The 57,013-nt window shown below is 44.1% G+C and carries 57 protein-coding genes and 1 other annotated feature (1 of these 58 cut by a window edge); of the genes, 34 read left to right on the top strand and 23 right to left on the bottom strand.

All coding sequences use genetic code 11. The features are described 5' to 3' along the window. The 5 genes in view from hisH to hisG are tightly spaced (at most 13 nt apart) and all read right to left on the bottom strand, a layout consistent with a single transcriptional unit that may run on beyond the window. On the bottom strand, window positions 1-224 hold the start of the coding sequence (gene hisH / locus AC27KT_RS19000; RefSeq protein ID WP_487132556.1) for an imidazole glycerol phosphate synthase subunit HisH. Its footprint begins 418 nt before the window's first position; 224 of the gene's 642 nt are visible here — the first part of the coding sequence; it begins with the start codon at window positions 222-224; the stop codon falls past the left edge of the window. Beyond that, window positions 224-1,294, bottom strand: a complete 1,071-nt coding sequence (gene hisB / locus AC27KT_RS18995; protein WP_487132554.1) for a bifunctional histidinol-phosphatase/imidazoleglycerol-phosphate dehydratase HisB — start codon at window positions 1,292-1,294, stop codon at window positions 224-226. The genes hisH and hisB overlap by 1 nt, the downstream gene beginning before the upstream one ends. Further along, window positions 1,291-2,370 (bottom strand): histidinol-phosphate transaminase, encoded by a 1,080-nt coding sequence (hisC, locus tag AC27KT_RS18990; RefSeq protein WP_487132552.1) that lies wholly within the window; start codon window positions 2,368-2,370, stop codon window positions 1,291-1,293. The genes hisB and hisC overlap by 4 nt, the downstream gene beginning before the upstream one ends. Further along, the gene (gene hisD / locus AC27KT_RS18985) at window positions 2,370-3,674 is read right to left on the bottom strand and encodes a histidinol dehydrogenase (protein WP_487132550.1); all 1,305 of its coding nucleotides are present in this window, start codon (window positions 3,672-3,674) and stop codon (window positions 2,370-2,372) included. The genes hisC and hisD overlap by 1 nt, the downstream gene beginning before the upstream one ends. 13 nt (window positions 3,675-3,687) lie before the next feature. After that, a complete protein-coding gene (gene hisG / locus AC27KT_RS18980; protein WP_487132548.1) occupies window positions 3,688-4,590 on the bottom strand; it encodes an ATP phosphoribosyltransferase in 903 nt (300 codons plus the stop codon). Window positions 4,591-4,640: 50 nt separating this feature from the next. Further along, window positions 4,641-4,758, bottom strand: a sequence feature (His leader region). 230 nt (window positions 4,759-4,988) lie between these two features. On the opposite strand from hisG, the gene AC27KT_RS18975 reads away from it, so the two are divergent. Beyond that, window positions 4,989-5,228 (top strand): hypothetical protein, encoded by a 240-nt coding sequence (locus tag AC27KT_RS18975; protein ID WP_487132546.1) that lies wholly within the window; start codon window positions 4,989-4,991, stop codon window positions 5,226-5,228. 14 nt (window positions 5,229-5,242) lie between these two features. Here the strand turns inward: AC27KT_RS18975 and AC27KT_RS18970 are convergent, their stop codons facing one another. Further along, window positions 5,243-6,016, bottom strand: coding sequence for a ParA family protein (locus AC27KT_RS18970; protein ID WP_487132544.1), 774 nt, complete (start codon window positions 6,014-6,016; stop codon window positions 5,243-5,245). Between the two features lie 244 nt (window positions 6,017-6,260). Here AC27KT_RS18970 and AC27KT_RS18965 point away from each other — a divergent pair, with 244 nt between their 5' ends. The 4 genes from AC27KT_RS18965 to AC27KT_RS18950 are packed head-to-tail and all read left to right on the top strand — an operon-like array spanning window position 6,261 to window position 8,321. Further along, window positions 6,261-6,572: a TonB-dependent receptor plug domain-containing protein gene (locus AC27KT_RS18965; RefSeq protein WP_487132542.1), complete on the top strand. Its 312-nt coding sequence runs from the start codon at window positions 6,261-6,263 to the stop codon at window positions 6,570-6,572. Beyond that, on the top strand, window positions 6,553-7,044 hold the full coding sequence (locus AC27KT_RS18960; RefSeq protein ID WP_487132540.1) for a TonB-dependent receptor plug domain-containing protein: 492 nt from the start codon (window positions 6,553-6,555) through the stop codon (window positions 7,042-7,044). Before AC27KT_RS18965 ends, AC27KT_RS18960 begins: the two co-directional genes overlap by 20 nt. Continuing rightward, window positions 7,023-7,256 (top strand): hypothetical protein, encoded by a 234-nt coding sequence (locus AC27KT_RS18955; protein ID WP_487132597.1) that lies wholly within the window; start codon window positions 7,023-7,025, stop codon window positions 7,254-7,256. The genes AC27KT_RS18960 and AC27KT_RS18955 overlap by 22 nt, the downstream gene beginning before the upstream one ends. A gap of 15 nt (window positions 7,257-7,271) precedes the next feature. Next, on the top strand, window positions 7,272-8,321 hold the full coding sequence (locus AC27KT_RS18950) for an MBL fold metallo-hydrolase (RefSeq protein WP_487132538.1): 1,050 nt from the start codon (window positions 7,272-7,274) through the stop codon (window positions 8,319-8,321). Window positions 8,322-8,393: 72 nt separating this feature from the next. On the opposite strand, the gene AC27KT_RS18945 is transcribed toward AC27KT_RS18950, so the two are convergent. The 4 genes from AC27KT_RS18945 to AC27KT_RS18930 all read right to left on the bottom strand — a co-directional run bounded on the left by AC27KT_RS18945 (window position 8,394) and on the right by AC27KT_RS18930 (window position 11,387). Continuing rightward, window positions 8,394-9,383, bottom strand: coding sequence for a hypothetical protein (locus tag AC27KT_RS18945; RefSeq protein WP_487132537.1), 990 nt, complete (start codon window positions 9,381-9,383; stop codon window positions 8,394-8,396). A gap of 308 nt (window positions 9,384-9,691) precedes the next feature. Then, on the bottom strand, window positions 9,692-10,264 hold the full coding sequence (locus tag AC27KT_RS18940; protein ID WP_487132535.1) for a lipid-binding SYLF domain-containing protein: 573 nt from the start codon (window positions 10,262-10,264) through the stop codon (window positions 9,692-9,694). A gap of 221 nt (window positions 10,265-10,485) precedes the next feature. Further along, a complete protein-coding gene (locus AC27KT_RS18935; protein ID WP_487132533.1) occupies window positions 10,486-10,731 on the bottom strand; it encodes a DUF6482 family protein in 246 nt (81 codons plus the stop codon). A 173-nt stretch (window positions 10,732-10,904) separates the two neighbouring features. Further along, entirely contained in the window at window positions 10,905-11,387 is a 483-nt protein-coding gene (locus AC27KT_RS18930) for a DUF2244 domain-containing protein (RefSeq protein ID WP_487132531.1), read from the bottom strand. Between the two features lie 151 nt (window positions 11,388-11,538). On the opposite strand from AC27KT_RS18930, the gene AC27KT_RS18925 reads away from it, so the two are divergent. The 5 genes from AC27KT_RS18925 to AC27KT_RS18905 all read left to right on the top strand — a co-directional run bounded on the left by AC27KT_RS18925 (window position 11,539) and on the right by AC27KT_RS18905 (window position 16,888). Then, window positions 11,539-12,447 carry a sulfite exporter TauE/SafE family protein gene (locus tag AC27KT_RS18925; RefSeq protein ID WP_487132529.1) on the top strand — a complete coding sequence of 303 codons (909 nt, stop codon included), beginning with the start codon at window positions 11,539-11,541 and terminating at the stop codon, window positions 12,445-12,447. A 137-nt stretch (window positions 12,448-12,584) separates the two neighbouring features. Beyond that, the gene (locus AC27KT_RS18920; protein ID WP_487132527.1) at window positions 12,585-13,889 is read left to right on the top strand and encodes an alpha-amylase family glycosyl hydrolase; all 1,305 of its coding nucleotides are present in this window, start codon (window positions 12,585-12,587) and stop codon (window positions 13,887-13,889) included. 85 nt (window positions 13,890-13,974) lie between these two features. Beyond that, window positions 13,975-14,193 (top strand): hypothetical protein, encoded by a 219-nt coding sequence (locus AC27KT_RS18915; protein ID WP_283627616.1) that lies wholly within the window; start codon window positions 13,975-13,977, stop codon window positions 14,191-14,193. A gap of 342 nt (window positions 14,194-14,535) precedes the next feature. Continuing rightward, the gene (locus AC27KT_RS18910; RefSeq protein WP_487132524.1) at window positions 14,536-16,026 is read left to right on the top strand and encodes a SulP family inorganic anion transporter; all 1,491 of its coding nucleotides are present in this window, start codon (window positions 14,536-14,538) and stop codon (window positions 16,024-16,026) included. Window positions 16,027-16,036: 10 nt separating this feature from the next. Next, window positions 16,037-16,888 (top strand): universal stress protein, encoded by an 852-nt coding sequence (locus AC27KT_RS18905; RefSeq protein ID WP_487132522.1) that lies wholly within the window; start codon window positions 16,037-16,039, stop codon window positions 16,886-16,888. A gap of 114 nt (window positions 16,889-17,002) precedes the next feature. Here AC27KT_RS18905 and AC27KT_RS18900 read toward each other — a convergent pair whose 3' ends face one another. The 3 genes from AC27KT_RS18900 to AC27KT_RS18890 all read right to left on the bottom strand — a co-directional run bounded on the left by AC27KT_RS18900 (window position 17,003) and on the right by AC27KT_RS18890 (window position 19,519). After that, entirely contained in the window at window positions 17,003-17,698 is a 696-nt protein-coding gene (locus AC27KT_RS18900; RefSeq protein ID WP_487132520.1) for a calcium-binding protein, read from the bottom strand. A 319-nt stretch (window positions 17,699-18,017) separates the two neighbouring features. Further along, entirely contained in the window at window positions 18,018-18,416 is a 399-nt protein-coding gene (locus tag AC27KT_RS18895) for a GFA family protein (protein ID WP_487132518.1), read from the bottom strand. A 47-nt stretch (window positions 18,417-18,463) separates the two neighbouring features. Next, complete coding sequence (locus AC27KT_RS18890) at window positions 18,464-19,519, bottom strand: aromatic ring-hydroxylating oxygenase subunit alpha (RefSeq protein ID WP_487132516.1); 1,056 nt, start codon at window positions 19,517-19,519, stop codon at window positions 18,464-18,466. 162 nt (window positions 19,520-19,681) lie between these two features. Here AC27KT_RS18890 and AC27KT_RS18885 point away from each other — a divergent pair, with 162 nt between their 5' ends. Continuing rightward, window positions 19,682-20,602, top strand: a complete 921-nt coding sequence (locus AC27KT_RS18885) for a cation diffusion facilitator family transporter (RefSeq protein ID WP_487132514.1) — start codon at window positions 19,682-19,684, stop codon at window positions 20,600-20,602. 103 nt (window positions 20,603-20,705) lie between these two features. Beyond that, window positions 20,706-21,038 (top strand): hypothetical protein, encoded by a 333-nt coding sequence (locus AC27KT_RS18880; RefSeq protein ID WP_136782985.1) that lies wholly within the window; start codon window positions 20,706-20,708, stop codon window positions 21,036-21,038. Between the two features lie 194 nt (window positions 21,039-21,232). Here the strand turns inward: AC27KT_RS18880 and AC27KT_RS18875 are convergent, their stop codons facing one another. Next, complete coding sequence (locus tag AC27KT_RS18875) at window positions 21,233-21,472, bottom strand: hypothetical protein (protein ID WP_039236345.1); 240 nt, start codon at window positions 21,470-21,472, stop codon at window positions 21,233-21,235. 309 nt (window positions 21,473-21,781) lie between these two features. On the opposite strand from AC27KT_RS18875, the gene yoaA reads away from it, so the two are divergent. The 12 genes from yoaA to AC27KT_RS18815 all read left to right on the top strand — a co-directional run bounded on the left by yoaA (window position 21,782) and on the right by AC27KT_RS18815 (window position 33,902). Then, window positions 21,782-23,701: a DNA repair helicase YoaA gene (gene yoaA, locus AC27KT_RS18870; protein ID WP_487132511.1), complete on the top strand. Its 1,920-nt coding sequence runs from the start codon at window positions 21,782-21,784 to the stop codon at window positions 23,699-23,701. Between the two features lie 78 nt (window positions 23,702-23,779). After that, window positions 23,780-24,496, top strand: coding sequence for a tRNA (adenosine(37)-N6)-threonylcarbamoyltransferase complex dimerization subunit type 1 TsaB (tsaB, locus tag AC27KT_RS18865; RefSeq protein ID WP_487132509.1), 717 nt, complete (start codon window positions 23,780-23,782; stop codon window positions 24,494-24,496). 58 nt (window positions 24,497-24,554) lie between these two features. Continuing rightward, on the top strand, window positions 24,555-24,878 hold the full coding sequence (locus tag AC27KT_RS18860; RefSeq protein WP_487132507.1) for a hypothetical protein: 324 nt from the start codon (window positions 24,555-24,557) through the stop codon (window positions 24,876-24,878). A 350-nt stretch (window positions 24,879-25,228) separates the two neighbouring features. Continuing rightward, on the top strand, window positions 25,229-25,885 hold the full coding sequence (locus tag AC27KT_RS18855; protein ID WP_487132505.1) for a Slp family lipoprotein: 657 nt from the start codon (window positions 25,229-25,231) through the stop codon (window positions 25,883-25,885). A gap of 97 nt (window positions 25,886-25,982) precedes the next feature. Then, window positions 25,983-26,822, top strand: coding sequence for an alpha/beta fold hydrolase (locus AC27KT_RS18850; protein WP_487132503.1), 840 nt, complete (start codon window positions 25,983-25,985; stop codon window positions 26,820-26,822). A 122-nt stretch (window positions 26,823-26,944) separates the two neighbouring features. Continuing rightward, window positions 26,945-28,597 (top strand): long-chain-fatty-acid--CoA ligase FadD, encoded by a 1,653-nt coding sequence (gene fadD / locus AC27KT_RS18845; RefSeq protein WP_039222787.1) that lies wholly within the window; start codon window positions 26,945-26,947, stop codon window positions 28,595-28,597. Window positions 28,598-28,660: 63 nt separating this feature from the next. Beyond that, window positions 28,661-29,818 carry a ribonuclease D gene (gene rnd / locus AC27KT_RS18840; protein ID WP_487132500.1) on the top strand — a complete coding sequence of 386 codons (1,158 nt, stop codon included), beginning with the start codon at window positions 28,661-28,663 and terminating at the stop codon, window positions 29,816-29,818. 120 nt (window positions 29,819-29,938) lie between these two features. After that, window positions 29,939-30,235, top strand: coding sequence for a YcgL domain-containing protein (locus AC27KT_RS18835; protein ID WP_487132498.1), 297 nt, complete (start codon window positions 29,939-29,941; stop codon window positions 30,233-30,235). Between the two features lie 6 nt (window positions 30,236-30,241). Next, window positions 30,242-31,324 (top strand): lytic murein transglycosylase, encoded by a 1,083-nt coding sequence (locus tag AC27KT_RS18830; protein ID WP_487132496.1) that lies wholly within the window; start codon window positions 30,242-30,244, stop codon window positions 31,322-31,324. After that, on the top strand, window positions 31,324-31,992 hold the full coding sequence (locus AC27KT_RS18825; RefSeq protein WP_487132494.1) for a fumarylacetoacetate hydrolase family protein: 669 nt from the start codon (window positions 31,324-31,326) through the stop codon (window positions 31,990-31,992). The genes AC27KT_RS18830 and AC27KT_RS18825 overlap by 1 nt, the downstream gene beginning before the upstream one ends. After that, window positions 31,989-32,483 (top strand): YcgN family cysteine cluster protein, encoded by a 495-nt coding sequence (locus AC27KT_RS18820; protein WP_487132492.1) that lies wholly within the window; start codon window positions 31,989-31,991, stop codon window positions 32,481-32,483. The genes AC27KT_RS18825 and AC27KT_RS18820 overlap by 4 nt, the downstream gene beginning before the upstream one ends. Window positions 32,484-32,618: 135 nt before the next feature. Then, a complete protein-coding gene (locus AC27KT_RS18815; protein ID WP_487132490.1) occupies window positions 32,619-33,902 on the top strand; it encodes an alginate export family protein in 1,284 nt (427 codons plus the stop codon). A gap of 85 nt (window positions 33,903-33,987) precedes the next feature. Here AC27KT_RS18815 and AC27KT_RS18810 read toward each other — a convergent pair whose 3' ends face one another. Genes AC27KT_RS18810 through nhaB form a run of 3 tightly spaced genes read right to left on the bottom strand, consistent with a single transcriptional unit; the run spans window position 33,988 to window position 36,638 of the window. Next, on the bottom strand, window positions 33,988-34,536 hold the full coding sequence (locus AC27KT_RS18810; protein WP_487132488.1) for a GNAT family N-acetyltransferase: 549 nt from the start codon (window positions 34,534-34,536) through the stop codon (window positions 33,988-33,990). After that, complete coding sequence (gene dsbB, locus AC27KT_RS18805; RefSeq protein WP_487132486.1) at window positions 34,533-35,060, bottom strand: disulfide bond formation protein DsbB; 528 nt, start codon at window positions 35,058-35,060, stop codon at window positions 34,533-34,535. The genes AC27KT_RS18810 and dsbB overlap by 4 nt, the downstream gene beginning before the upstream one ends. 3 nt (window positions 35,061-35,063) lie before the next feature. Continuing rightward, window positions 35,064-36,638 carry a sodium/proton antiporter NhaB gene (gene nhaB, locus AC27KT_RS18800; protein ID WP_487132484.1) on the bottom strand — a complete coding sequence of 525 codons (1,575 nt, stop codon included), beginning with the start codon at window positions 36,636-36,638 and terminating at the stop codon, window positions 35,064-35,066. Between the two features lie 429 nt (window positions 36,639-37,067). Here nhaB and fadR point away from each other — a divergent pair, with 429 nt between their 5' ends. The 4 genes from fadR (at window position 37,068) to AC27KT_RS18780 (ending at window position 41,821) form a co-directional block, all read left to right on the top strand. Beyond that, entirely contained in the window at window positions 37,068-37,778 is a 711-nt protein-coding gene (fadR, locus tag AC27KT_RS18795) for a fatty acid metabolism transcriptional regulator FadR (RefSeq protein ID WP_474873515.1), read from the top strand. A 327-nt stretch (window positions 37,779-38,105) separates the two neighbouring features. Beyond that, window positions 38,106-40,283, top strand: coding sequence for a S9 family peptidase (locus AC27KT_RS18790; RefSeq protein WP_487132481.1), 2,178 nt, complete (start codon window positions 38,106-38,108; stop codon window positions 40,281-40,283). Between the two features lie 215 nt (window positions 40,284-40,498). After that, complete coding sequence (locus tag AC27KT_RS18785) at window positions 40,499-40,858, top strand: phasin-related domain-containing protein (RefSeq protein WP_025255732.1); 360 nt, start codon at window positions 40,499-40,501, stop codon at window positions 40,856-40,858. A gap of 210 nt (window positions 40,859-41,068) precedes the next feature. Further along, complete coding sequence (locus AC27KT_RS18780; protein WP_487132479.1) at window positions 41,069-41,821, top strand: hypothetical protein; 753 nt, start codon at window positions 41,069-41,071, stop codon at window positions 41,819-41,821. 133 nt (window positions 41,822-41,954) lie between these two features. Here the strand turns inward: AC27KT_RS18780 and AC27KT_RS18775 are convergent, their stop codons facing one another. The 4 genes from AC27KT_RS18775 to AC27KT_RS18760 form a co-directional block, all read right to left on the bottom strand. Beyond that, entirely contained in the window at window positions 41,955-42,521 is a 567-nt protein-coding gene (locus tag AC27KT_RS18775; RefSeq protein WP_487132477.1) for a hypothetical protein, read from the bottom strand. 209 nt (window positions 42,522-42,730) lie between these two features. Next, entirely contained in the window at window positions 42,731-43,267 is a 537-nt protein-coding gene (locus AC27KT_RS18770) for a DUF3592 domain-containing protein (protein ID WP_487132475.1), read from the bottom strand. A 57-nt stretch (window positions 43,268-43,324) separates the two neighbouring features. Further along, a complete protein-coding gene (locus AC27KT_RS18765; protein ID WP_487132473.1) occupies window positions 43,325-44,758 on the bottom strand; it encodes a hypothetical protein in 1,434 nt (477 codons plus the stop codon). 78 nt (window positions 44,759-44,836) lie between these two features. Then, the gene (locus AC27KT_RS18760) at window positions 44,837-46,297 is read right to left on the bottom strand and encodes a DUF3336 domain-containing protein (RefSeq protein WP_487132471.1); all 1,461 of its coding nucleotides are present in this window, start codon (window positions 46,295-46,297) and stop codon (window positions 44,837-44,839) included. Between the two features lie 411 nt (window positions 46,298-46,708). On the opposite strand from AC27KT_RS18760, the gene AC27KT_RS18755 reads away from it, so the two are divergent. From AC27KT_RS18755 to AC27KT_RS18745, 3 genes are read left to right on the top strand one after another with little or no spacing between them, the layout of a single operon-like run. After that, complete coding sequence (locus AC27KT_RS18755) at window positions 46,709-47,917, top strand: DUF445 domain-containing protein (protein ID WP_487132469.1); 1,209 nt, start codon at window positions 46,709-46,711, stop codon at window positions 47,915-47,917. Window positions 47,918-47,973: 56 nt separating this feature from the next. Beyond that, window positions 47,974-48,639, top strand: coding sequence for a TetR/AcrR family transcriptional regulator (locus tag AC27KT_RS18750; protein ID WP_487132467.1), 666 nt, complete (start codon window positions 47,974-47,976; stop codon window positions 48,637-48,639). Between the two features lie 10 nt (window positions 48,640-48,649). Further along, window positions 48,650-50,089: a wax ester/triacylglycerol synthase domain-containing protein gene (locus AC27KT_RS18745; RefSeq protein ID WP_487132465.1), complete on the top strand. Its 1,440-nt coding sequence runs from the start codon at window positions 48,650-48,652 to the stop codon at window positions 50,087-50,089. Window positions 50,090-50,117: 28 nt separating this feature from the next. On the opposite strand, the gene AC27KT_RS18740 is transcribed toward AC27KT_RS18745, so the two are convergent. Next, window positions 50,118-50,843: a DUF1439 domain-containing protein gene (locus AC27KT_RS18740; protein WP_487132463.1), complete on the bottom strand. Its 726-nt coding sequence runs from the start codon at window positions 50,841-50,843 to the stop codon at window positions 50,118-50,120. 214 nt (window positions 50,844-51,057) lie between these two features. On the opposite strand from AC27KT_RS18740, the gene AC27KT_RS18735 reads away from it, so the two are divergent. Then, window positions 51,058-52,710, top strand: coding sequence for a GMC family oxidoreductase (locus AC27KT_RS18735; protein ID WP_487132461.1), 1,653 nt, complete (start codon window positions 51,058-51,060; stop codon window positions 52,708-52,710). Window positions 52,711-52,940: 230 nt separating this feature from the next. Here the strand turns inward: AC27KT_RS18735 and AC27KT_RS18730 are convergent, their stop codons facing one another. Further along, window positions 52,941-53,546: a TetR/AcrR family transcriptional regulator gene (locus AC27KT_RS18730; RefSeq protein WP_487132459.1), complete on the bottom strand. Its 606-nt coding sequence runs from the start codon at window positions 53,544-53,546 to the stop codon at window positions 52,941-52,943. 138 nt (window positions 53,547-53,684) lie between these two features. Between AC27KT_RS18730 and AC27KT_RS18725 the strand changes: the two genes are divergently transcribed. Further along, a complete protein-coding gene (locus tag AC27KT_RS18725) occupies window positions 53,685-54,524 on the top strand; it encodes a crotonase/enoyl-CoA hydratase family protein (protein WP_487132457.1) in 840 nt (279 codons plus the stop codon). A 239-nt stretch (window positions 54,525-54,763) separates the two neighbouring features. Continuing rightward, a complete protein-coding gene (locus AC27KT_RS18720) occupies window positions 54,764-56,806 on the top strand; it encodes an oxidoreductase (RefSeq protein ID WP_487132455.1) in 2,043 nt (680 codons plus the stop codon). Window positions 56,807-57,013 lie beyond the last annotated feature (207 nt).

Here is a 57,013-nt window from a genome sequence, read left to right as displayed (position 1 = left end):
AGGGTCTCCACCAACGCTTTTTGCTTAATGCTTGCCATGGCTGCTGCCGCTGTACCTACGCCGGGTAAAAACACTTTGTCAGCGCTTTTTATTACGTTTACATCATCCGATACCTCTACTTCAACGCCTAGGCGCTCAAGGGCAAAGCGTACCGATGAAATATTGGCGCAGCCGGTGTTCACTATCACTATTTTTTGTCGCTGGCTGGGGTTTACCACTGACATTACAGTGCTCCTTTACTGCTTGGTAGTGCGTCGCCTTGGCGCGTAATAGCTTGGCGAAGGGCGCGGCCAAATACTTTAAATAAGCTCTCTACCTGGTGGTGTGCATTACCTTCGCTGGTGGAAAGGTGTAGCGATAGTCCCATGCTTTGCGCAAGCGAATAGAAAAAGTGCGGCACCATTTCTGTGGCCATTTCACCTACCTGATCGCGGCTAAATTCAGCGTCAAACTTAAGGTGTGGGCGGTTAGAAATATCCATAATACATTCCGCACGACATTCATCCATTGGCAAAGCAAACCCAAAACGACCAATACCGCGTTTGTCGCCCAGAGCCTTTTTAAGCGCTTCGCCAAGGGCAAGGGCGGTGTCTTCTACACTGTGGTGATCGTCAATGTGCAAATCGCCATTGGTAGTCAGGTTTAGCTCGATGCCACCGTGTGTCGCAATTTGGTCAAGCATGTGGTCAAAAAAGCCCATGCCGGTTTGAATTGTCGACTTAGCTTGCGAGTCTAAATCTACGCGAACGCGAATATCAGTTTCAGAGGTGGTACGCACGACTTCGGCAATACGCGAAGACGCTAACAAGCTTTTCTGAATATCGTTCCAGTTTAAACTTTCGCGGTTGTACTGGAAGCTACGAATACCCATATTCTCGGCAAGCTGCACGTCAGTAATTCTGTCACCAATCACAAAAGAGCGAGTAAAATCCACTTTGCCCTGCTGCAAGTATTCTTGCACTAAGCCAAGCTTGGGTTTGCGGCATGTGCAGTTATCAGCATCGAAGTGCGGGCAAATAAGCACGTCGTCAAACACTACGCCTTGGCTTTCAAAAATGGTCATCATGGCATTGTGTGGCTTGTCGAAGTCTTCTTGCGGGAAACTGTCTGTACCTAACCCGTCTTGGTTACTTACCATCACCAACTTAAAGCCTGCCGCTTTAAGCTTAAGTAGCACAGGAATAACGTTTGGCTCGAATACAAGCTTCTCTAAACTATCTAATTGCTTATCTACTGGCGGCTCTTCTACAAGTGTACCGTCGCGGTCAATAAATAAAATGGCTTGCTGACTCATGCCGCGTCCTCATTATTTTTAAATTCGTTAATTAGCTGCATTAAACGCTGGTTTTGCTCTTCAGTACCGATGCTTACGCGTAAACAGTTTTGTAAGTTAAGCTGTTTTGATTGGTCACGAATAAGCATGCCTTGACTTACCAAGTATTGCATTAAGGCTTGCGCTTTTGCGTAGCGGAATAAGATAAAGTTTGCTCGTCTATCACCCACTAATTCAAAGCCTTCAATAGATGCCAGCGCTTCGGCTAGGGCCTCTTTTTCTCGGTTGATGGTAGCCACCTGAAGCTCAAGTAACGTTAGCGACTCAGCCGATAATGCTTTTGCGGCAATCTGCGCCACTGGCTCTGGAATAGGATAGGGCGCTATTACTTTAAGCAGAGCTTGAATCACCGGTGCTTGGGCAAGTGTAAAACCACAGCGAAGGCCGGCAAGTGCAAACGCTTTAGACAGCGTACGAAGTACCACCAAATTCGAGTAGTTGTTAATCTCATTCACCCATGTGTTGTCGGCATCGAACTCAATGTAAGCTTCATCAACTACAACAAGCGCTTTATCGGCAAAGTGATTAAGCACAGTTTTAATGTCTTCGCGAGCGACCGGCGTACCGGTTGGATTATTTGGCGCACAGATAAAAATCACGTTAACGTCATCTTCAGCGCATACAGCATTCACGTTAAGACTGAAGTCGTCGTTAAGCGGCACTTTCTTAATGCCCACATCACAGGTTTCTGCGCTGATTGCATACATACCGTAGGTAGGCGGGCAAATCAAAATGCTGTCTTTACCCGGTGTACAGAAGGTACGGATAAGCAGTTCGATGCCTTCATCTGCCCCGCGGGTTACAATAAGCTGTGATTTATCTAGCCCTGCATAACTTGCGTAACCACTGACTACTGTTTCGGGCTGACACGATGGGTAGCGGTTAAAGTTACTGCTATCTACGCTGTATTCGTTTGCGTAAGGTGACTCGTTAGCATTAAGCCAGTCTTGGCCGCCCGAAAACAAGCGGCGAGCCGACTCATAAGGCTTTAGCGGCACTAAATTTTCGTTAATGAGGTTATCGATAAGTGCCGACATTAGGCGTCTCCTTGCTTAAGTGCCTGCATACGAAGTGCAACGGCCTGCTCGTGTGCATCTAAGCCCTCGGCAGCGGCCAGTGCCATAATCGCAGGGCCTAAATTACGCATGCCGTCTGCGCTTAGTTCTTGGATCGTGTAGCGGCGCATAAAGTCTAAAAGACCAAGGCTTGAGTAGTTCTTTGCATAGCCATAGGTAGGCAGTACGTGATTGGTTCCCGAAGCATAATCACCAGCAGACTCTGGTGACCACGGGCCTAAGAATATAGAGCCTGCATACTTAATTTTTGGCAAATAATCACGGGCATTCTCTATTTGTACAATTAAGTGCTCAGCCGCGTAGGCGTTACTTGCTTCAATGGCTTGTTCAATTGTATCGGCCAAAATATAGCGCGCATTTTCCATAGCAGGGCGGGCAATTTCAGCGCGAGATAGGGTTGCTAATTGGCGCTCAACCGCGGCTTTTGCTTCTTCAATAAGCGCAGCGCTGTTAGACACCAAAATAGCCTGCGAGTCTGGACCGTGCTCGGCTTGAGAAAGCAGGTCGGCTGCTACAAACTCAGGGTTTGCGAACTCATCAGCTAGTACCAATACTTCTGATGGACCAGCCGGCATATCAATAGCCGCGCCATCAGCACGTTGGCTTACTTGCTGTTTAGCTTCAGTCACAAAGCTGTTTCCTGGGCCGAAAATTTTATCAACCTGTGGAATGGTGTTTGTACCCAACGCCATAGCCGCAACAGCTTGAGCGCCACCACATAAAAAGATTTTGTCGATACCGCACTTTCTGGCCGCATAGGCAATTTCAGGTGCAATCAACTGCTCTCTATTTGGCGGTGTGCAGAGCAGTTTATTTTCACAACCTGCCACCAATGCAGGCACGCCCAGCATCAACACGGTAGAAGGAAGTGGTGCGCTGCCACCTGGAATATAAAGACCCACTGCATCAAGCGCGGTAAAGCGAAGCTCGCATTTAACGCCAGGCGTTGTGGTTAGCGCGATATCACTAGGTATTTGCGCTTCGTGAAACATTTTTATGTTGTTGAACGCAGTATCGATAGCACTTGCTACATCTGGCGTTACTTTCGCAGCAAGAGCATCAATGTTTTCTTGTGAAAGTACAAGGCTAGTTAAGTCTGGGCAGTCAAATTTACGTGTGTAATCAAGTACTGCCTCATCGCCTTCTTTTTCAACGCGGGCGATAATGTCGCCCACGGTCTGCTTTAACTGTTGGCTATTGGCCATAGCCGGGCGGGCTAGCGCCTGTTTTTTCTCATTTACCGAAAGAGATGACCAAGTAATCATAATTGCCTGCCTTTTAGCCCATCATTTTTTCGATTGGCATTACAAGAATAGAGCTACAACCAAGGGCTTTAAGTTTCTCCATGGTTTCCCAGAACAAGGTCTCTGTAGAAACAACGTGGATAGCAACTTGTTCTTCATTTCCAGCAAGTGGTAGAACCGTAGGATTTTCAGCACCTGGAAGTAGGCTTTTCACCTGCTCTAAATACGCTTTTGGTGCATGTAGCATGATGTACTTGCTTTCTTTTGCTAGTAACACGCCATCAACACGCGGCATAAGTCGGTTAACCAGTGTTTCTTTCTCGTCGCTAAGCTCGCCATCAGCGCGCTTAATAAGTACCGCTTTACTGCGGAAAATAACGTCTTTTTCAACAAGACCGTTAGCTTCAAGGGTTGCACCGGTAGATACAAGGTCACAGATAGCGTCAGCTACACCTGCTCGTGGGGCCACTTCCACAGAACCTTGTAGCATTACGGCTTTGGCGTTAATGCCTTGGTCTTTGAAATAACGCTCGAGAAGGTAAGGGTAGGTGGTCGCCACTTTTTTGCCTTCTAGAGATTTAATGCCGTCATATTTCATTTCGTTAGGGACAGCGATTGATAAGCGACAGCCGCCGTAGTCTAGACGACGTAATACTTCATACTCAAAGGGCTTGCCTGCTGCCTTGCGCTCAAGCATTTTTTCTTCAAGCTCATTTTCGCCAATAAAACCAAGGTCGCAAACCCCGTCCATCACAAGACCTGGAATGTCGTCGTCACGTACGCGAAGTAAATCAATTGGCTGGTTCGTTGAATGCGCAATCAGCAGGCGATCACGAATGTTCAGTTTTATGCCGATTGCTTTTAGAAGTGCGATGCTGTCATCACTTAAGCGACCTGATTTCTGTACGGCAATTCGAAGTCTGTTGCTGTTACTCATTGAAACGTTCCTTACACGTTGTGTTTTAACTTTTGATTGCGCCTAAAACGAAAAACCCCCGGAAGTTTCCTTCCGAGGGTCGAGAATTTTTCTATCTGCGCCGTTGGAAGGAAATATAGACCTTCCAGCACGAACCTGAAAGGTTATGCTTTGTGGTGATGGTGATGTTTCGCCGCGCAGTTAATCATTTTGGTGAATCTAATTCCTAATTTCGAACGGCTGAAACATTAGCGGTTTGAGCCTCGATTTGCAAGGCAAAAGTGAACTCTTTTCCTACATTAACTCTAAATTAATATACATATAATAAAACTATTCGTTATGAATTAGTTGTGAACCATAATTTTAAGCACCATTCGGCCGATAAATTATATAAACATATACACATGTAAGGAGGGCGTATGAGCAACGATTTACTGTTTCCCATTTTGCCTCGCAATACGAAAGTGCCGGTTGAACCCGATGAGCGGGTGAAAAAAGTGCAGAAAACGAACAAGTCTGAGCACCTTGGTGAGGAAGAACGCGATAATTTCCAAGACATAAAGCGAACCGAGGTAATAGACGCGTCAGCTGAGAACTCGAAAGACAAAGATAGAGGCAAAAAGAGCGGCGGGCTTAAGCACATCGATATTGATGTTTAGATGCCTTTTGGGCACTAGGTTTTATTTGTAAAAAGCTCTTCAAATAACCCTTCGATTTGTCTTGTGACCTTGTGCTTTGTTAAGTAGAAGGGCAGCGGCTCTCGTTTGGAATGAGACTCTTTCACCTTCACCGTAGCACCTATGTAGCTTTCTAGCACTGGTAAACCTTTCTGCTTGAGCGATTGTACCAGTTCTGAAGGCAGTTTAGCCTGACTATTAAATTGATTGACTACAATGCCCAATAGCATAAGTTCTGGGTTATGGTCCTCTTTAAGTTCAGCTGCATTGTCGAGTAAGTGCTCGATAGCTTGTGCGGAAAAGTCATCACAATCAAAAGGAACACAAAAGCCATCTGCTGCAATAAGTGCCGCTTTAGAATAGAAGTTGAAATTAGGCGGCGTGTCGATAAATATGTGTTCGAATTTACCCTTCAACTCTTTAAGTGCGTCTTTGAGCTTAAAAATTTTGTATCGAGACTCGAGCTCCCGCTCTACGTCAGCCAAGGCTGGTGAGGACGGCATCACGTAAAGGTTTTCAAAAGGGGTTGGATGAACAAACTCAATAGGTTTTTTAGCCGTTCTGAATATCCCCACCACTTGCTTAAACATATCAGCAACAGAAAGGCTTTTTTCGTTGGCGTTAAACCCCGCGTAGTAACTACTGTTACCTTGCGCATCTAGGTCTACCAATAACGTTTTGTGACCTAACTTTGCGCTCTGTGCGGCTAAATTGGTACTAATCGTTGATTTACCCACCCCACCTTTTTGATTAAAAACCACAGTAATCATACGAAATCCCTATGCAAAAACGTGCTTTAACGCAGTCTGAATATCTTGTTTGATTAAAATATGCCCAAATACGACTGCTAATGTAAAGCGTGTTTTCATCTTAATCATATGCATTGAAGCAAATTGCATCGACAATAGTATAAAAAACGAAATCACACCTTACATTAAAATGATAATGATTATCATTGGTGGATTATTCTATTTTAATCGATTAAGTATGCGTTTTTCACCCACTTGACTGACAATGTCGTTGTGTTCTATTTTTTCTTCTAATCTGTTTGCCCAATCCATGGAGCAAACTACGGAACAAAACCAAGTAGAGAGCATCACTGTTACAGCCTCTGGCTTTGAGCAACTTTTGTCTCAAGCTCCCGCGTCTGTGAGCGTCATCGATAGAAAACAACTGGCGCAGCGAGCTTACAAAGATATCACAGACGCACTTCGAGACGTGCCGGGGGTTACTGTAACGGGTGGTGGATACCGACAAGACATCAGCGTTCGAGGCCTACCTGCACAATATACATCTATACTTGTTGATGAAAAAACAAACAGGTAGAGAATCCCAGCCAAATGGCAGCGGCGGGTATGAACAAGATTGGTTGCCGCCATTGGATAGTATAGAGCGTATTGAAATTGTTCGCGGGCCAATGTCCACCTTGTATGGTTCAGACGCAATGGGTGGGGTAATCAATAACATTACTCGAAAAAACTTCAGAAAATGGAGTGGTAACCTTCGCGCAGAAACAAAAATTCAAGAAAATTCAGACAGTGGCTCAGATAGTCAAGTTCAGCTGGCATTTTCTGGGCCGTTAATCGAGAATTTGTTGAGCATTACAGCCAGCGACCCTTATCAAAAGCGAGAAGAGGACGATATTGAACGAGGCTACGCAGAAAAAGAGCTGAGCAACATTCGTACAGGGTTTCACTTAACACCAAATACCACAGATACACTACCTTCGAGTACATCTTCCAAGATCAGACACGCACATCTACGCCCGGTAAGTCGTTGCCAGAAAGAAATTCTTTAACAGAGACTGAAAGCGAGAGACATTCTTATGCGCTGACTCACGAGGGGAAGTATGACGATGTGACGGATCGAAGTTACATTCAGCAAGAGTCGGTTGAAAATGTAGGGCGAGATATCACCATTAATAATCTGGTCTTCAATTCTCAATGGTCTTGGGCTGCCAGCGATAGCCACATGCCTACGAATGCGATACGAAGAGTTTGGGTACGTTGAAGACGGAAGAAGATTGTGGCTAGGGTTAAATTGGACGTTCTGAAAATAGCGGTTATTACATGGGCTGTTTTTGTGTGCGCTAGTTGCACTGCTAACTCTTCGCTAACCGCTCAGGATTACGCCCGAAAGGGCCTAGAGAGCGCTACGCATTTTCCTGGTTTGGCAAGCCTCCGTGATATTAGTGCTCCACCTAGAGATGTGTTCAAATTCGATGGAAAGCGACGAGAAAGGCCTAAGCGTGCCGAGAATGCAGGCAAGCCCGATCGCAAAGGCAAGGGGCGGCGCCAAATACCACCCCAGCAGGTCTTTGATAACCTCTATTACGTGGGGGCAGGCAACGTTGCAAGTTGGGCAATCGATACGGGTGAAAGCATTGTTCTAGTGGATGCGTTGAGTAATGACGACCAAGCTCAACAGTACATAATTGATGGCCTCTTTGCGCTCGGATTGGGCAACAAGTCCATATCTCACCTTATTATTTCCCATGGCCATGGCGATCACTATGGTGGGTTTGAACTTATCAAGTCAACAAATAATCCTCGCATAGTCATGAGTAGTGTAGAGTGGGATTACCTCGAAAACGATAAATTCGCCAGTTATCGTTGGGGTAAAAAGCCAAGCCGAGATGTGGCGGTAGACGATAGTGAAAAATTGAACGTTAACGGTACTGAACTATCGCTTTATGTTACGCCGGGTCATACACCAGGTACCTTAACTGTCATTGTTCCCGTAGTTGACGGAAACGAAAAACATCGGGCAGTGTTGTGGGGCGGTACTGGGCTCAACTATGGTCCTAATGTCTCGCGCATTCAGTCTTATACCGACTCTGCCATTACGATGAAACGATTAGTAAAAGAACAAAATGTTGATGTTTTTTTATCGAACCATCCTGGGCGTGCTGGAACAAGAGAAAAGCTCGAAGCCTTAAGTAACCGGCAGAGTAATGAAAAACATGCCTTTGTTCAAGGTCAAGATGTAGTTGTTGAAGCATTTGAACTGCTTGAAAACTGCACGCGCGCACAGTGGATGAGAATTGAGGAAAAGCAACACGAGCAACGTAAATAGCTCGCTCATATCAAGGCAAGAGGAAGACGCTTTATGGTTGCCTCAGTCCTCTTGCCAGCTCGTTACTTGATGTTATTTGCAAAAAGTACGGTGATTGTTAAACCTTCTCACGCTCAGTAAACCTACTGCAAAAATAAAAATCGCAAACGTAGAGGGGGCACTTACTTCGGTTGAAGATGAGGTGGTAGCAAACGAACTTGCTAATATGATTTCTCCGTTAACAATGGGGTTGTTGGTCAAATTAAGTACAGGTCCGTTTAACGCCCCGCCAGTGTGGAAAAGTGCATCGTAGAGTGCGTTTAGCGAGAAGTTATCAAATGATATTCGAACCGCGTTTCGAGATTCAGTACATAACGTGTTTGAGCACGACTTCTCAACTTCATTAACGAATATCCCCAAGCCAAAGTCAGCAATATTCAAACCAGCAAATAGCGACTGATTTTCAAGTGCAGTAGCCGTAACGCTGTTTCCCCACAGGCTCACCTCTACATCTACGATATCTGACGAACCTGCCGTAGCCAGGTTCACCGTCGGCTCAGGTGATGTATTCCCATCAACTTTTGACACAGTGGAGAGTACATCGGCACTAAGCGTTAAAAAGCCACTTATTCCAAGTAAGTCTGAAAATAAGTCGAGATTAAGGTCGTTAATGGTTCCGCGGCCAGAAGTGAAAAAGCTTGCTGGAATGAAACTCGTTAAAGAAGACTGAGATTCGCCTTCAATAATTGCCGTAGATAGCGCGCCATCAAACTCTGTAATGTCAATCGGGTTGCCCAACGTACCCGAAGCATTTGCGCTTGCGCCAATAATAGTGTCAATCTGTGAATAATTTTCAGGAGCACTACCGCTGGTATGAGCTAAGTTGATAGTTGAGTTAGCAACAGCGGTGACAAGATCACCTACATTGCTGGTAATGGATAGGTCGACATGGACAGCATTCCCATAACTGCTGCCTATTATCGCTGCGTTGGACGAAAAACTGATTGCTGCTGAAGCGAACATTGCGCCCGTTAATAGTGTTCTTGCTATTGCTCTTATCGCTTTGTTGTTGTGTGGTTGCATAATGAAAACCCCATTTATGGCTTAGCGTACTGCTAAGCGAGCTTTTTACAGACAAAGCGTAGTCACGGAAATCCAGTTTAGTTATGGGGGGATACCCCTAACTATATACTTTCGACTACAGGGCTTCGGTAAGAGAAGATATGTTAGCGGCAAGACACGGCTTATTGTTGCGATCTCGATAATTAATAGATTTAGCGGGTAAGCAGGCATTTTTTGGAGAAAAATTAAAAAGGCCTCTTGCATTCAAGAGACCTTCGGTGATTAAGAAAACGTTTTGCTGCTCTAAATATAAAGTAGGGAGGACAGAATTAATTTAGTTCTTTATCTACCCAAAACTTGGTGCCCTTTACCGTGGCTTGTAGCGTCAGACCACTTTCAGTCATGGTGTAAACCGTTACATTACCAAGATAACCTTCGCCTTCTGCAGATGCGCCTTTATTGCCTGCTTTCGCTGCTACATCTGCGTTACCACCAAGGGTCCAACCGTTTTCAATGAAATGATTCATCGCTTTTTGAGTATGGAAGACCATAACAATGCGATAGTCTTTAGCGCCTAAGCCAAGGCCAACGCCGCCTTCGGCCATATTCATATATGTTTTCGCGCCAGTAACGTTATTGTTTACCACACCGTAGCCGGTGCCAGCGGCCACAAAAAATACGTTAATGTTGGCATTAGTGAATACGGCGTAGCCTGCTGCGTCTCTTATCTGAGAGCGAGTATCTGGCTTCTCGGTGTATAGGCGAGCCAGCGCATTTTCTTGCATATCTAAAATAGCTTGTTGCTTTTCAGCAACAGTTCCATCTCCCATAGAAGCACACGCTGTTAAAGCCAAAACAGCTGCCATAAATGCGGACTTAATCGCTAACTTACTAACTTTCATGCAATTCTCCTTAGCATGTCGGTATTTTATCACTTGCGTTAACAGACAGTTTCCACCACTAGTAATTCAATAAAATACCGTGTTTATTTAAACCACATGAGTGGTACGCAAAAAGCGTGCTAAGTGATGCACGCGTATATAAAATAGTAAGGTGCTTGTGATCAATCGTTAGCTTCGTGCTATTACCCGTAGCCCTAGTCGGACTCGCTGTCAGTCAGCATTTACCACTCTATTTCAAGCTCTAGCGCACCGGGGTGATCAGTTTGACCTACCATCTCTTCGTAGGGCGTGCTTTGACGAAGCCAAACGTGCTCAAAGGCTTGAGAGTCGAAGTGCTCTCTAATTTCATTTAAGCAATGGAACGTTTTTGGTTGTGACTTTTTATCTCGAACTAAAGTGCGCGATGCACCCATTCCTGTAGCTGCAAGGTAGTTACCACCTTCTAATGACTCAATGTATAAATTCATAATGTAGCCCTCGTTAGGTCGCAGCTAACGTTGGCTGCGTCTTATAGTTAATTAGTCGAAAACGCCCACAACGATCATTAATTTTGTGTCATGAAGGCTCTCACTCCTAGTCATCAGTATCTAGAAATAAGGGGACAGAAAATTTTGTCCGAAGCAAATTAAAACAAATCGCTTTACCACCATTTGTTGGTGCACACCATGATCCCTGCACGATGAAAGCTATCGCGTACTTGCTCCTTATCCTGTGAATTCAGGAATGCGCCTAATTCAACCTGCTGTAGGGGGGTCTGTAAAATTAACCGTGAAGTGCATTTAAAGCTTAGGTCTTTTTGGTAAAGTAGCGACGTATCTAGTCTGGGAAAGCTTAAAGCGGCGCCGTCGGAACACGCTATATGGACATTATCAACAGAAATTGAAATGGTTTCCCATCGGTAGGTGGCTTTAGACACCAAGTACATAATTAGTGCTAACAGACCGACCTCTATTCCAGCAAAAGGGAGGATGACCCACGCTCCCACCATTGACCAAGCAATGGCAATCGAGCTAATGAAAACGGCAAAAGCTGTAATAAGATATTTAGTTTGCTGCCATGTTGCTGAGCGGTTTGGCGAAAGATGCAGTTGCACCTGGTGCTCAAATGTAGATACTTCAACCATGTTTTTGAATATGCTGTATGTGATATCTGTGTAAGTGAAAACTTATACGTAATGGGATAACAATAGTTTTAAAATTGTACAGGTGCTAGTTAGCAGTGTGCCTTAAGAAGTCATGCCGCGTGAGTTACCGAATTTTTCCTTAAGGATGTATGTGATTTCTCTCATCAAGCAAAACGCTGGTAAAGCAGCGTTGATAGTACTTTTAATTTTTTGGGTTAGCAGTTTACTAGCACAACCTGCACCCATTGAGCTTGTTAAAGAATTCGGACTTTTCAGCGTTCTTGGCGTTATCGGTGCTGTATTTGCAAACGCCACTGGAGCAGGCGGAGGTGTGGTGTTTGTACCATTTTTCAATTACCTGTCGTTTTCATCGCAAAGTGTAGTGGCAACTAGTTTTGCTATTCAATGCTGCGGCATGACCGCTGGAGCATTAACTTGGGCGGCTTATTACAAAAAACAGCACAAACACGACGACTACTGGAGAGCGTTGCCGAGCGCACTCATGCTAACCGCTCCTTCATCTATTTGTGGTATGGGGTTCGCGCAATATTCGCCGCAAAGCCAGTTGTTACTCGCACAATTATGGGGCGGAGCCAACAACCTACACATTGTCTTTGGCGGGTTTTCTATTTTATTAGCCATTGCTATTTTTGCGTCTGTTCCATTAATGAAGCGCACTCATTTTGATAAGGATTTACAAACAAAGGATTTAGTATTTTTACCTTTCATTGGTTTTGTGGGCGGCGTTATCACAGCTTGGCTCTCAGTGGGAGTGGGTGAGTTAGTGGCGGTTTATCTAATTATTCGTGGCTTTAATGTCACTATGTCTATCGCTGTAGCCGTTATTCTATCCGCTTTCACCGTGTGGTCTGCGGTGCCATACCATGCTTTTATTAGTGAATCTGTGGTGTGGCAGGTTGTTTTGTTTGCTGGCGCGGGAGCAATCATCGGTGGAATGATTGCCAAATATGTAGTTTTGGCATTTTCCGTTCAGCGTCTAAAACTTTTTTTCGGTATGTGGGTACTAATTTTAGGAGTCACAAGTTTACCTATTCTTTAAGTCATGAGCTTGCGACAGTTAGCAGCCCAGCTTGCTGCGACTTAAAGCCTAAAAGTAACATAACATAACGTAGTGCATGGTAACGCTCACTATTCAGGTTCTTTTTCTAAATGCCAATCTCGATAAGGAAAGATAATATGGATATCAATCCTGTTCCCCAGAAACGCTATAACGTACTTCAGCCTAAATGGTCGTCTCATGCGGTTATTTATCAGGTCAACACCCGACAATTTTCAGAAGAAGGAACTTTTGAAGGAGTAAGGAAGGGCCTTGCACATATTAAATCCCTCGGCGCGGATATTATTTGGCTTATGCCGATACATCCTATTGGTGAAAAAAACAGAAAAGGCCAGCTTGGCAGCCCCTATGCCGTTAAAGACTACTTGGCCATTAATCCAGAATTTGGCAGCGAAGAGGATTTCAAAGCGCTGGTGGAAGAAGCGCATAGGCTTTCGCTAAAAGTCATCATAGACTGGGTGCCAAATCACAGCGCGTGGGACAATCCGTTGGTTGAACAACACCCCGAGTGGTACGCCAAAGACTACAAAGGCGATTTTCGTCCATCTCCGTGGTGGGATTGGAGCGATATTATTGAATTCGATTATGAGCAAATTGGCCTTCGCAAATACATGATTAATGCATTGTGTTACTGGGTTGAAAAGTTCGATATCGATGGGTTTCGCTGTGATGTAGCAGGCTATGTGCCTAACGACTTCTGGAGTCAAGCTGTTGAAACATTAAACGCAATCAGGCCTGTCTTCATGTTGGCTGAGTGGGAGAATCGCGACCTTCACGAAAATGCGTTCAATATGACTTACGCGTGGAGCTGGAATGAAACATTGCATGAACTCGCTCATGGAAAGTGTTCACTGGATAGGCTGCGCAAGTATTATTCGTGGAACGAACGCAGCTGGCCTCATTCCGCTTATAGAATGACCTTTGTGAGTAATCATGACAAAAATGCTTGGGATGGCACTCAGCGCGAACAATTTGGTGATGCGCTTGAAGCCAGCATTGCTTTATCGGTAATAGGTGAAGGCATGCCGCTCATTCACAACGGCCAAGAAGCTGGGGAAACCAAGCGTTTAGCGTTTTTTGAGCGCGACCCTATACACTGGCAAGAACATGAAATAGGCAACTTGTATCGCAAGCTAATTGCTCTCAAAAAGTCCAAAGCCGTGCTAGGGAACGGAGAATACGGGGCAAGAATGATTCAGGTGCCAAACTCTAAGATGGATAAGGTTTTTAGTTTTGTGCGTTGTAGTGAAAATGAAAAAGTGTTCGTTGTGATTAATTTCTCAAATGAGCAGCTTGATGTAACGTTTGAAGAACCATTGTTTGAAGGTGAGTATGCGCACTGGGAGCGCGACGAAAAGAAAATATTCGGAGATGATTCAGTGTGTAAACTCAAGCCTTGGCAGTTTGAGATATGGATTGCTTAACCGTGTGATCGTTAAATGTCATCTCTAACTACTAATGGTAAAGAGCTTCGATACATTTTTATTAAGTGAAAATTAAGGATGAACTATGACTGCGAATGATTCAGCTGAAAAAACAGAAGACCGCTCGTTAAATAATCATGCAGCGCTTAAAACTTCTATTGCCAATGGTGATGTTGAAGAGGTAAAAGCGCGACTTGAAGGGCATACTTTGAATAAGCTAGAAAAAGGTTATCTTATCGACCTCGCACGCTTGAGTGGCAACAGTGAAATCGAGGAAGTGATTAAGTCCACACCCGAAAGTTAGATGCTAAAGAGCCTAGTGTGATGACCAAGGAATACTAAGGGTGCAATTACAACGCGACGCTGTCATGTCCACAATTCTTAATGACAATCAAATAAGCAATACAGGAAGCGGAGTTGCTGTAGCTTCATTGGGAGCAATGGAATGGATAATGACACACAAGTAATGTATGATCCCTGAATCAGAAATCACATGGAGTCAAATTTGACACTTACGCCGCCCTAGGCTTTCCCTCTAAATATCTTCCGCTCAGTTTAATGAGCAACTTATCGCATCCCTTGCGAGCTATATTCATAAGTAATTTTTCTATCCTCTTTCAGAGGAAAACAGTTTAGGTAACTTTGCATGATCGAACACGTAAAGAGAGATTGGTTCTCTAATATTCGTGGTGATGTGCTTGCGGGTATTGTGGTGGCTTTAGCCCTCATTCCCGAAGCCATTGCCTTTTCTATTATTGCAGGTGTTGACCCCAAAGTGGGCCTGTACGCATCGTTTTGCATCGCCGTTATCATTGCATTTTTTGGCGGAAGACCGGGTATGATTTCCGCTGCCACAGGCGCTATGGCGTTATTAATGGTGACATTAGTAAAAGAGCATGGTCTCGAATACCTGCTAGCCGCAACCTTGCTTACAGGCATGTTGCAGATTGTAGCTGGCTTTCTGCGATTAGGTGAGTTGATGCGGTTTGTTTCACGGTCAGTCGTCACGGGATTTGTAAATGCCTTAGCTATTTTGATATTTATGGCACAACTGCCAGAACTGACCAACGTGACTTACCATGTGTACGTCATGACCGCCGCAGGTCTTGGCATTATATATCTGTTTCCCTATTTTCCTTTGATTGGCAAAGCAATACCCTCGCCATTAGTCTGTATTGTCACACTGACTATTGTTGCTATTGCCACAGAGTTGGACATACGCACAGTAGGTGATATGGGAGAGCTACCAGACACATTACCGATACTTTTGTGGCCGGATGTTCCTATAAATTTTGAAACGCTAGCGATAGTATTCCCCTATGCCGCAGGCCTGGCTGTTGTGGGTTTGCTGGAATCAATGATGACAGCGACTATTGTTGATGATTTGACTGATACGTCCAGTGATAGAAATAAGGAATGCAAGGGGCAGGGAATTGCTAATATTGGTGCAGGCTTGTTCGGTGGCATGGCGGGTTGCGCCATGATTGGACAGTCAATTATCAACGTAAAATCTGGTGGACGTGGCAGACTGTCTAGCTTTGTCGCAGGAACATTTTTACTGTTTATGGTGCTCGTGTTGGATGAGTGGCTTCGACAAATTCCGATGGCTGCCCTAGTTGCCGTAATGATTATGGTAGCAATTGGCACTTTCTCTTGGGCATCGGTAAAAGATTTAGGCAAGCACCCGCTCTCATCCAATATTGTGATGATTAGCACGGTCATAGTTGTTGTAGCGACACATAATCTTGCCATCGGCGTACTAATCGGTGTTCTGCTTGCCACCCTGTTCTTCGCAAACAAAATCGGACGGTTTATGGCTGTGAAGTCCTATCATTCCGAGCCTGAAAAGACACGTACCTATGAAGTTGTAGGGCAGGTATTTTTTGCTTCATCTGAGCAATTCATGGCATCTTTTGATTTCAAAGAAGCTGTAAGTAAAGTTGTGATCGATCTTACTCACGCACACTTCTGGGATATAACCGCCGTAAATACATTGGATAGGGTCGTTATTAAATTTCGTCGTGAAGGTGCTACAGTGTCGGTTGTTGGGATGAATGAAGCAACAGAAACTGTCGTCGATAAGTTTGGTGTACACAATGACCCGGCAGAAGTTGAAAAGCTAATGGGGGGGCACTAGGAGACAAGTTATGGATAAAATTATTACCTGTATTGATGGCTCTGCAATAACACCCGCCGTCGTCGGCGCTGGCAAATGGGCCGCAAATAAGTTGGCAAAACCGTTATGCTTTCTCCATACTATTGAAAAGGCGCACCAGCACGGCGCGGATGATTATACTGGCAGTATCGGGCTAGGCGCTCACTCCTCGTTATTGGAAGAGATGACCAAACTAGATGAGCAAAGGAGTAAGCTTGCTCTACAGATTGGTGACGAGCTTCTTGAATCCGCAGTGTCTGAGGCTACAAAAGCGGGTCTAGAGACAGTGCAATCTTTACAGCGTCATGGCGATATCGTTGAGGCATTGGTCGAACTTCAAAGCGAGGCACGACTAATTGTTATTGGCCGCAAAGGGGGCGGTTACGAAAACGAGTTTAAAGCTATTGGCTCTCATCTAGAAACACTGCTACGAAAAGTATCCCGGCCCGTTGTTATTGTCCCTGAAGAATTCTCAGCGCCATCGTCATTTATGATTGCCTATGATGGGCGTGAGTCAGCTGATAGAGCACTACAAAAAGTGCTCGATGGCGGCCTTTTGTATGGCATTGATTGTCATTTGGTGACGATCAAAAACAATGAATCGAATCTTAAAGCCAAGTTTGATAATGCTGCCGCTCAATTAGTCGAGCGTGGCTTAAACGTGACTACTGCATTCTTAGAAGGTAATATTAACAAAGAGTTGGTGAAATATCAGATAGAGAACAACATTGATTTGTTGGTAATGGGGGCTTTTGGACATTCTAAATTGCGACAGCTATTTGTTGGTAGCAATACATTGAAAATGTTAGAAACAGTAGATATTCCGTTGGTTGTTTTACGATAATCTACACAGTGGTGTTAACAGATGCTCAAGAAACTAGCTCAGGTCTAATCTGACATCGTCACCTGAAAAAACGGGTAACGGTAAGATTAAGTCTGAGCTAGTACAACTTAGTGATTACTCTTCAGAACTATCACTTGAGCTACTTTCAGACGTACTCAGATAACGCTTAAATTCCGTACGCGTAATTAATTCATCGTCATTTGCGTCAATGTTATCGAAGTCGCGGGTTACACCACTTCGAGAGGCTTCAGCTTTAGTAAGCTTACCGTCGCTGTTAGCGTCCATCATCTCAAATTTACTGCGTGCAATGACCGCTTCATCTGCGATAACTGTTTTATCGTTAATGACCGTATCTTTAGAGACTTTTTCAACTTTCGTCTTTTTTAAGTCTCCATTCGCTTTCAGCTCAGTTTCGGCTCTTAACTCGTGCGTCAACCTTTTGTCTTGCGTAGCTGCAACAACTTCATCTACATCGGCATCAACTTCCACTTCCGTTTCTATTGTACCTTTTTTACCCATGCTTTCTTTCATCGATTTTACAGTCGCAAGCACTTCATCATCGAAGTGTTGAGGGTGCTTCATCACATGAGTGTTAAACTCTTCAATCGAAAGCTGCATATCTGAATTAGCATCAATTTTGGAGAAATGCGCATAAATCTCATCGTCGTCAGCTTCTTCCTGCGAGATGTAGCCGTTGTCATCGTTATCTAGATCAACAAACGTCGTATCGATTTTCTCCATGTCGTCGCCAGCAAATGCACCAGCAGACAGAGCGGCACTAATTAATGTAGCAATAGTTAACTTTTTCATATCTTACTCCTTGGTTTTTCGGCCTCCATACTGCTTAAAAACGGAGGAGAGAATTCACAAAGGACTATTCACAGCATGTGCCATTCTGGTAAATTTAATTAAAATCAATTGTTTAGGTTTTCTTGAGACTGGTGGGCGTTACGCTGAATTGTGAGAACTATAGAATTTCATGCAAAAGTTACCCAATGATTTTAACAAAAGTGATACAAGATAATTGAGGTTCGCTAAGACCGTAAATATCAATCGACCTCCTGCTATTCAAGCAGCGAGTATTGTTAAATATAAAGCCACTAGGTTTCGAATCAGTAGTCAGTGTATATTACGGTAAACGTTCGAATTTTGTAATGGTTTCTAAACTTTGCTCCCACACAGCTTTGCTTACGTCGAAGATATGTGCAGTAGGTTTAATGAGTAGTTTTGTATCCAGACACCCAGCGGGTACGACTAAAGTGTTACTGAGTTGAGTACACGGAAGGGCTGAGCCACAAATTTTACAGAAACTTTTGCTATGACGCGTGTTCTCGAGCGTGAAGTTGGCTATAGCGTCAACACCCGATGCCCAAGTTAATATTGCCGAAGTTGAAAACAGGTTGGCAGCGAAAGCCGAACCTGAATCTTTTTGACAATGTTTGCAGTGGCATAGATAAAAACTGTCAAAATCACCCTCAATTTCAAAAGTTACTGAACCGCACAAACAAGACCCTTTGTAATTTTTCATCAAAACTCCTTTTTTCTGAAATGACACTATTTAAAGCACCAAGATTGCTATTGTTTAGCAAGCCAGTCGTAAAAATGCGCCACGCCCGCTTCTAAAAACGGTTCTATGGGGCCTTGTTCTTCTTCGCCTGATAAATAAAGTGCCCGTCGACCTTTTTCTAACAATAGGCAGGCTTCTTCGTCTTCTTCCGCTGTTTCCATATATGCGGCCTTTTCTGCTGCAAAGTAGTCTGGCATATCCTTATGAAGCGCTTTTGGATAATAAAATTCTACGTGGTTTATACACGCGCTCGCACCTTTGGGGTAAATCGTGCTTACAACGATAATGTCTGGGTACCACTCGATCATAATATTAGGGTACAAAAAGCACCATATCGCGCCAAAGCGAGGAAGTGTTTGCCCAAATCGTGCTATTAATGCGTCTTGGAACTCTCTGTAACGCGGCGTTGTACGCTTAGTGAGTCGGTCGCCTAGCCCAACTTTTTGAACTGAAAAATCATCGCCAAAAGACCATTGTAAATCATCGGGCTTAACGAACTGGCGAAGCCCAGGGTGCATGGAGTACACGTGATAGTTTTCTAGATAGATTTCGATGAATGTCTTCCAGTTAAATTGATATTCCGTCGTTTCAGAACCGGCGTAAAAGTAATCGGTAAAGTCGAGATAGTCCTCAAGCCCAAGGGCAGATAAGTCCATATCAGGAGAGCGCCCTTTAAATAGAAGGCCGTTCCATACTGATAGCGATTCTTTTTTCAACTGACCGTTAGGTGCATCCTTAAAGTGTGGCGTCCCTTTAAGCTGACCTGTGTTGTCATAGCCCCAACAGTGGAGTTTACAAACAATGCTGCGTGCCCGACCTTGCCCTTCAAGAAGTTGAGCTTGTCGATGTAAGCAAACGTTAGATATAAGTTCATGGTTCTCACCCTGATTAAATAACACATAACGGTCGTTAAAGTGCGGCAGCACCTGATAACTAAACTTCTCTGGCACCATGAGAGAATGGCCCGCATAAGCAAGCCCACGAGAGAATGCCTGTTCGATTTCCTGCTGGCTTTCATTAGCATCAAAATAACTTTTTATAGAAGGGTGAATAACGGTTTTCATAGTTTAAAATAGGTATTAAAAACGCATTGCGTTAAGTCGTAATTATATAGGCGCTATGTATCATTGTATTGATTAAAAAAATAGCAATATTTTTGTTCAAAGCACTATTTTTTTTTAAATAACGGAGTAGAATCCGCGCACCTTAATTTCGATGTGACTCTCATGGACATTGGCTTCCATCACCTTGAAGAAAAGCGTCTATTAACGCTTTCTTTTTACATTGCCGGTGCATTTGTCGTTATTGCGCTTGGTTTTGCCATTTTAACCAGCTCTGGCGCTATTTTATTTGATGCTGCTTACTCGTTAATTGCTTTTGTAATGTCAATGCTAACGCTTAAAGTAGCTAATTTGGTTCAACGTCCTGATGATGACCGGTTCCACTTTGGTTACACGGCAATTGAGCCTACGCTAAACATGTTTAAGTCGCTTATTATCATTGCCACTTGTGTGTATGCCGTCGCGAGCTCTGTTCAGAGTTTACGAGCAGGTGGTCACGCAGCTGAGTATGGTATTGGTATGGTCTACGGTGTTGTGGCAACGGTTGGCTGCTTTAGTATCTCTTTTTACATGCGTGTAAAAGGTAAGCATTTACTGTCCGATTTAGTAAAAGTGGATTCTCATACTTGGATGATAGACGGTGTGCTAAGTGCATCCATCTTGTTCGCTTTTATCTTGGCCTACGCGCTGGAGTTGACGGAATATAGAACGCTGTCGCCGTACGTTGACCCCGTTTTACTGATTATCCTTGGCACGGTAATGCTGCCGGTGCCGTTTAAGATTCTGCGTGAAAGCCTTAACGAGGTAATCAATAAAGCGCCGCCTGAAGCTATCTCGGCGGTAATCGAGAAAAAATTCAAAAAAACCTTGGCGGACGTCCCATACGAGCACGTGGAAGTGCGAATTAGTAAGCGGGGCAGGGATGTTTATCTGTTAGTCCACATTATAGTAGATGACGCATTCTCTATTGCAACGATCAGTGAGTTAGACGAAATTCGACTGAAATGCGAAGCAGAGATGCGCGAGTGGGACCCTGCAATTATCATGGATATTTTGTTCATAAAAGATCCTGAACTAGCAGAGTAGTGATAAAGAGTGAATACGACATTTCTCGTATTCACCCTTTGCGTAGCTGGCAAAATTCTCAAAATTTTCCGATAATCAAATCTTTAAACTAATTGAAGATGTGATGGAAACGCGACTTCCGCTATATAAAAAGCTGCTGGTGATGTACCGCATAGAACCGGGTTGCCTTGGGCCGCAAGGTGCTGATTACGTCGAGGAATTCTGTGTATTTGCCAAGAAAAAGCTAAAAGACAACCATGGTCATTGTTTGCGATGGACCATTAAGCCCCGCTACGACAAGACACTGCCTGAGCTTGAATTTCAGATAAAAAATGCCGTACTTTCCCGCGACAATGCGGCTAAATATATGGACAGTTTTGGCATTGATATCGACACTTTTGAAGAAGAGTTAGAAGAATCACTCGCCGATTTGGTTGACGCGTTTTTTGAGCGTTAACTTTTTTATTGAGCAGCTATGGTATACATCGCCGTCAAAAACGCTGAGCATCGAAAATTTTTCTAAGTCCAGAGCCCGAAACCACGGCCCAAAAAGAAAAGTACAAAAAAGAAAAGTACAAAAAAGCCCCGCCATTTCTGGCGAGGCACGTTTATTCATTCTGTTAACGTGAGTCAGTAAACTAGCTTGTTAGACTAGTTTAAAGATTTCAGCTTCTGGTAACCTTCAGCTTCTAGCTCATCGTTTACGCACTCTAATACGAATACGTCTTCCGACTTACCTTTTGTACCTTCTTCTTCAGCAATTTCTTTACAGAACTGGGTTAATTCCGCTACCAGCTCTGCAGGTGCTTCTTCTGATGCAGCTGCAATTACAGAGAACGCCATTGCGCTTAAACCTACCAAGCCTAAACCTATAAAGCGTAAACCTTTCATAATTACCTCGTTAAATAGTTGTGTAAATATTTACGAGCGGGATATTGCGCCTAAGTTTTACTATTAAAAAGCTAATTTTTTTGTTCTAGAAGACAAATTCTTTTCATCAAAAATTTAACAATTTTTTTGACTCTTAAAGTGTCAGGAAGCGAATAGTTAAGGTGGGAAGTTTTTTTAATATCTGGGTAGTTCAGGATTTAAGAGATTGGGCTAGGCTCACGCTAAAGTGTAAACCTTTGATGGGCATTTTAAAGGCTTTTTGGCATAATGCGCGGCCTAAAGTAGAAAAGTAATGACAGCGCTGAAACCATGCCCACAATAAATAACGTATTCTCTTCAGATGGCCTCCTTGCAGGTGCTATCAAGGGGTTTGTACCTCGCGAAGCTCAAACTGAAATGGCAAAGGCGGTTAAGCGTGCTATTGATACCACGGGTAGTTTGATCGTTGAAGCGGGAACGGGAACGGGAAAAACCTTCGCTTATCTCGCCCCTGCATTGTTGAGCGACGGAAAGGCTATTGTTTCTACAGGAACTAAAAACTTACAAGAGCAGTTATTTCACCGCGACTTACCACTGGTAAAAAAGGCCTTGGGCAGCAAGCGAAAAACTGCACTGTTAAAAGGCCGTTCAAATTATCTTTGTCTTCATCGAGTAGCACAGCACAGTGGTAATTCTACGCTGGTTGAAAAAGAGGTATTGGGTCAGCTTTCAGAAGTGAAACGTTGGTCTAGTACTACGAAAACAGGTGATATGGGGGAGCTTAAAACCCTTCCCGAAGATGCCCGTGTTTTACCGCTTGTTACCTCTACAGTGGATAACTGCTTGGGCCGCGATTGTCCAGATTATGAAGATTGCTACTTGGTAAAAGCGCGCAGAAAGGCGCTGGATGCTGATATTATTGTGGTAAACCACCACCTTTTCTTTGCAGATATGGCACTGAAAGACACAGGGTTTGGCGAACTTATCCCAGAAGCTGACGCGATTATTTTTGATGAGGCTCATCAAATTCCTGATATTGCGAGTGATTATTTTGGCGAGTCACTTTCAACAAGACAAATTCACGACATTGCGAAAGATATCACGCTGTTGTTCAGAACAGTGCTAAAAGATGCTGGGCAGCTAGATAAAGCAGCTGACAAATGCAGAATGATTTCCTCTGATCTACGGTTATTGTTCCCGGATACGGCCGAACGCGGCAACTGGGCCGAGGCGCTAGACCGTGACGACGTGCGCATGCAGGTGGGCAAATTAGCCGAAGCGCTGGGTGTACTGCATGAAGTGTGTAAGTTACACATTGGCCGTGACAAAGACTTAGACAACATGTACGAACGTGTTGTGGCTGCAAGAGAGCAGTTAGATGCGTTAAGCGACAATAAGCAAGAAAATGTAAGTTTGTGGTATGAAACTACTCAGCGCCACCTCATTATGCATTTAACGCCCTTATCAATTGCCGCTAAATTCAGACGTTTCGTATCATCGCCGCCCCGCGGGTGGATTTTTACCTCGGCAACCTTAATGGTAAACGGCGGTTTTGATCACTTTCAGCGCCGCATGGGCTTAGAAGACGCAGAAACGTTAGGATTAGATAGTCCGTTTAATTATCCTGAACAGGCCATGCTGTGCGTGCCTCGCTATTTACCAGAACCAAACAGCTACGCTATGCGCGAAACTTTGCTAGAAACAGCCAAACGGCTAATCAAAGCAAGTCGCGGCAGATGTTTCTTGTTGTTTACTAGTCACGCTATGCTTAGAGAAATTGCGCAGAAGCTAGAAGATGAGATAGATAATCCGCTACTGGTGCAAGGGACTACCACCAAGCAAGCATTGCTGGATGCGTACCTTGCAGATGAAAAAGCGGTATTAATGGGCACAGGCGCTTTTTGGGAAGGGGTAGACGTACGCGGCAACGACTTGGTTTGCGTGATGATTGATAAGCTGCCCTTTGCGTCACCTGATGATCCGCTGCTTCAAGCGCGTATGGAAGATGTAAAAAAACGTGGAGCAAACCCGTTTGGTGTTATTCAAATTCCTCAAGCTGTTATTACGTTAAAGCAGGGCGCAGGACGACTCATCCGTGACCCTTCAGATAAAGGCGTGCTGGTTATATGTGACAATCGATTAGTGACAAAACCTTACGCCAAAACCTTCGTCGGAAGCTTGCCAGATATGAAAAGAACAAGAAGCTTGGACGAAGTGGAAAAATTTTTAGCCGGCATTGATGAAGCCTAAGTTAAAGCACTGAAAAAGCGGTAAACGTGTATGACGCCATTAGCCCCGTTTTCAGCTTATATGAAACAAGAGATAAACATGAACATTTTAGCTATAGACACCGCAACCGAAGCTTGTTCGGTTGCGCTTCAATTCAAAGACACCGTCATAACGCGTTTCGAGATATGCCCTCAGCAGCATAGTCAACGACTGCTTCCCATGGTCGATGAGGTGTTAAAAGAAGCAAAGGTTTCGCTGGGCGACCTAGATTTACTGGCTTTTGGTCGAGGCCCAGGCAGCTTTACCGGTGTTCGCATAGCAACGGGAATGATTCAAGGTTTAGCGTTAGGGACAAGCTTAAAAGTGGCAGGCGTGAGTACGCTTGAAGCTATGGCGTTTGAAGTAGCGTCTAAAACTCAGCATAAAGATGCATTGATTGCTGTTGCGTCGGATGCGCGTATGGGTGAAGTGTACTTCGCGGTTTACTCACAGTCGCAAAGTGGGCTTGTTCTTTGCGTTGAAGAGCAAGTTTGTCCGCCCGAAACGGCTATTGAACAGCTAAACGCGCTTAAGGAAGATAATAGCGCCGCTGTGATTGCAGCAGGCACCGGCTGGTCTGCCTATGAGGAGCTTGATAACTGGAAGTCTGAGGTATGTGGCGAGGTAACTTCTGACGTCACGCTTCCAAACGCTCAATACATGCTTAAACTTGCAATCGATGCGTATAGCAAAGGCGAAGTATCTAATGCTGTGAATGTAGAACCTGTATATCTGCGCGATAAAGTAACGTGGAAAAAGTTACCGGGAAGAGAGTAGAAGTACTAAAAAGAACGTACCGTATTAAAGAAACCGAAATACTGCGGTTTGCTCTAGTATGGTACGTTTTTTGCCTTATCAACCTCGTATGATTATCAATAATAATTTCGCACTACCGTCCTCTGAACCTTCGCAAGGACGAGTGGCAAAGATAGGCAAAGACCCCGAACAGCAAAATAAGGGGCAGAGTGAGTCGTCGGTAAAGGCGATCGTTGTTGCGCCTGATGAACAGGGTACGGATAACGCGAAGGCCTACCAGCAATTTATCCGCGAGGATGGCAATACCTACTCTCAAAATGCGATAGCCTCTTACACCAGTTTTGAAAAACAACAGCAACGTGAATCTATTCAGTCCATGTTCGGCGTAGATATTTACGCATAATCTTCCACACGCTATTGCGTTCTTACTTGCAAATTAATTCTAACAAATTGTTGAATTTCACAAACAGTTTTGAACAAACTCATAGTATGTCTGCTCTAAACTAGACGCTATACAGGTAAGCTTTCTTGTTTATGCGATAGATTAGTTGAACGACAGTGGTTGTCGTTTCGTAATAATGCTAATGTTTAGTTGCTGGAGTGCGGTTTTTCTTTGTAACTTAAAGAGATACGTAAGACTATATAAGAGTTTTTAAATATATTGCCGCACATGGATTTTATTTGAAACACTTGGCGTTTTATTTGTAATCCATACAAGCGCAAAATTTTTCTCGGGTCCATAGGAGCGCTTTAATGTCTCGTTATTTAGTTTTACTTACGGTCATGTTGTTTACTGGCTGTACTATTGTTCCAGAAAGTATTGAGGTACCTGAGGGTACACAGTTAGTCAGCTATTCCAAAGCGGTCACTTCGGGGGCTAATGCACAAGGTCAAAAAGCACGCTGGGGTGGAATGATTGTTGGCGTTGAAAATAAACCTAACAAAACGTTCATTGAACTCGCTCATTTCCCTTTGAACCACTACGGTAAACCTTCGACAAATGGCGAAACATCGGGGCGTTTCAAGGTACAAATTGACGGCTTCGTCGACCCTATTGTTTTTGAAGAAGGGCGTTCAGCTACGTTCTTGGGTACGATAACTGCGCCGACAGCGGGTATGGTGGGCGAACAACCATATATTTATCCTACTATTGTTGCTGATGATTATCATATGTGGAGAAAACAAGAGGTTTACGATGTAAACACTTACTTCTTCAATTACCATACAGGTTGGTACTCACCATTTTATCACTTCAATGGTCCTTGGATGTACCCGCACTTTAATAGAACCCGAGTGATTCGTTATCAAAATGCCCCGAGCAAGGCTAAGTTACCATCGCGCAATTCAGGGGCGAGTAACTCAAGAACAAAGTCGACAGCGCAGCCTTTGCGTGCAGATAAACAAAAATAGTAACAAGGATTAGGGCGGCAGGTAATTGCCGCTTTTTTTGTTTTTGGTAAAAGTTGAGTGTAGAGGAGGCGGCAATTGATTGCCAGCATGGGAGCTTATGATTGAAACTGAATTCGATATTGGAGGGCTTAATCTAGCAGCGTTAGACAATCAAGGTGCTGGTAAACTTGTAGTTGGTTTACACGGGTACTTAGATAATGCTGAAAGTTTAAGGTTGTTAGCGCCTTACCTTCAATCGCATCGCTTTGTTGCAATTGACCTCGCGGGTCATGGTCGCTCGTCTCACCGTGCACAAGGCGCACATTATAATCAAGTCGACTATCTGCAAGACCTTTATGCCCTTATAGAATCTCAGGAGTGGGATGAAGTTATTTTATTAGGACATTCTCTAGGTGGTATTCTGGCAAGCCTTTTTGCTGCACTCTTTCCAGAAAAAGTCGCTGGGGTGATAAGTATTGACGCCTGTGGGCCGCTTACCGAGAGCGAGGAAACAACCGCTACTCAGATGCGAGAGTCTATAGTGAGTCGTCACACGAAATCACGTAACAAGCTTCGACTTGTTGAGTTGGAAGATGCGGTAAAGGCGAGATGCAACATTTCTGACATACCCGAAGCGCATGCCCGTTCAATATTGACGAGAAATTTGACGCAAGATGCAGGCGGGCATCGCTTTTGGTCGAGCGACCCGAAACTTCGCACAAAATCATCACTGAGACTAACAGAAAAGCAAGCAGAATCTCTGATGCGTGCTATTGTATGTCCTGTACTTTTTATCGGCGCATCCAATAGCTTCAAAAATCTAGAGACAGTCTTTCCAAAAAGGAAGGGGTGGTTCTTAAATGCTCAATACGAACAATTTGTAGGCGGTCATCACATTCACATGGAAAATACTGATGATGTAGGGCTAATAATTCGCAATTTTGTTGAGCAATTGTAAATTGTGCCGTTTATTTTTTTTTACACTTCCTATACTATTCGCAAGTTATCAGACCAGTTAGATGTGCACGTCTTCTTTGGGTGCTCATTCAATAGTATAAGAATAAAGTAGAGGAGGTTTTGGTGGAAAAAACCTGGCTTAAGCATTACGACCCTCGCGTTTCCGCAGAAATTGATGCCGATCGTTACGCATCTGTAGTAGACATTTTCGAGCAGTCGGTTAAGAAGTTTAAAAATAAAGAAGCCTTCATTAACATGGGGCACTCAATTTCGTTCGAGGAGCTAGATACCTTATCTGCGCAGTTTGCAGCGTACTTACAATCTAGCGGCCTGAAACGCGGTGATGCTGTCGCAATCATGATGCCTAATCTCCTTCAGTACCCTGTTGCTATGTTTGGGATATTGCGTGCAGGTATGGTTGTGGTGAACGTTAACCCTCTTTACACCGCCCGCGAATTAAAGCATCAGCTAAATGACGCCAACGCGAAGGCCATAGTCATTGTCGAAAACTTCGCATGTACCCTAGAGGAAGTGATTGCAGAGACTAATCTACAAGAAGTCTTTCTGACGGCTTTAGGCGATATGCTTCCGGCACCTAAGCGCTGGGTCGTGAACGCGGTAGTGAAGTACGTTAAAAAGATGGTGCCGTCTTTCAACCTGCCTGAAACCACTTCGTTTATGTCGGCGGTTAAAAAAGGTCAGTCTCTTGAATATACGCGTCCAGACATTGATAGTGGCGATTTGGCATTCCTTCAATACACAGGTGGAACAACCGGTGTGTCTAAAGGGGCTATGCTAACTCACCGCAACATGGTGGCAAACTTAGAGCAAGTATCAGGTATTCTAGAAACCGTTATTGAAGAAGGCGAAGACTTTGTAGTAACAGCGCTTCCGCTTTATCACATCTTTGCGCTGCTAGCGAATTGCTTGATGTTCGTTAAATACGGTTGCCGTAACTTACTTATTACTAACCCACGCGACATGCCGGCTTTTGTAAACGAACTTAGCAAATACCCATTTACCATTTTGCCTGGCGTGAACACTTTGTTTAATGGCCTGTTAAATACGCCGGGGTTTAGCGAGCTTGATTTTAGCAAGTTTAAGTTTGGTCTAGGCGGCGGCATGGCAGTTCAGCGCCCCGTTGCTGAAAAGTGGGAAAAGGTTACTGGTACCGTACTTCTTGAAGGCTACGGCCTGACAGAGTGTTCACCTGTTGTTGCGGTAAACCCTCCACAGATTGAAGCTTACAAGGGCGCAATCGGAATGCCGGTTCCTTCAACAGACATCAAGCTTCTTGATGACGATGGTAATCCAGTTGAGAAAGGCGAACCTGGTGAAATGTGGGTGAAAGGCCCTCAGGTAATGAAAGGCTATTTAAACCGACCTGAAGCAACAGAAGAAATTCTGAAAGACGGTTGGTTAGCTACAGGCGACATTGCTACGGTAGATGATGAAGGTTACTTCTATATTGTTGACCGTAAAAAGGATATGATCCTAGTCTCAGGCTTCAATGTGTTCCCTAACGAAATTGAAGAAGTAGCTGCAATGCATGACAACATTGTTGAGGCTGCGGCGGTTGGGGTTCCTCACGAAGTCAGCGGCGAAGTGGTGAAATTATTCGTAGTACGAAACAACGACTCACTCACTGAAAAAGACGTTATCGCGCACTGTCGTAACCACTTAACGGGTTACAAAGTGCCTAAGCAAGTTGTTTTCAAAGACGACTTACCAAAAACCAATGTAGGTAAAATACTGCGTCGGGAGCTTCGAGACTAATTTCATTGAAATTTGTTTTGTGAAAGCCGGCGTAAGCCGGCTTTTTTATTACTGTGCAAAAATATGCAATATCAATTAATCACGACATCTGAACAACTTGAAAAAGTGTGCACTGTAGCACAGCGTCAAGAGGCGGTAGCCTTAGACACCGAATTTGTAAGGACTAGAACTCTTACTCCCCACCTGGGCCTTATTCAGCTCTACGACGGCCATCAACTGGTTCTTATCGACCCGCTTGCCATCGACAACATGCGCCCGTTTATCGAGCTTATGGAAAATAACGAAGTAGTAAAAGTGCTGCATTCGTGTTCAGAAGACATAGAAGCATTTCTCACAGCGTTTGACACGGTACCAACACCTGTTTTCGATACGCAGTTGGCGGGAAGTATTTTGGATATGGGGCCGTCACTTGGCTACGCAAAGTTAGTAGAGCTGCTATGTGATATAACGCTAGATAAAGGAGAGTCGCGAACCGACTGGATAGCGAGACCCCTTCGCGAATCGCAACTGAGTTATGCCGCAAACGATGTATTGTACTTATTGCCATGCTACCAACAGCTAGCCAGTAAAGTGCAAGAAGCGGGCAAAGTGCATTGGATTTATCAAGAAATAGCTTTGCTAGTAGATAAAAAACGAGCCCAAATGCCTGAAGATTTTGCGTACTTAAGCATTAAGAATAACTGGCGTTTAAACAGCGAGCAGTTGACTGTATTGCAGGCTTTAGCAGCATGGCGTTTGAACACCGCACGTAAGAAAGACTTGGCACTAAACTTTGTGTTTAAGGAAGGGCATTTGTTTGAAGCGGCGCAGCGGCTTATCGATAGTAAATCTGGCCTTTCTCGCATTAACGGCGTGAATCATCAGTCCGTACGCCGCTACGGCGACACTATCATCACGCTAATTGAAGAGGCGAGAGCAAAGTACGCGCAAACGCCAGAAAAGCTCAGGCTTCCGGTTGTGCTGCGGTTAATTGATATCGCCAAGTATAAAAAAACGCTGGCCGACCTTAAAGTTATCAGCGACCAGATAGCGAAAGACAATGCTGTAAATAGTGACGTTATTGCCTCTAAAAAACAGCTGAATCAACTGTTAAAATGGTACTGGTTTTCGGTTGATGAGACCCGCGTGCAAGGGCTAATGCCGGATGTACTGTCGACGTGGAGAGAGCCATTGTTTCGCTCTCACGTAACTCGTCTACTTGGCGACGCTCCGGCCCAATAGTGCTTTAAAAGCAATATGGGTGAGCAGTATTGGCAAGAGGTTTATGTTCTCGGGCCAATTAAATCTGCATAGTGACCCCAAAAGAACTAAAGAAACGAATTAAGAAAGAGTAGAAATTCTATGTTATGCGCAGTTTATAAAACGCGAAAGAAAGACGGCATGTATTTGTATGTGCCAAAGAAAGACCATTTTGAAGACGTGCCAGAGCCGCTTATGGCAAAGTTTGGTCGCCCAGAGCTAGTGACTATCATTGCCCTAGAAAAGCGCGAGAAACTTGGCCTGGTTGACAAGCAAAAGCTTATCGACGAGCTTAATGAAAAAGGCTTTTACCTCCAAATGCCGCCAAAAGAAGATAATTTGCTAGAGCAACACCGTGAATCCCTTGGGCTTTCAAAAATGCCCGATAAGAAGTTTTAAATATCCATGTTATTAAAGACTCTAAAACGCTTAGTTGGTCGAATTACCTTTATAGCTAAGCGCAAAAATCGTAGCTTATTTCCTCAACCGCGCAATATTGCCCTAGTTCTATCGAGTTTAACCTTCAGCTTTTCACTGGCAGCTCATACCGAAAATCAATCAAGTAATGACAGTGGGCTTAGCGAGACGGGCTTTAAAAGCTACGTTGCTCAACTGAAAAAAGAAGCGGCCGAAAAGGGCATAGATAAGACTAAGTTAGATTTGGCGTTTGCTGACATTACTTTCAGGCCCACGGTCGTCAAGTCTGACAAAAGCCAGCCAGAGAAAAAAATAACGTTAGATGATTATCTAGCAACCCGAGTACCCGACTGGAAAGTAAAGCAGGCGGTTGAGCAGTACAAGGAACACAAAGTACTGCTTGATGAAATTGCTAAAAAATATGGGGTTCAGGCACGCTTTATTGTTGCGCTATGGGGCAATGAGTCCAACTTTGGTAAAATACAGGGTAACTTTAGTGTGTTGTCTGCACTGGCATCTTTGGCGTATGAAGGGCGACGAGAAAAGCTGTTTAAAGACAACTTTTTTGCGGCACTTCAGATCCTAGATGAAGGGCATATCTCTGTAGAGGCGCTTAAAGGCTCTTGGGCCGGCGCGATGGGGCAGACACAGTTTATGCCCATATCCTTTCTAAATTACGCAGTGGACTACGACGGCGACGGCAGAAAGGATATTTGGGGGACCAAGGCAGACGTATTTGCGTCAATCGCCAACTATCTATCATCTGAAGGTTGGGATAATGAAGGGACGTGGGGACGCCAAGTAATACTAACCAAACCAGTACCTTTTTCAGGGTTAGCGAAATCTAACATGAAACCCTTGGCCTTTTGGCAGCAGAATGGCGTCAAGCGCTACAACGGAAATGAACTCCCCAATGCAGAAATCACAGCGTCGCTTATTATGCCTGATGGTGAGCAAGGCCGAATTTACTTGGTGTATAACAATTTTCACACGCTGATGAAGTGGAACCGTTCGTCTTACTTTGGCGTTTCGGTTGGGTACCTATCAGAGCGAATTAAGCGAGGTTACTAATGGCTTATCGTCACATTGATTCTCAAGGCAATGAAATATCTCTACCCGTTAGTAAAGTAGTGTGTATAGGTAGAAATTACCTCGACCACATTCAAGAAATGAATTCTACCGTATCTGAAGCGCCCTTGCTGTTTATGAAGCCAAAGGCTGCCTTATGTCATATGCAGAAGCCTATTGCCATTCCTACCGACAAAGGCGAGTGTCACAACGAGCTTGAAGTTGCTGTGCTGCTAAAATCATCATTGAAGAATGCCAGTGATGATGACGTAAAAGCCGCGATATGGGGTATTGGACTTGGTCTCGATTTAACCCTTCGCGAGGTTCAAGCCGAGCTTAAGAAACAAGGTCAGCCATGGGAAAGAGCGAAGTCTTTTGACAACAGTGCACCTCTATCAGGCTTTGTGCCGTTAAGTGAGGTAGACAACTTAGAAGACCTGCGTTTTACCTTAACCATAAATGGGGTGGTTAGACAGCAGGGACATACCGAGCTGATGCTGCACAAAATCATCCCACTTATCGCCCATATGTCATCTATATTTACGTTGGACAGTGGCGATGTGATCCTAACGGGCACGCCCAAAGGCGTAGGTAAACTTAGCCCTGTAGATATGGTAGAGGCATCGTTAGAAGGCCTCTTATCGGTGAGTACAAAGGTAATAGCTGAATGACAGTAGCATTTTGGGAAACCAAATCTTTAGAAGACATGACCCAACAGGAATGGGAATCACTGTGTGATGGATGCGGTAAGTGTTGTCTGCAAAAGTTTATCGATGATGACGCGGTAGAAGAATACGAAGTGACCGACCACATTAACGATAATGAGAAGATTCACTATACCAATATTGTGTGTACGTATTTAAACACAAAAAAATGTGAATGTACCCAATATGAAAGGCGCACGGAGCTGGTGCCTGATTGCGTGAAGCTGACAAAAGAGAATCTGAAGGATATCTTTTTTATGCCTAATAGCTGCACCTATCGCCGCCTTTATGAGGGGAGGGGATTGCCTTCGTGGCATCCATTGCTAAACAAGGGTAAAAAACACGTGATGCATGCGAAAGGTATGTCGGTACGGAATAAAACTGTCTTTGAAAGTGATGTTGATCTCAACCATTTTGAAGACTATATCGCCATTTGGCCGTTAGAAGATTTAGACTAAACCCTGCCATTTGTGACTACGCAAGTTCAACACCTCACCTTTGTTTATTTTGATTTTAGACTAAAGAGCGTGAGTGAAATGCGATTGACTAGCTTATAATTACGCATTTCTTACCCGATTTTCAAAGGCCTAAAGATGAGTAAATTGAGTGCTAGTGCTTCGATGTTATTGTTAGCCACTACTTGTATTGGCACATCATTAAAAGCAGAAAGCCTAGATACTAACTACAGCGGTTCAGTGAGAGTACGTTATGAAACGCTTAATAATCCAATCTTTCCTACAGACGAAAACATTCGGGCTAAAACAAATCAACGCCTTTCAACTCGAATTAGATTAAAAGGCGAAGCCAACTATGGAAATTGGAGTGCTGTCGCTGAGATAGAAGACTCCAGGGCTTATCTCGACGAGAATGATCCCACTCTCAAATCTTCGCAGGTGAATACGCTTGAGCCAGTGCAGTTGTACATCACTTACAAGGGTGTTAGTGAGGTTATAGATAGCGTAACTATTGGACGTGTAACACTAGATCACGGCAGTCGTCGACTGATAGGGCGCACACGATTCAGAAACGCTACGAATAGCTTTGAAGGTGCTCTAATAAATGCAAGTTGGTCTGGATGGCATGTTCGTGGTTTCTATTTACTGCCACTCACTCGCTTTCCATTAGATTCGGCCTCTATCGATAGTAATAAACGAGCTTTTGATAAAAGTTATAGTAATCAAAAATTTTATGGCGTTTATGCTGAATCAGAAGATAACACCTGGAAAGTACACAGTTACTGGCTGAAAGAATCTGACTCCGAAGAACTAGCGACAAAAAATCGCGATCTGTTTACCTTGTCGGTGGATTATTCGAAAACCTTTTCAGGAGATTGGAAATACAACATAGAAGCGATAGGGCAAACTGGTCGGGCAAGGCAGTCTACATCGACAACGGACATAGATGATAAAGACGTTACCTCTTGGATGATACATAGTCATATTGGCAAGCAAATCAGTGCTAGTACTTTTATTAGAGCAGAAATTGATGCAGCAAGTGGAGACAATGATAGCACTGACAACACCATAAAAGCCTTTGACTCTCTTTATGGTTTACGGCGGTTTGATTTCGGCCCTACGGACGTTTACCAAACATTTCCTCGTAGCAATATATTGGCACCGGGGCTAAGAGGCGTTACAAAGCTTAATGACGATAACACGCTTATGCTGGGGTACAAAGGACTGTGGCTTCAAAAAGTGGCAGAAGGTGAAGAAGACTTTCTAGGGCATCAAATAGAGTTTCGCTTGCGATATCAAGTATCTGCACCATTAAGATTCGAACTAGGCGGTGCATACCTTGCTAAAGGTGATGCGTTAGAAACTGGCGCATACCCCGACGATTCCATGTACGCCTACACGGGGGTAATGTACTCTTTCTAAGAGTAATTACAGACTATAGAAAAGCATTGCCACATGAGCAAAAAATATTAGGCCTGTTGGTGGCTTGGTTGCACATTTAAGCTGATTAGGTGGTTAGTGCATAAAGAAGCGCGTCTCTTCCGAACACGCGTTTTCTACACAGCCCTTCTTTCACGCCGCCAATTCGCTCGGCAACACGAATGCTTGCTTTATTATTTGGCTCAATAAAGCATTCTAAACGATGCAAATTCATCTGAGAGAACGCAAGCTTTTTTAGCGCTTCACACAGCGCCGTCGCTAAGCCTCTACTGCAGGCGTCGGGTCTTAACCAGTAGCCGAGATTTGCGACTAAATGGGTGTGATGAATATGGTTGATAATACCCATGCCCAAACACTTTTCATCATGCATTAACAAATACGTAAGACCGTAACCTGTCTGACGGGCTTTTTCCATATTAGTTATACACTGCTTTGACAATGCTGGCGTGACAGGGCAAACCTCAGAGCCAAACCAAGGCTTTACATGGTGAATAGATTGTTGTCCCGCATCACATAGCGCATTGCAGTGTTTCTCTGCGATGCGCTGAATGCTAATTGGGCCTTGCTCAGTATGTATGGGAGGAAGGCGAGAAGGCAGAATGGATAAGTCGATCAAAAGGGCTTCTTATCCAGCAAACGGCATGCAAATACAATGGCAAATACAGCAAAGTAAGCAGCAAAGATAATTTGCATCCACTCTGCCATTCCCATAGACAAAAACTGCCACGAGTCTTCTAAACAGTCACCTTCAGCAGCAAATACTGCGGGCAACCACTCGTGAAGTTGAAGCCATGACGGAAAATTAGGCACTATTTCACAGCTAGCAAAAAATGGATTTGCTGCATTAAGAATACCCACATGTTCTTTGGCAATTAAGAAGCCCCATCCTGCAGAAACAGCCCAACCAGCGAAGCCGATCATACGAGTGAAACCGTTATTCTTGATTAGGACGATAAGTGCTGATAATACAATACCGTACATTGCAGTACGCTGATAAATGCACATAATGCAGGGCTTTAGACCCATGCCGTACTGGAAGTAAAGGGCAGCAATTTCCAATGCTAGTGATGACGCAAAAAGCACAAGCCACGAAGACTTGTGCTCTGCCCACTGGCTTATGCCGTGAATGATACCGCGCATGAATTAATGGCCTACCGCTTGGGCGCCTGCTTCAACAGCAGTGTGGTGCTCAATAAGGTGCATGTCGTAAAGCCACTGAGTGGCATCGGCAAGTCCGATATACGTTGCTACCAAACCTACAATAGTAAGTACGATAGTGTACGGCAACGCCATCATAACCATGCGGCCGTATGACAAACGAAGTAGAGGTGCGATGGCTGAGGTCAACAAGAACAGGAAGGCTGCTTGACCATTAGGCGTTGCAACACTTGGTAAGTTTGTACCTGTGTTAATCGCTACCGCAAGCATGTCGTACTGGTCGCGAGTAATTTGGCCAGCTTGCAGGGCAGCCGTTACCTCAGTGATATAAACCGAGCCTACAAATACGTTGTCACTGACCATCGAAAGCACACCGTTGGCAAGATAGAACATGACCATTTGCGTTTCGCCTTCAAACGACAGTACCCAATGGATAACTGGCTGAAATAGGCCTTGGTCAATAATTACAGCTACTACACCAAAGAAAACGCAAAGTAGTGCAGCGAAAGGTAGTGCTTCTTCAAATGCTTTACCTAGAGCATGTTCTTCAATAACACCGCTCATTGAAGTGGCTAGCACAATTACAGACAGCCCGATAAGACCTACCGACGCCATGTGGGTAGCTAAGCCGATTATTAACCAAACACCAATTAGCGCTTGTACTACCAGCTTAGCGGTTTCACGCTTACTGCGGCCTTTGTCCATATGATCGTTGTAATCAACCAAAATTTGTCTAACTGCTGAGGGTAGTTTGGCACCGTACGAGAACATACCGGTTTTTTCTAACACTACGGTGGTTAACAAACCGAATACAAACACGGGTAAGGTTACGGGCGCCATGCGAATAAAGAACTCTACAAAATCCCAACCTGCTTTGTCAGCAATGATAAGGTTTTGGGGTTCACCTACCATGGTCATTACTCCACCCAGAGCAGTACCAACCGCTGAGTGCATCATTAGGTTGCGCAAGAACGCTCTAAAGTCTTCTAAGTCGTGACTTCCCAATTCGTCATCACTGGTGTGATCATGATCTGAGTGAAACTCTTTGCCCGATGCCACTTTGTGATAAATAGAGTAAAAGCCCAAGCCTACACTGATGATTACCGCCACTACCGTTAGCGCATCTAGAAATGCAGATAAAAACGCAGAGGCAAAAATGAATGAAAGCGACAGTATCAGCTTATTGCGTACCTTAATAACCAGTTTGGTAAACAAGTACATAAGCAAGTCTTTCATGAAGTAGATGCCTGCAACCATGAAAACAAGCAGTAGCAGTACCTCTAAGTTCACTTCAATCTCATGCATCATGTGACTGGGTGTTGTCATGCCGATAAACATGGCTTCAATAAGCAGAAGCCCACCTGGCTGAAGCGGGTAGCATTTAAGCGCCATTGCTAGCGTGAAAATAAACTGAATGACAAGCGTCCAGCCAGCAATATAGGGATCCACCATGAAGATGAAGGGATTAACAATGAGAAAGGCAATAATGGTTTTTTTATACCAGTCGGGCGCGTGTCCCAGGAAGTTCTTATAGATCGCCGCGATCATTGAGGTTTGCATGAGTTCCTGTTCCTTTTACAACAAAGTACGCATTTTGCGCATCTTTATACTGTGTAGTTCCGGTTATTGCATACATAAACTGCTGGTGCTGTACGTTTTAAATCGTCTAACCGCCGTTTTGTTGCTGTCATTATAGTCGGAAATTAAGCGTACATGATATTAACGCCTTGAGAAAGCAATTCACAGACCCCACCATGTGAAAGTCACTGAATATTTATCACTTTTTTGATGATAATTATCATTGAATGTGAAAATGCTGAATGTTTCGAACATAAATTATACAGCGGGCGCTGCGCAGTGTCTGAAATACCACTTTAATATTAACGAGTTGTTAAAAGCTTTTGTGGACGAAGCATTATTCATTGTGATAATAAAACAGCATCTGGTACAATCAGTTGCAAAATAACAATAACGTGCAGGCGATTAGTTATGATTTATAAGGCACAGAGTCCAGCCGGATTCGCCGAAGAATATATTGTTGAATCTATTTGGAGTGGACGATTTCCACCTGGCACCATTTTGCCTGCAGAAAGAGAGCTTTCTGAGTTAATTGGTGTAACGCGAACTACGTTAAGAGAAGTGCTACAACGTTTAGCTCGTGATGGCTGGTTGACCATTCAGCACGGCAAGCCAACTAAGGTAAATAATTTCTGGGAAACCTGCGGTCTTAACATTCTCGAGACGCTTGCTCGCTTGGACCAAGAAGGCATTCCGGAATTGGTCGATAATCTGCTTGCTGCTCGCACGAATTTAAGTGCAGTTTTCATCCGAGGCGCCATTCGTAACAATCCTCAAGCGTCTGCAGATATCATTGCTAGATATAAAAATGTAGAGCAAGAAGGCTTGGCGTTTGCTCAATTCGATTATCAAATGACTCACGATCTAGCGCTTGCCTCAAACAATAACGTATTTGTCTTAATGATGAACGGCTTCCGCGGACTTTATTCGCGAATCGGCGGTTATTTTTTCTCACATCAGCCGGCCCGAGATATTGCGATGAAGTATTACGCAGATTTGCTAGAAGTTGCAGAGAAGGGCGAGTACGACAGAGTTCCAGTGGTAGTTAGAAACTACGGTATTGAAAGTGGCAAGGTGTGGCAGGCTATTCGCGATGAAATGCCTAAAGACCTAGTTGACTGATGCTACAAGCTTGGTAGACGCGCTGCCACACGATAAATAATAAAAATCGTATATACGCCGCCTATTTCTCTTGAGATAAGCGGCGTTTTTGTGTGCGGAGCTTTTTGTTCACCTCTGACGAGAGCTTGTGTATTTTTTAACATTTAATACGGTCCCTAGCGATTAACTACAAGACAATAATGCTAGAACCTAAGTTGCATTTATATATACTCAATATAATTATGCTGCGCGTTTCGTCACACAATTTTGAAAATATTTTTAACAGAATTACGTCTTTTAAAAATGCGTAATGTGCAGTGATTCCAAAAGTGTTAAAAAGGAAAAATAATGAAATATCTATGGATAGCACTTACCGCAGGGGGGCTGATGTCGGGCTGTGGTGTCGAGAACAAATCGGACAGCGTAGAACAAAAAGTAGATAAAACAGTACGATCAGTTATGTTAACTACGAATGTAAATGCACCAGTAGCGAAAAAAGTGCCTTACGAAATGTCGGCCCATGGCGTTACCAGAAATGACAATTATTATTGGATGCGCGACGATTCACGGACCGATAAAGAGATATTGGCGCACTTAGAGCAGGAGAACAGCTACGTAGAAACAGTTCTAGCTCCGCTTGGAGAGACCCGAGAGGCACTTTATGAAGAGTTGGTTTCTCGTATTGAAAAGGACGACTCGACAGTACCTGTGTTTGATAACGGCTACTGGTACTTCACCCGTTACTCTGGGGAAAATGAGTATCCTGTTTATTTGAGGAAGCCCTCGCTAGATGCAGCGCCGCAAGTGTTGCTTGATGCGAATGTTATGTCTGAAGGGCATGATTATTTCAGCATTGGTAGCTACGCGGTTAGCAGTAATAATATGCTAATGGCGTACTCAGAAGACACACTTAGTCGTCGCATTTATACCGTATATGTGAAAAACCTGGAAAGCGATGAAAAGCTAAACGATGTGCTAGAGGGAACGTCAGGCAGGGCCGTATGGGCGAATGACAATGAACATTTATTCTATGTGAAAAAAGACCCACAAACCCTTTTAGGCTATCAAGTGTATCGACACAAGCTGGGTACTTCACAAGAGAACGATGTATTAGTTTACGAAGAAAGCGACCCGACGTTTTATACCTATATTAGTAAAAGCAAAGACGACAGCGTTATTTATATTCATCATTCTAACACTGACAAAACAGGCGTGACGGTGATTGATGCAGATAACCCTACATCTCAACCTGATGTATTCCTACCTATTAAAGACGGGCAGGAATATAGCGTAGCAAAAGCAAGTGACGGTTATTATGTTCTAACCAACATTGATGCAAAAAATTTCAAAATAATGAAGGCGCCACTGAACGCCACTGGCGACCTGTCAAAGTGGCAAGAAGTAGTACCACATCGTCCAGAGGTCTTTCTTCAAAGTATTGAAGTGATGAAAAACCATCTGGTTGTGAAAGAAAAAGAAAACGGCATGCTGCGCATGGTTGTGCATAATCTTACTTCAAATGAAGAAAAGGTTATTCCAACTCAAGACCCGATTTACGGTGCGTACTTCAATGCCAACCCTGAAATGGATACTAATAAGCTTAGGATCTATTACAGCTCGTTGACTACGCCAGGCTCTATTATTGATATCAACTTAGATACGCTTGAAAGTGAAGTTATGAAGCAAACACGCGTATCTGACACCTTTGATTCTTCAGCTTACGCGTCTGAGCGCGTGATGATTGAAGCGCGCGATGGCGCTATGGTTCCAGTGTCCTTGGTTTATCGAAAAGATAAGTTTAAAAAAGACGGCACGAATCCACTATATCAATATGCTTACGGCTCATATGGTGCAACTATCGACCCTACATTTAGGAGCAGCTGGCTTTCACTCATAGACAGAGGTTTTGTGGTCGCCATTGCACACATTCGCGGTGGACAAATGTTGGGGCGTGAATGGTATGAGAGCGGCAAAATGCATCAAAAAATGAATACATTTACCGACTTTATTGATGTATCAAAAGGCTTAGTTGCTCAGCAGTATGCTGATGAAAATCGCGTATTTGCAATGGGCGGAAGCGCTGGTGGTTTGTTAATGGGGGCGGTTGTAAATATGGCCCCTGAGCTTTACAAAGGAGTGAGTGCCCACGTGCCGTTTGTTGATGTGGTTACCACCATGAGCGATGAGACTATTCCATTGACTACAGGTGAGTATACTGAATGGGGCAACCCAGCCAATAAAGATGAGTTTGATTACATGCTGTCTTACTCGCCTTACGATCAAGTAGAAGCTAAAGATTATCCGCACATGCTAGTGACCACAGGGTTGCATGATTCGCAAGTGCAATACTTTGAGCCTATGAAGTGGGTAGCGAAGCTTAGAGAGTATAAAACAGACGATAACTTACTCCTGTTTAAGACCGACATGGAAGCAGGGCACGGCGGCGCGTCAGGACGCTTCAAGCGTTTTGAATCAACGGCCCTAGAATATGCCTTTGTTTTGCATCTAGCAGGTGTACCGCTGTAAGAAGCCGCGTTCTTTTTAGGAAGTTGACATCAGTTCTTTCTTGAGTTGATTCACTTTTCAAAAAGAAGCGTTTCAATATTTAAGCCCAAATAAGCACACGCTTTTTGGGCTTTTTTAATTTTTTACGTTTTTAGTATGCGGATTCTAATTGTTAAGCGTAAAGTCTAATCATGGTGTTGAAACACACTCAAATTTAGCATTCATAGGAGCTGAACATGACTACTACTGATACAATCAAAGGCAAAATTAACGAAGCCGAAGAAATGGCGCGTAAAATTTGGTTAGCAGGCCTAGGCGCTTATGGTAAAAGCGTTGAGGAAGCGCAGGGGCGTTACGAGAAGTTAAGCGAAGAAGCGAACAAAATGTTCGATGAGCTTGTGACTAAAGGCGAAACTTTAGAAGACGACGCGAAAAGCAAGTTTAAATCTACCACTAACGATGTAGAAAACCGTGTAGCTGACGTTCGTAAAAAGCTTGGTTTAGATTCTGAACCTGCAGATCAGCGTATCGAAGAGCTTTCAGCAAAAATTGACGCTTTGACTGAAGCCGTTGCAAAACTGGCTGCAAGCAAGTAAAGCATAGGTTCTTTTGGGCACCGCTTGCGGTGCCCTATATGCAATTTCTATATGCTACTTCGCTACAGAAGGGTATTAGAATAAATTGCAATTGAGTGGCAATGAAAGCCGAGCGTTTAGGCTTAAGCCGAGCTCTCAAGGAAGCTTTTAGGCTAAGCTTCGAACATTTCTTACATTGCCATGCTTACAAATCTCCATATCGGAGGCGTTATGAGCAACAAAAATATCCCTAATCCAGAAGCTGTGCCTGTTGTCGAAAGAGAATTGACAATGTTAAACGGTACCAACGCTTCACCATTAAAATCATCTCCCTTGTTTGGATGGCTTTTTGCCGGCTCAGACCTATTGTCTGCAAAGCTCGATCAAGCCGCAGGTGTGGTCAGCCAGAAAATTGATGACACCCAAGAGACCATTAACGCCATGCAGGTTAAAGGTCTGGAGGTGGAGAGTGAACTAAGACGTACGCTTAATCCATTCGCTTTAGTCGATACTGCACAAAAGCTGGTGGCATCAACGCCACTATTTTCAGCATTATCAGGTGGTCAAAAACGTCAACAGAAAGAACAGCAGCTTGAAATGCTGAGTGCAAAAGTTGATTTGCTCGTTGAACAGGTAGCCCTGTTAGCTGCAAAAGAAGCGGCTAAAAAAGCAGAAGCGGCAAGCACTGCGAGCAAGGCAACTGCACCTGAGAAGACAGCATCTAAAAGTACTCCGGCTAAGTCGCCCAGTGCCTCTTCTTCAACTACACGCACTCGCAAAACGAGTTCGGCAAAGCCTGTGACGACATCGTCGAGCACAACTAAAAAAGCGTCTACTGGAACAGCTGGTAAGCGTACTGCAGCGAAGTCAACTGCAGCTAAGAGCACAGCACGTAAAACAACGGCGAGTAACAAAACTACACCGGCCCAAAGTACGACTAAAAGTACATCGAGTTCATCTGAAACCGCTAAAAACGACGAGTAAAAGCACTGAAGATAGCTAGAAGTCGCTTTTGATATAAGCGCCAATTACACGCATATGCATTAATTGGCGCAGCTTCGTCTCAGAGGTGTTGTAGATTGTCTTTCAGTAAATTCAAAAATAATGAATGGCAGCATCAAGTCTCTAAATTATTCACTTCTAATCCCAGTATTTTCGCGAGTATATCTGAATCATTTTGTATTGCGTAATAATCACCGTGATACATTAACGCGATTCGTTTTTGGTTATTAGTTAAAACGCTTAGCTCGTGACAAGTAAGTGACCCACTAGATGTATATATTCGATGTGTAACTAACAGAAGCTTTTCAAACGAATCAAAAGCAACTTTAGTTTTCGGACTATGCGACCTGCCGACGTTCAGCGCTTTTTCGTTTAGGTCAAAATAGAATTTTCTTCTGCTTTTTCTGCATATCAATGCCGTTCCTAAACTAAAGAGTCCCCCCAGTGTAAGCACGACAACAACGAATTCGGTTTTCGAATCAAGGTTTGGCTCCAATTGCCAAACTTTAACCGACATAAATATGCAGCATGCCCAACAGAAAATTTGCATTACCCATTCAAACAAATAGGCTCTTAAACTAGGAGTAATAGTGACGGCATCTTTATTAATATTTAAATTTGCGTTGCAAAAACTAGAGGCAGCTAGTTCTCCTGTAATAGTAATTTCGTCATCCGCTTTCATACTTAAATTCCCTTTTGAATAATAAAAACGAGTATAAGAAATATTAATGCCGTAGGCTACGCATAGAGATAGTTGTATTTGAGTTTGGTTTTACGTCTTTCAGCAGAGGCGTTAAAGAAAATATGAAACGGGGATGTCAACAATATAAGTAAGCGAACTGTATGTGCCAACAGTAGCCTTTCAAGTGTAACGAGATTCGTTCAAAGTAATCAATGCTTATACTTCAACTTAAAAATAAGAATGTACACTAACCAAAGAAAGACCGACCAAGAAATAAGAAAAACGACAAGCAACATCGACATATGTTCCCAAATAATACCTTTGATCAAAACCGACTGTGCCAAGTTATTCGGGTTTATGTAAATCTCAATTGGTTCAGAAGCTGCAAACTTTCTCTTTAACTCATACCCTAATTCAAGCATAAAGCCATCGTCATATATATCATCCCAAGTAACTTTTCTTCCGATATGTACCTGGCCGTCAACTACATATTTGTACAAAATACGAGGCGAATACAAGGTATATTGACTTTGATTATCCCTAGTCGTTGTTGTAATCGTTTCGTCAAGATATACATTTATTAGAATTGCTTTGGTGGGAACCCAGTTTATTGAAGAGATTGGGCCGGCTAACCCTTTAAATACTTGTATTGAGAAGACGATGACAAAAGTTAACGCAATTAAAGCGACAAGAAAGACCCCAAATCTTGCTTTTCTAAGCTGTGCTCGGCTTACCTCGATAGTCATAAAAACGTATCGTCCAGTCCATGTTTTATCATATTTTTATAGAAGAATATTTACTCGCTAATTGTTCTTCGCCCACAAATTCTGGTGTTTTTTAAAGCCGAAAAAATCGTAGGGCTCCCAGAAGCTCGGTACTAAATCGTCAAGAGCATCGGGCGTAAAGTTGCTCGATAGCTGGCTCATGATCTCGCCTAACCTGTCTTGACCCACACGCATTAGCTTTTTTCTGTTCGCAGGGAAATATAGGTTTCTGCCTTTTGGAATGATTTCTTGCGCACCGCTGGTTATGTACTTCTGATTTCTTGTCACCACTTTACATAAAGGCTCGGCTGGATTTGTTGGGTTGAGACCAATCACTATGGCGCATTCGTATTGGTCCTTTTCTTGTCCTTTTTCATTTACCGGAATATAAGTAATACCGAAGCCTTGAGGGAAGTAGCCCACAAGTTCAACAAAGTCCTGTGCTAATTGTTTATTTAGGCCCCCTTTCTTCGCAAGTTGCTCAATTAGCATATACCCCTTGGGTAGGCTCATTCGTGAGTAGTCTGACTTGGTTGAAAGTACGATGGAAACGTAAATTTGAGGGATCTTTACAATTTCGCCTAAGCCGGATTTTGACACAAAGGCGTCTTTAACCAAACTCAGCAAAAACTCGCTAGCGTCTTTGTGAGTTTTATTGAAACGGTCTCTCTCTTCTTTGTTGTTACCTACGTAGTTAGGCTGTCCTAAACCATCTGATAAGTAACGTAAGGTAAAGTGATAGTTCAGCTTCAGCAGGTCTTTCCGCTGAGATTCATCTAATAAACGAAACTCATCTAGGTCGCCGTTTTCACCTTTTAATATGGTTTGTGCAGCAGGGCTTTGTAAGCCAATATCTTGCAGAAGCGCTGCGGTGATTAGAGGGCGTCCAAGCTCAATTTTCCATTTATCTCGCCAATAGCGGTTTCCGCGAAAGCGAGAGGCGGCTTCACGGTACTTGGATAAATATTTGTGGGCAATTGTATCGTGCTCTAAAAGTCTATCGACTAAGCGCAACGTTAAAACAGCCTTGTAGAGCGGCTTGAAGCGCATGTGCACTTTAGCAAAACTACCCTCAGGGCCTCGTGTGAGCAACATGAGTGTACCCAGTAGCTTTGCACTGAGCTGCTGCGTTTCTTGCCAATTGTCACCCTCACAAAGCTCAATAATTTTTGTACTTACAGCGTCAAGTCGTTCTAGTCTTGCTAGGCGCTCTTCTTCCAGTTTTTCTGAACTATTTCTTATCTGCTTGCTAAGCTGCTCAGCAAGCACCTCTTTGTCTTTATTACCTTCTATCCGCTTAAGCTGAGCTTTTAAGTCTTCAATATGCTGCTCTAAAGTGGGAGTAACTGAAAAATAATGACTGGCATCCTCAAAAACCGAGCCATAGCCCGTATCTTTAGGATAAATCATGTTGATAAGCTGCTTTACTTGCTGCGTGTAAATACTGTCGGGGTTTTGGCTTTGTGCGCTCACCGTCGTCCTTTCAAATGATGCTGCGAATTACCCTTGTTTTGTGTTGGATAATCCAGGTCAGGTCAGCGCTGCATTAGGTTACTTAACCTCATGTCCGAGCTCCACTGCCTCACGTTTTTTCAATTGGCCTAAATGATACCGTAAATTTTCACTAATTTTGGTATTTCTTTTTATAACATGTAGTTGCGGCCATGAAGCCCGCTCTCCACTGACAATTAACTGGCTAATGCTTTCACGGGTTGGGTTAGACAATACCTGCGATAAATTTCGTATTTGGCGCTTGGGTAAAATATTGATATTGCCGACATACTGTTGATCAATAATAGAACGTACTTTGTGAATTGCTAGCTTAGCGCTTTTATTCCCAGTTAAGCGCTCAATGACATCGATAGCGAAAATACTATTAGTCTTTGCCAATTGCCCAATATGACGTGCCGACATATCCCAAAGCGAGTTGGGATCAATGCGGTTTGCAGATATAAACGGCACTGCTAAGGGGTTTGTTTGGCTTACGATGCTGTGATTTACACCATATAGTCTAGCCAAGCGCTCAAAGGGGAGATCGGCCATTATTGAACCATCAGCAAAACGACGATTAGGGATATAAGGCACTATATCACCTGAGAGGGTTTTCGCTCTTAACTGCACGGGGCTAAAAATCACAGGGACCGCGCAGGATGCTCGTACCGCTTGAGTAATAATGGCATTGGGTGAGGTTTTAGCGTTTAACAAGCGCGAATGTTGATGAAGGTCGGCAGGGGATACCGTTACTGTTATGTGGCGCCCTGTTTTTTTAAAAGCCTCTTCGAAGGTAGTGAGGTCGAATAATTCAATCAACGCGTTTTCAAGCACTGAGCTATCAAATAGCCCTTTCTTTCCAAGACCGGCAAAGCTTCGCCAATGCTTAAAAGTCTCGTAAATAAAGTCGGCGCTGAGTGCTTCTAATAATTGGTCGTGCGTTCGCGTACCCAACATGGCTGCGATGATTGACCCAGCACTCGAGCCAGACACTACCGTAGGCAGCAAGTTTTTTTCGTTTAACGACTTAACCACGCCCGCGTGGAAAAAGCCTAAGCCAGCGCCACCTGAAAGCATAAGGCAACTTCGCCCGAAGGCATGGGCGGTTTCGTCAAAAAACGATAGCTTTTCATAGAAATCCACATCGCGTTCATCGGCGTTATAGATCTGCTCTAGCGCCAATATGACTTCATCAATAAACTGTTCAATAAGGTACTTAGTGCCGATTTTGCAATGGGTGAGCAGAACAGGGTTGGCGATATTGCCTAAATTGCCGTGCAGTCCCTCGTGCAGTATGGACATCAGCGCATGTAGATCGCCTTTGCTTCTAGCCAGTTGTAGGCGTTGAACACGCTTTCGAATAAGCTTGTAGTCGTAGTCATCGCTAGCATCTTTCGTTTTCCACTCTTCAGCGCCAGACAGCGCATCGTGCGATAGGCATGCGGCCTCATATTCATCGTAACTGCTTGCATGCTCAATCTCATGTTCAAGCTTCTTTAACCGCAAATCGAATACTGCCATAACGATAACCTATATAAATTGATGAGCGCTGCTGCCTTTCGTGTATGACAAGCGAATAAGCGCGGCTAACACCAGTAAAAGGAAAAATACGTATTTTGAACGCTGTTTACTATGTGGCGCATTTTTCGGCATTTACTAAAAGCATTCGGTAAGCCTGCACGTATCAATAGCGCTCTATACGCTATCTTGAGTGTATGGTGTAAATTTAGAATTCACTACCTAAACCCTTCTGCTAATTAACCGCTTGGTGCTTTTAGCGTGTTACTCAAGGCGGTATCTTTTAATTGTTAGGCTTTCATAAGATTGTTTTCAATCAACAATTAGCAGTAATTTTGTTTTTTACATTGACCATTTCATAAGCACTCAGTAGCCTGAGAGAGAAAATAACAAATTGGACCGCATGTTCGTAGTATGGAATGGAACTTTGAAACGCTAAGTCTGCTATCAATTCCTTTAATTAGCGCTATTGTTGGATGGCTAACCAACTATCTGGCGGTAAAAATGATGTTTTACCCCATTGAATTCGTTGGTATTAAGCCTCTCTTAGGGTGGCAGGGACTCATTCCTGCGAAGCGCCGCCAAATGGCCGAGATTGAGGTTGAACTAGTTTTAGGCAAATTGCTTAGTGTTGAAGAATTAGCGCAGCGCTTAGATGCAGATGAGCTAACGAAGGCTATTGAGCGCCGCTTAGGGCAGGTTATTCGCAAAGTTGTCAATGACGTAATGGCCGAATCAGCGCCTCAACTTTGGGCAGCTTTGCCTGTACAAGGCAAGAATTTAGTTTATCAACGTATCGAAAATGACATTCCTAATGTGGTTCATAAGATGGTGGACGACTTTCAGCACAATGTTTCAGAAATTTTAGATATTAAAGAGCTGGTGGTAGAGCAGCTGGTGAATGCGCCCGAGCTCGTTAATGAAATTTTCTTAACGGCAGGCAGCAAAGAGTTTCCGTTTATAGTGCGCTCCGGCTTTTATTTCGGTTTCCTATTCGGCTTACCAACCATGCTGCTTTGGTATTTCTATCAAGCATGGTGGATTCTACCGTTAGGTGGATTGCTTGTGGGCTATGCCACCAACTGGATTGCCATCAAGATAATATTCGAACCCAAACGCCCAAGAAAACTGGGGCCGATTACTATTCAAGGTATGTTTTTAAAGCGCCAAAAAGAAGTGTCTGAGGTCTATTCAAACATTATTGAAGAAAAACTTATAACACCTAAAAACATCACCCATGTAATCTTGCATGGTTCAGGCTCAGCCCAGCTTTTAGAACTCATTGAGCTTCATGTCAACGACGCTATTGAACGCTATGTGGCCATAGCGCAACCGTATTTTGCGTTGGGTGTGGGGTCAGAAAATTATCATAAAATGAAAGCACTAGCGGTACGTCAGATATTTGATAATTCTGATAAGTATCTGCTTTATGCGTTTGATTACGCTAATAATGCTATGCAGATAGGGCACGATTTAAGTGAGCGCATGCAGGCGTTAAGTGTTGAAGAATTTGAAGGCGTTTTGCGCCCAGCGTATCAACAGGATGAGTGGAAGCTCATCGTAACCGGCGCTATTCTAGGTATGGTAGCTGGTATTGCTCAACTCTATCTGGTGTTTATGTAGTGTGTTTCAAGAATAAAAAATTAATGCACTGGGTTGGCAAAGGATTGAACTAAATTATGAAAACTGCGCAGAAAATACTACTCACCGCGCTAACCTTATTTAATGAGCACGGCGAAAACACCGTTACTAGTGTTGATATCGCCATTGAGCTGGATATTAGTCCGGGGAATCTCTACTACCACTTTAAAGGCAAGGACAGCCTAGTCAACGCGTTAATGAAAATGCATGAGCAGCAGATGCAGAAGATACTAAGTCGAGAAAAGCTCGATACACTTCATCCTGAAGAAATTATGTATTACCTGTATTTGCTTATAGATAGTATTCATGTATTTCGCTTTTTCTACCGTAGCCCAGCTGACTTAGCGGAAAAATATCCCAGTATCGTGCGTCCTAGACAGCACATATTGTCTAGCTTAAATAAACAATTAGCGTTTCTTTTTGAGTCACTATCGAAACGAGACATTCTTATTGCCTCAAAGGCAGACAGGGCACTTATGGTGGATTTAATGTCCTTAATCATCACTCAGTCTTGTCAATTTGATGAATTAAACAGCCATATGGATAGTACGATGCAGCGCTATCATGCCTTGTCGCTAATGATGGTAAGCGTATTGCCAAGGTTGACACTATCCGATGAACAAAAACAGCAGTTAGAACAGATGCTCGACTCTCATGACTTTATGAGAGATGCCTCAACCCCGTCACCCCTCGACTTCGCGTAAAGGAATAGTAATGGCAAAAACGCTCAGTTTCTTAGATAAGTCATTTTGGATAACAGAGTCAGACGAGAATCCAAAACACGTAGCTTGCTTGCAGCTACTTGCCATACCTAGAGGGGCAAAAAGTACCGAATATGTCCCTCAATTATTCCAAGAAATAAGAAGCTTTGCCCGTGCTACTTCTCCCTTCAACTGTGCGGTAAAAACGGTATTGGGGTACCCGGTGGGGTTTGCGCCGGTAAAAAAACTCAACATGGATTATCACGTTCAAATTCATCGTGTTGCTGATGTCACAAACCGCGAAGCACTCGATGCGTTTGTAGCAAGACTACATGCTTCGCGGTTAGATCCCGACAAGCCCCTTTGGCAATACCATTTCATCTTTGATGACAACAGCGAAACGTTTGCCATTTATGCGCGGGTTCATCATATGTATGGCGATGGGGCAACCTTAGTGCGTTGGTTCCAAGCGGGTTATGTATCAAACTCTCACGAGACTAAGTTCACACCAGTATGGGCGGTAAAACGACTACGTCATAAGCGCAGAGAGCCTGTGAGCTTTTACAAGCGCTTAGTGGGAGTGGGCTACGCGCTTAAAACCGCGCTCGATTTACTAATCATCTTTATTCGCATATTCATGAAAGTGCTGCGAGTAAACCCACATTATATGCCTATTCCTTTTACCGGTACAAAAACAGTGCTGACTGGACAAGTGAAAGCGGGAAGGGCTGTGGCGACCATGGACTTAGACTTTAAGCGGGTGAAAGCCCTGGCAAGGCGAACGCGCTCCACGGCAAACGAGGTGTTGCTATGTGCCTTTGATATTGGCGTACATAAGCTGCTGCAAGACCATGGGCAAGTATTTAAAAAAGCCTTGTTCACCAATATGCCAATTAATTTGCGTAAACCCGGCGAGAAAACGACAGGCAATAAGATAGCTATTGTGCCGGTGCAGCTTGCTCACGGCGAAACTGATCCTTATTTACGCTTGCGCCAAATCGTAGTGAACCACCGCATTGTAAAACATGCAGCGCAGCACGCGCGGCCTGCAGCATTTAGCGGCTATACCATTGTTATTCAATCGCTTGCACTGGTCTTTGAGTGGTTAAGGCTATCTAGCGTAGTCAAACCCATTGCCAACATCTTAATCTCCAATGTACCAGGACCAAAAGATACGCGGTATTTAAAAGATGCAGAGCTTCTGGCTTGCTATCCTATTTCTACCATGACGCCAGGTGGCGGGGTAAATATTACGCTTATGACATATGCAGGCACTGCAAATGTGGGCTTAGTGTGTTGCAATAAGAATATTGAATCACTACAGCCGTTAGCGCGCTACGTCGAAGAGGCGTTCGATATGCTAGAAGCAAGTGTGGACGACCCAAGGCTAAACATCGACGATATTGGTGAACAGGTGGACACCGTTCCTGTTTCTATAGTGTCAGATCACTAGCGTGCATTGTTTCAAACACTAAGCGTTGTCATTCAATGAGGTAAAAGCGCAGAGCGTCGTCTTCTACACGCACGTTTTGGCCAGCTTTTGAGAACAGAACCTCGCGCCAATGGTCGTTACGCATGGTATGGCTTAAGTCTTCTTGCTTAATTTGCTTTTTAATGGCGTTGTTAATGAGAGGTATGTGGTAGTCCAACACTGCTTGTTTCGAGCCAGATAAATAGACCTTTAGATAGTCTGCAGCCATATCGGATGTGCCGGCACTAAACAGTGATAACGCTGATTTTAAAGAGCCCCCAAGCAAAGAATTAACGCTTTTGGGGAAAAATCGCGATATCAGAAATTGCGTGTCTTTAATCAACGCGTAATCATCGTTAACTAAGGTGACGCTGTCAGTGGCGACACCAGTTAAATAGAGTGTACTTATATTTTTGTCGTAATAGGGTGAAGCCGACACGGTAAACACAACATGAGCGCGATAAATAGTTGTGGTGGCAACCACAATATTAAGCGCAGCGAGGCACTGCAGACCAATACGGTTGCTTTCACTATCGAGCGTGATATTTCCTTCAAGCACGGTAACCGTGCCGGTTCCCATGGGGATATCGAATGTGAATGAGTAGGGAAAACTGCCTTTTATGAGGTCGTGAAGCTCAGGTTTCGTAAAGTCGTCGTGCGTCAGCTTGCCCCATTTCACAAGCCATTGCGCAAGGTAGACTTTGCATTTGTCTTTAAATGATAGGTTTTGGGTCAACGTTCATTCTTAGCCTAATTCTACTAGGCGGTGGCTTGTTGTTAGTTTTTTCAGAGTAGGGGCTACTTCGTTATAGCACTTAAGTTATCAGGATTATTAGATTTTTTAAATCTTACAATTTAAGTCTTTTCTTGGCGAAGTGTTGTTTGGTAATCTGGTCGTACCACAACGTTTTTTTAACATTTAATAGTCTTGCCCTCAAGGAGTTGGCGAAATGAGCGAAGTACTGAGCAAATACGATTACATTATTGTAGGCGGCGGTTCTGCGGGCGCGGTGCTTGCCACCCGTTTATCAGAAAACCCCGCGTTAGATATTTTGCTATTAGAAGCTGGCTCAAAGGATACTAATCCGCTCATTCATATCCCGTTTGGATTATCTTTACTCAGTAGATTTGAGGGGATTGGCTGGGGTTATCACACGGCACCCCAAAAAGAGATGTATGACAGAGAACTGTTCTGGCCACGCGGTAAAACCTTGGGCGGCAGCAGTTCGGTTAACGCAATGTGTTATATTCGCGGGCAAAAAGAAGACTACGATCGCTGGGCTAATGAAGAAGGGGCTGAAGGTTGGTCGTTTGATGATGTACTGCCTTATTTCAAACGCTCTGAGAATTTTGAAGAAGGTACTGATGAATACCACGGCACAGGCGGCCCACTGAATGTTAGCAAGCTTAGGCATACCAGCGTGCTGTCTGACGCATTTGTGAACTCAGCGTCATTTGCCGGCTATCAACAGCTTGATGACTTTAACCGAGACCATAGAGAGGGGCTAGGCTATTACCATGTTACTCAGGCCAACGGACAGCGCTGTTCAACGGCGAAGGGATATTTAACGCAGGCCAAGCATCGCAACAATTTAACTGTACTTACAAGAGTCGCAGCCGAAAAAGTGCTGTTAAAAGAGGGGCGTGCAATTGGTGTTCAGGTACGTGAAAAAGGCGTAGTTAATCGTTATTTTGCTAAAAGCGAAGTTATCCTTTGTGGCGGCGCGATTAATTCACCACAACTTCTTATGCTTTCAGGTATAGGGCCCAGAGCAGAGTTAGAAGACAAAGGTATTTTTGTACAGCAAGACTTGCCTGGTGTGGGCCAAAACTTACAAGACCATCTTGATGCAATCGTACAATATACCTGTAAAGCGAGAGAGGGCTATGCCGTGGCGTTAGGGGCCTTGCCTTCCTACGTAAAAGCCACTGCAGACTATGCGTTTAGGCGCAAAGGTATTTTCTCGTCCAACATTGCCGAAGCAGGTGGCTTTGTTAGCTCAAGCTTAGCGACACAAGGTCCAGACATCCAGTTTCACTTTCTACCGGCAATTTTAAACGACCATGGAAGACAGTTAGCTTTTGGTTACGGTTATGGCCTTCACGTATGCTGTCTATACCCTAAAAGCCGCGGCACTATTTCGCTTCAAAGCAACCATCCTGCTGATCAAGCCCTTATTGACCCCAATTATTTGACTGCAGAGGAAGATCAGCAGGTCATGATTGAAGGTGTGCGCATTGCCCGTAAGCTGCTATCTGCACCAGACTTCGACAAGTTCCAAGGCAGTGAACTATATCCTGGGGTAGAAGCACAAACAGATGAAGAAATATTAGAGTTTTTACGTGAGCGTGCTGAAACTATCTATCACCCAATTGGTACCTGTAAAATGGGCAGTGATGACGATGAGATGGCAGTGGTTGATACTCAGTTGCGAGTAAGAGGTATAGCAGGTCTTAGAGTGGTAGACGCTTCGGTGATGCCCAGCCTAATTGGCGGCAATACCAATGCGCCCACCGTCATGATTGCTGAACGTGCTGCTGAGTTTATTAAAGCGACGCACGAAGGTCAGCCAGTATCTATGGCTAAAGCAGAATCGGCGTAACTAAAAAAGTGCTACGAGCGAGTCTTTGTCTCGCTCTGGCAATTCATCCGTTCTAAGCATCCATTTGCTTGCAGCACTTTTACCATTCAGTGCTGGTCGAATCTTAAAGGCCACTTTACCGCTCTAGGGTATTTTTCCGCTCTAGGCTATTTTCCCGCTCTAGGCAGTTAAACGCTTTTCGCGCCGTACAAGCGCAACGCTAAATTCAAGTTGTTGTGTCGATAAGATGTTTACACCTGCTGTTGCATAAACAAATCTGCTGCACAATCACACATTTCCTCGATATGACTGCTGTCAGCGTATATACCGTCAATAAGCAAACGCGCTATACCGTGTAACGTGCCCCATGTAACCTGTGCGAGTCTCAGCGCATCCTGATTATTTGGGAGAAGCCCTTTATCTTGCCAATAGCGCGTCATCGTCACCTGAAACTGAAAGCAGGGAAATGCAACATCTTTCAGATCGTTGGTCGCCGCTTGGTTTTGCCAAATAGTGCGACCAAACATCAATTCGTACATTTCTGGGTTGTCAGCAGCGTAGCCAATGTATTCGTGCACAAATTCGCGGAAACGTGCCTGCGGTGTTTTGTCTTCTTGTTCGAAGATTCGTTTAGCTGCGGTATGCCAATCGCTAAAGCCTTTGGCTGCAATGGCGCTTAAAAGCGCACTCTTGTCTTTAAAATGGTGATAGGGCGCAGTACGTGACACACCGGCATCTTCTGCCAGCTTTCTAAGCGATAAACTATCAACGCCGTGCTCAGATAAACGCACAGTTGCTGCCTCTATCAGCGCGCTGCGTAGGTCACCGTGATGGTAGCTTTGTACTGCATTAGCCATAAATCCAATGTTTCCATTTTAAAAATTGAGACGAATAGATAACGTTTTATCTTGACACTGTCAACATAGCCTTTTATCTTGACGCTGTCTAGTTTGCAAATTTGTTAACAGGAACAGCCCAAGGAGACAGCGCAAACCATGAAGTACTCTACATTAGAAGTAAAACAAGAGGGCCATATTGCCCACGTAGTACTTAATCGCCCCGATGCAATGAACAGCATGATCCCAGAGTTCTGGACCGAATTGCCAGCGGCTATTCGTGAAATAGACGATGAAGGTAACGCCCGTGTTATTGTTATTTCATCTACGGGTAAGCATTTCTCTGCCGGTATGGACTTATCGGTGTTCCTGAATATGAAAGAAGACTTTAAGGGCGACCCGTCGCGCAGAGCTGAGCGCATGCGCCGTATGGTGATGTTGCTTCAAGATAGCTTTACCGCCATAGAGCAGGCACGTATGCCGGTTATTGGTGCCGTACAGGGTGGGGCGATTGGTGGTGCAGTAGATTTACTTAGTGCATGTGACATGCGCTATTGCACACAAGATGCTTTTTTTACTATTAAAGAAACCCAGTTAGGCATGACAGCCGATGTCGGCACGCTTCAGCGACTTCCAAAACTCATTCCCATTGGCATAGTTAAAGAACTGGCTTATACCGGGCGCAACTTTGGGGCCGCAGAAGCGCAGCAACTTGGTTTTGTGAATCAGGTATTCGATGACCAAACTTCCATGCTTGACGCGGTAATGAAAATAGCGCAGCAGATTGCAATGAATTCGCCGTTAGCAGTTTCAGGCACTAAGACTATGATTAACTACGCGGTAGAACACACGGTGGCAGAGAGCTTGACCTATATGGCCACATGGCAAGCGGGCATGTTCCAAATGGAAGATGTGTTTAAAGCCATGGAAGCGCAGAAAACCAAAAGGCTTCCGGAATATCCGCCATTACACCCAGCCATTAAGAAAATGAATTCGTAAGTTTATGTGTGAAAGCGCGTTTCCCTTGTAGCTAGTTGCCCATTGATGGCCCAATGATGATTAGCATACGTTAAGGCTGGCACGCGACACGATCTCTATTACATAAACTAAGTAGCAAATTAAATTAAGTAAACACTTAGATAAAGAGCGCTTCTACTATAGAAACGCATCAAATAAGAATATTTAAACAGGCTTTTTAACGGCTTTTACCAAGCCAAAACAACTTTCAGGAATGTATCATGAATCAGACCGTTACCGATCATCCCGTTTACCCTCATTTATTTCGTCCTTTAGATCTAGGCTTTACTACCCTTAAAAACCGCGTGCTCATGGGCTCTATGCATACAGGCTTAGAAGAATTACCCGATGGCCACAAGCGTATGGCGGCATTCTACGGCGAACGTGCCAGAGGCGGTGTAGGGCTTATCGTTACCGGCGGTATTGGGCCAAATGAAGAGGGCGCTACTCATCCGTCAACGTTTCGTTTAGATACAGACGAAGCAGTTAAAAACCACAAAGAAGTGACTGACGCAGTGCACATTGCGGGCGGCAAAATCTGTATGCAAATACTGCATACGGGTCGCTATGCATACAGCCCTAAGCTTGTTGCACCTTCTGCGGTTCAAGCGCCTATTAATCCGTTTAAGCCAAAAGCGCTTGAAGCTGACGAGATAGAAAAGCAAATTAAAGATTTCATCACTGCCGCAACACAAGCCCAGCGAGCGGGCTACGATGGCGTTGAAATAATGGGGTCTGAGGGCTATTTCCTTAACCAGTTTATTGCTAAACGCACTAACCACCGCGATGATGAATGGGGCGGTGAATACGAAAACCGTATACGCTTGCCAATTGAAGTGGTACGCCGCGTGCGCGAGGCGGTAGGCAAGAACTTTATCATCATCTATCGTTTGTCGATGCTAGACCTTGTGGAAGGTGGCTCTACTTACGAAGAGGTCGTGCAGCTTGGCAAAGAAATTGAAAAAGCGGGTGCCACTATTATTAATACCGGTATCGGTTGGCACGAAGCGCGTATCCCAACCATTGCCACTAAAGTACCGCGTGCGGCATTTACGTGGGTTACCGCTAAATTCCGAGAGGCGCTTTCAATTCCAGTTATTACGTCAAACCGTATCAACACGCCTGAAGTGGCTGAAGAAGTGCTGTCTCGCGGCGACGCAGATATGGTGTCTATGGCACGTCCGTTCTTGGCCGACCCTGACTTTGTTCGCAAAGCGCAGCAAAATAAAGCCGATGAAATTAATACCTGTATTGGCTGTAACCAGGCCTGTCTTGACCATGTATTTAACGGCAAAATGACCAGCTGTCTGGTAAACCCTCGTGCGTGCCACGAGCTTGAAATTAACGTAAAACCAGCCAATACCAAAAAGCGTGTTGCAGTTGTAGGCGCAGGCCCGGCTGGATTAGCCGCGGCAGTGACCTCTGCCGAACGCGGACATGACGTTGTGATTTACGATGCGTCTAGTGAAATCGGTGGGCAATTTAATATTGCTAAACAAATCCCTGGCAAAGAAGAGTTCTACGAGACGCTACGTTATTTCAAACGCCAGATTGAGCTTCACAAAAACATTACCCTTAAATTGAATACTTATGTTGATGCGGCTGCGCTAAACGATGAAGGGTTCGATGAAGTGATGGTAGCAACGGGCATTAAACCGCGTACGCCAGCGATTGAAGGTATTGAGCACGAAAAAGTGCTGACCTATATCGAAGTATTGAAAGAAAAGAAACCCGTTGGCAATAAGGTAGCCATTATCGGCGCTGGTGGAATTGGTTTTGATACCGCTGAGTACTTGTCTCATGGTAAAGAAACGCCAAGCCAAGATATTCCTGCATTCATGAAAGAGTGGGGCATTGATATGACTTTCTCGGCTCGCGCGGGAATAGAAGGCGTTAAGCCGCAGCCAGAGCCGTCTCCGAGAGAAATCTTCTTACTACAGCGCAAGACAACTAAAGTTGGTGCGGGTTTAGGCAAAACAACGGGGTGGGCGCACCGAGTGGGTCTACTAGCCAAAGGCGTGACCATGATCCCAGGTGTGAGCTACGACAAAATTGATGATGAAGGGCTACACATTACGGTAGAAGGCAATAGCCAAGTATTGCCGGTAGATAACATCATCATCTGCGCAGGCCAAGAGCCGATGCGTGATATCGTTGAAGGCTTAAACATGCCTTATCACTTAATAGGTGGTGCAGATGAAGCATTGGAGCTAGATGCTAAACGCGCCATTGACCAAGGTACACGGGTGTGTGCTGCTGTTTAATGACCTAGTGCAAAACACGGTTAGAAATATAAGTGCCTCATTTCGAGGTGCTTAAGATTGAAGATAAACCCCTCCTTTTTTCTGAGGGGTTTAATTTTTACTAGCAGCCGAAGGCTGTAATTTTTTTATGAAAGTACTGAAACAAACGCTGTTTTGGCCTGCTGAAGTTACCTAGACCTGCTATTATCGTTTCCTTTTTTCACTGAG

It is taken from the genome of Alteromonas sp. 5NW40-0090 (genome assembly GCF_057552975.1).
This window is presented reverse-complemented; position numbering and strand designations above follow the sequence as displayed.

What these genes read in the sequence shown, in the direction of transcription:
- hisB (WP_487132554.1), bottom strand. Translation starts at nt 1,294, where the DNA reads ATGAGTCAGCAAGCCATTTTATTTATTGACCGCGACGGTACACTTGTA.
- hisC (WP_487132552.1), bottom strand. Translation starts at nt 2,370, where the DNA reads ATGTCGGCACTTATCGATAACCTCATTAACGAAAATTTAGTGCCGCTA.
- hisD (WP_487132550.1), bottom strand. Translation starts at nt 3,674, where the DNA reads ATGATTACTTGGTCATCTCTTTCGGTAAATGAGAAAAAACAGGCGCTA.
- hisG (WP_487132548.1), bottom strand. Translation starts at nt 4,590, where the DNA reads ATGAGTAACAGCAACAGACTTCGAATTGCCGTACAGAAATCAGGTCGC.
- AC27KT_RS18975 (WP_487132546.1), top strand. Translation starts at nt 4,989, where the DNA reads ATGAGCAACGATTTACTGTTTCCCATTTTGCCTCGCAATACGAAAGTG.
- AC27KT_RS18970 (WP_487132544.1), bottom strand. Translation starts at nt 6,016, where the DNA reads ATGATTACTGTGGTTTTTAATCAAAAAGGTGGGGTGGGTAAATCAACG.
- AC27KT_RS18965 (WP_487132542.1), top strand. Translation starts at nt 6,261, where the DNA reads ATGTCGTTGTGTTCTATTTTTTCTTCTAATCTGTTTGCCCAATCCATG.
- AC27KT_RS18960 (WP_487132540.1), top strand. Translation starts at nt 6,553, where the DNA reads ATGAAAAAACAAACAGGTAGAGAATCCCAGCCAAATGGCAGCGGCGGG.
- AC27KT_RS18945 (WP_487132537.1), bottom strand. Translation starts at nt 9,383, where the DNA reads ATGCAACCACACAACAACAAAGCGATAAGAGCAATAGCAAGAACACTA.
- AC27KT_RS18940 (WP_487132535.1), bottom strand. Translation starts at nt 10,264, where the DNA reads ATGAAAGTTAGTAAGTTAGCGATTAAGTCCGCATTTATGGCAGCTGTT.
- AC27KT_RS18935 (WP_487132533.1), bottom strand. Translation starts at nt 10,731, where the DNA reads ATGAATTTATACATTGAGTCATTAGAAGGTGGTAACTACCTTGCAGCT.
- AC27KT_RS18930 (WP_487132531.1), bottom strand. Translation starts at nt 11,387, where the DNA reads ATGGTTGAAGTATCTACATTTGAGCACCAGGTGCAACTGCATCTTTCG.
- AC27KT_RS18920 (WP_487132527.1), top strand. Translation starts at nt 12,585, where the DNA reads ATGGATATCAATCCTGTTCCCCAGAAACGCTATAACGTACTTCAGCCT.
- AC27KT_RS18915 (WP_283627616.1), top strand. Translation starts at nt 13,975, where the DNA reads ATGACTGCGAATGATTCAGCTGAAAAAACAGAAGACCGCTCGTTAAAT.
- AC27KT_RS18910 (WP_487132524.1), top strand. Translation starts at nt 14,536, where the DNA reads ATGATCGAACACGTAAAGAGAGATTGGTTCTCTAATATTCGTGGTGAT.
- AC27KT_RS18905 (WP_487132522.1), top strand. Translation starts at nt 16,037, where the DNA reads ATGGATAAAATTATTACCTGTATTGATGGCTCTGCAATAACACCCGCC.
- AC27KT_RS18900 (WP_487132520.1), bottom strand. Translation starts at nt 17,698, where the DNA reads ATGAAAAAGTTAACTATTGCTACATTAATTAGTGCCGCTCTGTCTGCT.
- AC27KT_RS18895 (WP_487132518.1), bottom strand. Translation starts at nt 18,416, where the DNA reads ATGAAAAATTACAAAGGGTCTTGTTTGTGCGGTTCAGTAACTTTTGAA.
- AC27KT_RS18890 (WP_487132516.1), bottom strand. Translation starts at nt 19,519, where the DNA reads ATGAAAACCGTTATTCACCCTTCTATAAAAAGTTATTTTGATGCTAAT.
- AC27KT_RS18885 (WP_487132514.1), top strand. Translation starts at nt 19,682, where the DNA reads ATGGACATTGGCTTCCATCACCTTGAAGAAAAGCGTCTATTAACGCTT.
- AC27KT_RS18880 (WP_136782985.1), top strand. Translation starts at nt 20,706, where the DNA reads ATGGAAACGCGACTTCCGCTATATAAAAAGCTGCTGGTGATGTACCGC.
- AC27KT_RS18875 (WP_039236345.1), bottom strand. Translation starts at nt 21,472, where the DNA reads ATGAAAGGTTTACGCTTTATAGGTTTAGGCTTGGTAGGTTTAAGCGCA.
- yoaA (WP_487132511.1), top strand. Translation starts at nt 21,782, where the DNA reads ATGCCCACAATAAATAACGTATTCTCTTCAGATGGCCTCCTTGCAGGT.
- tsaB (WP_487132509.1), top strand. Translation starts at nt 23,780, where the DNA reads ATGAACATTTTAGCTATAGACACCGCAACCGAAGCTTGTTCGGTTGCG.
- AC27KT_RS18860 (WP_487132507.1), top strand. Translation starts at nt 24,555, where the DNA reads ATGGTACGTTTTTTGCCTTATCAACCTCGTATGATTATCAATAATAAT.
- AC27KT_RS18855 (WP_487132505.1), top strand. Translation starts at nt 25,229, where the DNA reads ATGTCTCGTTATTTAGTTTTACTTACGGTCATGTTGTTTACTGGCTGT.
- AC27KT_RS18850 (WP_487132503.1), top strand. Translation starts at nt 25,983, where the DNA reads ATGATTGAAACTGAATTCGATATTGGAGGGCTTAATCTAGCAGCGTTA.
- rnd (WP_487132500.1), top strand. Translation starts at nt 28,661, where the DNA reads ATGCAATATCAATTAATCACGACATCTGAACAACTTGAAAAAGTGTGC.
- AC27KT_RS18835 (WP_487132498.1), top strand. Translation starts at nt 29,939, where the DNA reads ATGTTATGCGCAGTTTATAAAACGCGAAAGAAAGACGGCATGTATTTG.
- AC27KT_RS18830 (WP_487132496.1), top strand. Translation starts at nt 30,242, where the DNA reads ATGTTATTAAAGACTCTAAAACGCTTAGTTGGTCGAATTACCTTTATA.
- AC27KT_RS18825 (WP_487132494.1), top strand. Translation starts at nt 31,324, where the DNA reads ATGGCTTATCGTCACATTGATTCTCAAGGCAATGAAATATCTCTACCC.
- AC27KT_RS18820 (WP_487132492.1), top strand. Translation starts at nt 31,989, where the DNA reads ATGACAGTAGCATTTTGGGAAACCAAATCTTTAGAAGACATGACCCAA.
- AC27KT_RS18815 (WP_487132490.1), top strand. Translation starts at nt 32,619, where the DNA reads ATGAGTAAATTGAGTGCTAGTGCTTCGATGTTATTGTTAGCCACTACT.
- dsbB (WP_487132486.1), bottom strand. Translation starts at nt 35,060, where the DNA reads ATGCGCGGTATCATTCACGGCATAAGCCAGTGGGCAGAGCACAAGTCT.
- nhaB (WP_487132484.1), bottom strand. Translation starts at nt 36,638, where the DNA reads ATGCAAACCTCAATGATCGCGGCGATCTATAAGAACTTCCTGGGACAC.
- fadR (WP_474873515.1), top strand. Translation starts at nt 37,068, where the DNA reads ATGATTTATAAGGCACAGAGTCCAGCCGGATTCGCCGAAGAATATATT.
- AC27KT_RS18790 (WP_487132481.1), top strand. Translation starts at nt 38,106, where the DNA reads ATGAAATATCTATGGATAGCACTTACCGCAGGGGGGCTGATGTCGGGC.
- AC27KT_RS18785 (WP_025255732.1), top strand. Translation starts at nt 40,499, where the DNA reads ATGACTACTACTGATACAATCAAAGGCAAAATTAACGAAGCCGAAGAA.
- AC27KT_RS18780 (WP_487132479.1), top strand. Translation starts at nt 41,069, where the DNA reads ATGAGCAACAAAAATATCCCTAATCCAGAAGCTGTGCCTGTTGTCGAA.
- AC27KT_RS18775 (WP_487132477.1), bottom strand. Translation starts at nt 42,521, where the DNA reads ATGAAAGCGGATGACGAAATTACTATTACAGGAGAACTAGCTGCCTCT.
- AC27KT_RS18770 (WP_487132475.1), bottom strand. Translation starts at nt 43,267, where the DNA reads ATGACTATCGAGGTAAGCCGAGCACAGCTTAGAAAAGCAAGATTTGGG.
- AC27KT_RS18760 (WP_487132471.1), bottom strand. Translation starts at nt 46,297, where the DNA reads ATGGCAGTATTCGATTTGCGGTTAAAGAAGCTTGAACATGAGATTGAG.
- AC27KT_RS18755 (WP_487132469.1), top strand. Translation starts at nt 46,709, where the DNA reads ATGGAATGGAACTTTGAAACGCTAAGTCTGCTATCAATTCCTTTAATT.
- AC27KT_RS18750 (WP_487132467.1), top strand. Translation starts at nt 47,974, where the DNA reads ATGAAAACTGCGCAGAAAATACTACTCACCGCGCTAACCTTATTTAAT.
- AC27KT_RS18745 (WP_487132465.1), top strand. Translation starts at nt 48,650, where the DNA reads ATGGCAAAAACGCTCAGTTTCTTAGATAAGTCATTTTGGATAACAGAG.
- AC27KT_RS18735 (WP_487132461.1), top strand. Translation starts at nt 51,058, where the DNA reads ATGAGCGAAGTACTGAGCAAATACGATTACATTATTGTAGGCGGCGGT.
- AC27KT_RS18730 (WP_487132459.1), bottom strand. Translation starts at nt 53,546, where the DNA reads ATGGCTAATGCAGTACAAAGCTACCATCACGGTGACCTACGCAGCGCG.
- AC27KT_RS18725 (WP_487132457.1), top strand. Translation starts at nt 53,685, where the DNA reads ATGAAGTACTCTACATTAGAAGTAAAACAAGAGGGCCATATTGCCCAC.
- AC27KT_RS18720 (WP_487132455.1), top strand. Translation starts at nt 54,764, where the DNA reads ATGAATCAGACCGTTACCGATCATCCCGTTTACCCTCATTTATTTCGT.